The sequence below is a fragment of the Klebsiella sp. GG_Kp173 genome, from assembly GCF_040062415.1.
Lineage (GTDB): Bacteria > Pseudomonadota > Gammaproteobacteria > Enterobacterales > Enterobacteriaceae > Klebsiella > Klebsiella quasipneumoniae.
Window position 1 is genome coordinate 1 of sequence record NZ_JBEAFZ010000006.1, and the last position, 55,604, is coordinate 55,604.

Below are 55,604 nucleotides of genomic sequence, written 5' to 3' on the forward strand. Positions count from 1 at the left end.
CCCCCGCGGCCGGCGACGCTGGCGCAACCGCCGGCCGCCAGCACCTCGCGGGCGCCCTGCTGCATGGTCTGCAGGCCGCTCATGCCGGCGCGCGACAGCACGCAGGTATCGCTCAGCGAGGTCATGATGGCCATCAGCGCGTCAAGTCGCGCCTGCGGCTCGCTGGCGCCTCGGGCGCGGCTTTGCTGTAACTGCGGCAGCGCCAGGGCGGTGATATGCGGGAAACCGCGCTGCGCCTCTTCGCGCGCGCCAGGCACCTGCCAGCGGCGGCTGGCGCGCAGCCCTTTACTGAAGCTTTTCGGCGCCAGGCTGTCGGGCAGGCGGGCGAGGGCGGCGGCGGTGTCGGCGATCGTCTGTGATTGCCCCTCTCCACCCAACATCGCCACCGCGCTGACCAGCAGCCCCAGCGCCCAGATGGCGCCGCGGTGGGTATTGACCCCGCCGGTGGCCTGCATCATCTGCGCTTCGCCTTCGCGACCGAGGCGGCCGACGGTTTCGCGCAGCGCGATATCCGCCGGGCGACGCCAGCTTTGCTGGGCCAGTGCGTGGAAGGTCGGCTGCAGGCTGCGGGCGGAGCGTTCCATCAGCGCCAGCGTGAGGTCCTGATGCGCGCCGCTGCCGCGGCTGTCGACCAGACCCGGTTTCGGGCTCAGACGGGCTTCGTCAATCAGGCAGGCGCTGGCGGTGTCCGCCAGCCAGCTGACACGACTTTCGGCGTGCAGGGGAGAGAGAATTTTCATTACCAGCTCCGGAATTTTGCCGGTGGGTTGTACAATCCGTCGGACCATTCCACCAGGTCGGCGACGCTGCCGGCGGCCAGCAGTGAACGGGTTGCCTCGCTGCGGCGAATACCCAGATCTTCCGGGTAGACCACTTTGCCGCTCTGACGCAGGGCAGCCACGCGTTTTGCGTCCACCCCGAGGCCAATGTCGGTGATCCCGGCCACTGCGGCGACCATCGCCCGGCGCTCTTCCAGGCTTTCCGCACGATACAGATAGGCGATACCCTCTTCGGTCAGCACGTGGGTGACGTCATCGCCGTAAATCATCACCGGCGCCAGCGGCATGCCGGAGGTTTTAGCGACGTCGACCGCGTCGAGGGTCTCAACGAAGGTCGGTTTCACGCCGGCCTGGAAGGTTTCGACCATCTGCACCACCAGTTTTTTACCGCGCTGTATTGGGTCCGGCTCGGTGATCATATTGAGCCAGGCAGGGGTAGCGTGGCGGCGGCCGTGCGGATCGTGGCCCATGTTCGGCGCGCCGCCGAAGCCGGAAAGGCGGCCGCGTGTGACGGTCGAGGAGTTAGCCAGTCCATCCACCTGCAGGGTCGAACCGATAAACATATCCACCGCGTACTGACCCGCCAGCTGGCAGAAGGCGCGGTTGGAACGCATGGAGCCGTCCGGGCCGGTAAAGAAGATATCCGGGCGGGCGCGGATGTACTCTTCCATCCCCAGCTCGCCGCCGAAGCAGTGCACGCTCTCCACCCAGCCGCTCTCGATCGCCGGGATCAGGGTCGGATGCGGGTTCAGGGTCCAGTGTTTACAGATTTTGCCTTTCAGGCCGAGCTGTTCGCCGTAGGTCGGTAGCAGCAGTTCGATGGCGGCGGTGTTGAAGCCGATCCCGTGGTTGAGGGACTGCACCTGATGCTCTGCGTAGATGCCCTTGATCGCCATCATCGCCATCAGAATGTGTTCTTGCTTAATCAGGCGCGGGTCGCGGGTGAACAGTGGTTCAATAAAGAACGGCTTGTCGGCGACCACCACGTAATCAATCCACGAGCCGGGAATATCGACGCGGGGCAGATCGCACTCGTCGTCCACCAGTTCGTTGACCTGAGCGATAACAATGCCGTCGTGGAAGGCGGCGGCCTCTACCAGCGCCGGGGTATCTTCGGTACTCGGCCCGGTATAGAGGTTTCCTTTGCGGTCGGCTTTGTAGCCGGCGATCAGCGCGACGTTAGGCGACAGATCGACGTACAGGCGGGAGTAGAGTTCGATATAGGTATGAATGGCGCCGATTTCCAGCAGCCCATCTTCCAGCAGCTGCGAAATGCGCAGGCTTTGGGTACCGGAGAAGGAGAAATCGAGCTTACGGGCGATGCCTTTTTCAAACAGGTCAAGGTGCTCGCTGCGCCCGACGCTGGGCATGATCATATGCAGATCGTGGATTTTCTGCGGATTGACTTCCGCCAGCATGCGGGAGAGAAAATCGGCCTGCTTCTGGTTGTTGCCTTCCAGCACCACTCGGTCGCCGGGGGCGAGCAGGTTTTCCAGTACGCTGACCAGCTGGTCAGTGGGGATGACTTTGCCCGGGATGTTGGCCTCAGCCAGCCGCCGTTGCTTTTCCGTCCGGCGACGGTTCCAGACCCGCCCCGTCGTTTGTTCGGCATTCATTATTAACCTCCTGATTCGACAAATCGTTTTGTTTGTCCTGGTGGAGGGTAGTGTGCGACGCGGGGCGCGGAGCATCAATTAAGCACGGCGGCCAATCGTTAGCCTGAGAGTAACAATGGTGAGTGGCCCTTTGTGATGAGGATCAATAATATAAAAGGCGTAGTGGTCTACTGCAGGTGACAAGGAGAGGAGGGCCGGTCAGCCACCGGCCCGGGAAAGGTTTACTGTTTGCTCACATCACTTAGTAAGAAGGCGATGCTCTGCCCGCCGCTGGTCTGCTCAAGGGCAATTTTGACGATAATCGTCAACGGCACCGACAGGAGCATACCGACCGGACCCAGCAGCCAGCCCCAGAAGATCAATGACAGGAACACCACCAGGGTGGAGAGCCCCAGGCCGCGCCCCATGATCCGCGGTTCGAGAATATTGCCGAACACCAGGTTAACGATCAGATAACCGGCCAGCACCACCAGCGCCTCGTACAGGCCGCCGAACACCAGCACCTGCAGGATCGGCGGGATGGCCGCCAGTACGGAACCGATATTGGGAATATAATTCAGCGCGAAGGCCAGTAGCCCCCACATAAAGGCGAAGCGCACGTCCAGCAGAACCAGCATTCCCCAGACCACCAGCCCGGTGACCAGGCTAATCGCGGTCTTCAGCACCAGATAATGCGACACGCTGTCGATAGCGCGCTGGATAGCCCCCATGCCTTCTACCGGGCGGGACATCAGCTGCTGGAGTTTTGCGGGGAGCTGCGGCACCTCCAGCAGCATAAACACCACCGTCAGCAGCAGCAGAAAAATCGAGGACATGGCGTTCGACAGCTGAGTGAGCAGACTGGTGACCAGGGTCATCACGGCGTTGGGGTCGATGTATTTGTTAAGCTCCACCACCGAGACGGTAAAACCCAGGCGCTGCAGCCAGGGGGCGATGGTTTGCATCGGTTCGTAGAGATAGTTGCGGTACTGCGGCAGGGTGCGCGCCAGCTCGTTAAGCGAGGTCCCCAGCGAGGCCAGCAGCACAACGGCTAACATCACGATAAGGCCTATCAGCAGTGAGATCGCCAGCACGCGCGGCACCCGGCAGCGGACCAGCAGCTGCACCAGCGGATTAAGGATCACCGCCAGAAAAAGCGCGAGAATAAACGGGACAATAATGTCTGCCGCAAAGCGAATGCCGGTCAGGATGATCACCAGCATGCCCAGCATGATGACCATCTTTAGTCCGTTAAGTGTAATAATAGGTTTAGCCATAGGATCCCGTCCTCAATCTTCCTTGCCTGTTAACAGGTTGCGTTACATTAGCATAATGACGTTTTTTTTCAGAAAAAACGCATTGCTGCAAAACCGCGGCGTAAAGAATTGCAAAGTCTTTGAATTAAATGTAGCACTATGCTACAAATCTACCTGTGTTTAACTACTGAGGACAATTTCCATCCGCACCGGACGAGAAGCAACACCGCGGATAATTGTAATTTTATGGACAATCAGTTCAGGATGTATATTTTAAATCACCCCGCAGTATCCCTCACTTTTTCCCGTTTTGCCGGCGAACAGCACTGGCATTCGGCGCTATAGTCACCTTCTTTCTGCCTGAGCTGGCGCCAAGCGCACAGCGAAATCTACGTCAGAAATTTTCCGGTTTACGCGTCGCGTAAACGGTAATGGATTATATTCTCAAGCAGGAGAAGGGATCATGTTTTATTGGATTTTATTAGCTTTAGCTATTGTTGCTGAAATTACCGGCACGTTGTCGATGAAATGGGCAAGCATCAGCGGTGGGCATACCGGCTATATTTTAATGCTAGCCATGATAGCTCTGTCATATATTTTTCTCGCCTTTGCAGTTAAAAAAATTGCCCTCGGCGTGGCTTACGCGTTATGGGAAGGGATTGGCATTTTGCTGATCACCCTGTTCAGCGTTCTGTTATTTGATGAAAGCTTGTCGCTGCTGAAAATAGCCGGTCTGACCACACTGGTGGTGGGGATCGTCCTGATTAAGTCCGGCACCCAGAAAAAAGCGTCGTCGAAGCAGGAGGTGGCTCATGCAGCAGTTTGAGTGGATCCACGCCGCCTGGTTGGCTATCGCCATTGTTCTGGAGATTATTGCCAACGTCTTTTTGAAGTTTTCCGACGGTTTCCGCCGCAAGGTCTATGGCATCCTGTCGCTGGCGGCGGTGCTGGGCGCATTCAGCGCCCTGTCGCAGGCGGTAAAAGGCATCGATCTGTCGGTTGCCTATGCGCTGTGGGGCGGCTTCGGTATCGCGGCGACCATCGCCGCCGGCTGGGTGCTGTTTGGCCAGCGCCTGAATAACAAAGGCTGGGCGGGAGTCATCCTGTTGGTTGCCGGCATGGTGTTAATTAAACTCGCCTGACGTCGCGCCGCCTGCAAAGCCAGGCGGCAAAACGGGTCCGCTGTAGTATGCTTACCTCAAGACCGGCCCCGCAGTTATTGTGCCCGGTGACGATGAGGACTGCGCATGTTCACAGCTTTCGGCTGGCGGAAAATTCCTTCCGCCAGGACGTTGTCAATAATGATTTTTCTCGCCGGGCTCGGCCTCACCGCGTCGGTTATCTCCCTGCTTTACCTGTCGCAACACCTCATTGCCAGCAAATCCAATGAAATTGACCAGCAGCGTTCTGTCCTGTCGGTGGAAGGGGCGGTGCAGACATCGGTCAACCGGGTGCTGTCCCTGGTGCTGGACAATGCCATCTGGGACGATGCGGTGACCCAGACTTACGCCCCCAGACTGGATCAAAAATGGCTGTACGACACCTGGGGATCGGGCTTCAAAATCAATAATCTGTACGACGGCACCTTTGTCCTTGATGAACATTATCACATTCTGTGGGGCGCCTTTCAGAGTCAGGTGATGCCCCGGACAGACCTTTCATTTCTCGGCGCCGGGCTGACCAGCCTGATCCGTTATCATGCAAAGGCTCTGCGCGAGGGGAAAAACGCCTTCGCCGGCATCACGCGCACCGAGGCAGGGATCGCTTTCGTCGGCATCGGCCTGATCCGGCCAACGACCGGCCGGCTGCAAGTGGCTGACGATACCCGGCGCTATCTGGTCATTACCCGGCACATCAGTCCTCAGCTGCTGCAGCGTTTAGGCGACACCTTCCAGATAAGTCATCTCCATCTCAGCGACGGCCCCGGCGAACACCGTATTCCGTTGCGCACGCAGGGAGGCGAGGTGCTGGGCTATCTGGCGTGGCAGCCGCGTCTGCCCGGCGCCGAAGCGGCCCTGGCCTCATCAGGCAGTATGCGGCTGATCGCCGGGGTGGCCGCCAGCCTGATCCTGCTGTTTATTCTGTTCAGCAGCCTCGGCATGTATAAGCTGGCCCGCGGCGAACGTCAGGCGCGGGAGATCGCCCTGATTGACTGGCTCAGCCGGCTGCCCAACCGACGAGCGCTGCTGCTGCGGTTAAGCCAGGTGTGCGACACGAGTAAGCACGACATGCAGTGCGTGGTGTTTATCGATCTGGACGGATTTAAAGATGTGAATGATAACTATGGCCACGATGTGGGCGACGCCCTGATCCGCCATATCGCCAGCGCGCTGCAAAAACGGGTGCCGGCGGAGGCCATGCTGGCAAGAATGGGCGGGGATGAATTCGCCATGGCGGTGAGCGGCGAACAAGCGATCGACCGGGCGGCGGCGTTCGCCTGGGCGGCGCTGGAGCTGCTGAAAGCGCCGGTGGCACTGAGCAAACGCAAAATTTATATCGGCGCCAGCATCGGCATCGCCAGCGGAACCCCGGCGGAATGCTCCAGTACCGAACTGTTTCGCCGGGCGGATATCGCCATGTACCACGCCAAGAAGAGCGGCAAGGGGCAGACGGCCTGGTATGACGATGCGCTGGATGCCGTGCGACGTCATCAGCTGATGATCGAGAATGGCATCCGTCAGGGGCTGGAGCAGGATGAATTTGAGGTCTGGTATCAGCCGGTAGTCGATGCCGATACCCTGACGATGACCGGCGTTGAAGCGCTGCTGCGCTGGCCGCGTCGCCCGCAGGGTGCGCTGGCGCCGGATGCATTTATCGCCATTGCCGAGAGCAGCGGCCTGATTGACACCCTCGGCCAGTTCGTTCTGCAACGTGCCTGCAGCGATCTGCAGCCGGTGAGCGATCTGCTGCTGTCGGTGAACATCTCCCCGGCGCAATTTCGCGATCCGGCCTTTGAAAGCCGGGTGATGAAGACGGTCGCTGCCTGCCGCTTTCCGCCGTCGCGCCTGCAAGTGGAGGTGACGGAGAGTTATGTGCTGGAAAATCCGGAACGTTCGCAGGCGGTGGTGGAGAATCTGAAGGCCCAGGGCATCGCCGTGGCGCTGGACGATTTTGGCACTGGTTATTCGAGCATCGGCTATTTACGCCGCTTTCGTTTTGACAGCCTGAAGATTGACAAATCCCTCGCCGGGCGGGTGGACTGTGATGCGCAGGCGGCGGAGATGGTGCGCGGCACGGTGCGCATCGCCCGCGCGCTGGGGATGACGGTCGTGGCTGAGGGGGTTGAAGATCCGCAACAGCTGGCGCTGCTGCGGCGGGCCGGTTGCGACCGGCTACAGGGCTTTTACTTCAGTAAACCGATGCCGATCGCCGACCTGCTGCAGCGGCGCCAGCAACAGGGGTAATTACTCTCCGGCCAGCGCCTCCAGCTTATCGCGAAAGCCGGTCACCGCGATGGCGCGGTTGTCCGCTCGCCAGCGATCCTGCGGGCCGGGAGCCGAACTTTGCACGGCGATCACTTGCCAGCCGTCCGCGGTTTTCAGCAGCAGCGGCGAGCCGCTGTCGCCGGGCAGGGTGTCACACTGGTGCGACAGGACGCTGTTTTGCGCCCAGCCGGTGACGATGCAGTCCTGGTGGCTATAAAGATTATCCAGATGATCTTCAGGATAACCTGACTGGGTCACTTTCCGGTCCGCCGCCTTCAGCGCCGCGGTTAAATCGGCCTTACTGCCGGGGAAGAGCGGGATCGGCGTGATGCCTGAGGGAGCATAGCGCAGCACGATCAGGCCAAAATCCGAGGGCGCCGCGGCGGAGGGAACGATCCAGCCGTCGCCGTCGGCTTTCAGGCGCTTGCCTAACCCGGGATCCACTCGTCCGTCAATGCCGTGGATCTCATACACCCAGTTCCCCTTGCGGGAAATAAAGCGCAGAGCGACCGCTTTATCCGGCTTGCCGCGCGGGGGCGTTAACAGGCAGTGGCCCGCGGTCAGCGCCAGGTTGGGGGAGATGAGCGTCGCCGTGCACAGATTGCCGCTGGCGGTCTCCAGCTGGCCAATCGCGTCCCACGGGCTCTCCTCCGGACGGCTCACCGCTTTACGGTCATCGTGACCGAAAAACAACGTCTTAATATCTTTGGCGCTCAGTCCGTTATCATCGGCATGTGCGCCCAGAGGTAACAGATAAAATGAACACAGTAATAACAGAACGTTTCTACGCATATCACTCTCTGGGGAGGCTATGATGTCTATTGACAGTAGCAGGAGATTTAAGTTTATGAAAGTAAACAATAATTCTTATCAGGCCAAACGGCATGTCTCATCTGCGCGCGGCGGGCCCTGACGCGGGTAAAACCGTCTGATTTCAATCGGTTAATACCAGTAACCTTCTGCTGCTATTTCCGCAGAAAGCGCGGTCTGGCGCAAGAACATTCGTGTATCAGAACGTACTGAAATTGGCGAATAATGCAGCAACACTTCTTTAAGGTTATTCCTGGTTTGTCAGCGGAATGTGCAAAAATAATACGTTTACCCGCCAGAACTTCACCAGAATTCGCACTTCTTTACGCCTCACGTAATAATTTTCAATGCGAAACATTTTCTCACCGAAAACATTGTTACCGTCACCCCGCCGTTGAGTAAATAGAGAGGTAATACCGGCGATGATAGCCTGAATTCTATTTCCCCGGCGTTCGGAGGGTATATGTCTAAAAAAGGTATTCGCGCACTGGTCTATGTTTCCCTTGTCTCCGTGGCCATCTGGGGCGCAACCGGCTATCTGGTGATGGAAGCGGTACGTGCTTTGTGATGAGTCTGGCCGCCGCGTGGGGGCCAGGCGCGCGATGGTTTCTTGCTAACGTGTCTGGCGTCTTCGGGCGCCGGGCATTATTTGCGCCGCTGGCAGCGGCAGGGTACAGAGAGTGGTAAGAGGTGGGCAATAATATTTACGCGACATTCACCTTCCGGGAAGTCTGCGCCAGGCGGCAAAACGGGAGAGGGGGCGAAACAATTAATAGAGGAAAAAGCGGGTCGCAACCACTGCGCAAATGATTAACAGGATCAGGATGAGCTCAAAACGATAGCGCCGCAGCATAGTGCTCTCCAGAAAAAACGGCGCTGAAACAGCGCCGATTATTTAAGAAGGTTGGTTCACCGGGAGGAATTATGCTGCCGGCTGTGCAGCAGGTTTAGCGGCCTGGTGTTTGGTGGTTTTGTGGTGTTTTTTCGCTGCCTGGGCTTTCTGGGCTACCGGTTTAGCGGCAGCTTTGTGGTGCTTTTTAGCGGCCTGGGCTTTCTGCGGAGCGGCTGGTTTAGCTTCTGCTTTTTTGTGTTTTTTAGCGGCCTGGGCTTTCTGGGCAGCGGCTGGTTTCGCTTCAGCTTTCTTGTGTTTTTTGGCAGCCTGAGCTTTCTGCTCTGCAGCTGGTTTTGCCGCGGCTTTATGATGTTTTTTATGATGGGTGGTCTTGGCAGCAGCGCTGTGGGTAGCAGCAGGCGCCTGAGTGGTGCTTACTGCGTCAGCAGCGAAAGCGGCGGAAGAGAGACCCATAGCAGCGGCAACGACCAGAGCTAATACTTTTTTCATTCTGATATCCTCGAAAAGTTTTCTTAATTTCAACCCCACTGCGGGGCCGGTGAAATTACTATATGCTTGTCTTTTCGGGCTTTCCGTGAGTGTTTGGTATCGGCGTGTAACCGAATGTACAAGGCGGGGAGCGGAAGGACGCGCCGGGCAGCCCGGCGCGGACGATCACAGATAGCGGGCGGTAAGGTGATCGCGGAAGTAGCGGCTGTTAAGATCCTCGCCGGTGGCCTGCTGAATCAGCTGCGAGGTGGTGAAGCGGCTGCCATGCTGCCAGATATTCTGCCGCAGCCAGTCAAACAGGGCGCTGAAATCCCCTTCCGCAATATCGCGGTCTAACGTCGGCAGCGCGCGACGGGCGGCGGCCATCAGCTGCGCGGCGTACATCGCCCCCAGCGTATAGGAAGGGAAGTAGCCGAAGCCGCCGTCGGTCCAGTGAATATCCTGCATACAGCCGTCCCGGTAGTTGCCGGTGGTCGACAGTCCCAGCCAGTGCTGCATTTTCTCATCCCACAGCGACGGAATATCTTCCACCTCGATCTCGCCGTCGATCAGCGCGCGTTCAATTTCATAACGCAGGATCACATGCGCCGGGTAGCTGACCTCATCGGCATCAACGCGAATAAAGCCTGGTTTCACCCGCTGGTTCCAGGCGACAAAATTCTCCTCGCTAAAGGCCGGCCGATCGCCAAAGCGTTCGCGCACCGCCGGCAACAGGCGGTGGAGGAAGCGCTCGCTGCGTCCCAGCTGCATTTCAAAGAACAGGCTTTGCGATTCATGGATAGCGGTAGAGCGGGCCAGTCCTACCGGCTGGTCGACCCACGGGCGAGGCAGATTCTGCTCATAGCGGGCGTGGCCGGTCTCGTGGATCACGCCGAACAGGGCGCTGAGCAGGTCGTTTTCGTTGTAGCGGGTGGTGATGCGCACATCCTGAGGGACGCCGCCGCAGAACGGGTGGGCGCTGATGTCCAGACGCCCGCCGTCAAAGTCAAAGCCGAGGATGCGCATCGCCTGCAGACCCAGCTCGCGCTGCTCAGGGATCGGGAACGGCCCCTGCGGGGCGATCAAGGTTCGCGTCGCCTGCTTGTCGACCGCTTGCCGCAGCAGGGAAGGTAGCCAGGACTTGAGGTCGGCAAACAGGCTGTCCAGCCGGGCGCTGGTCATATCCGGCTCGAAAATATCAAGCAGCGCGTCATAGCGTGAGCCGCCCCGGGCGTCGGCGCGGATCTGCGCTTCCTCGCGGCTCAGCCTGACCACCTCGCGCAAATTTTCGGCAAAGCCAGCCCAGTCGTTAGCCGGCCGCTGGCTGCGCCAGGCATGTTCGCAACGGCTACCGGCCAGTGATTTGGCCTCCACCAGGCTTTCCGGCAGCAGCGCCGCCTGATCGTACTGACGCTGCATTTCCCGCAGGTTGGCCTGTTCGAGGTCGTTGAGATCCTGCTGGCGGGCCGCCTGCAGCCATTGGCCCACTTTTTTATCGGTCAGGATCTGATGCTGTAGCACGCCGAGTTCCGCCAGCGCTTCGCTGCGGGCGGCGCTACCGCCCGGAGGCATCATGGCGAACATATCCCAGCCGGCGATGGCGGAGAGATGCGAAAAGCGCGACAGGCGCTGAAAGGTGCGGGTAAGCTGCTGATAAGGCGTATTTTCAGTCATAGTAGCGTTCGGTCCGTGACAGGTGAATGAACAGATTATCGGTATGCCTCTACACTATCCTGATACGCCTGGCGGGTCGAGCGTTGCGCGCAGGAGGCGTGGTATAGCATCAGCCGGGAGATAGCAGGAAAAAAAGCGTGGCTCTGTGAGCGGTATTGCAGAAATCGGTAACGTATCGTGACTAAACTGTGATCGATTACACAGGTCTGGAGGTTCGGGGGTGGTTTATGAATCCGTTCACCTGGCTGTTTATTGCCTTACTGTCCGTTGATGCCGTCAGAGAGCTGATGGGCTTGTCATCTATCATGGGCATGTGGTGAAACGTGGCCCGCAGGCCACGTCACGGGCGATTATTTTAGTCGGCGATACAAGCAAGTGCCGGTCAACAGCGCGGCAAGGAGCAGCAGCGCGATAAATCCGCCGACGCCGTTCCAGCCGTAGCGGTGCCAGAACACCCCGCCTAACGTCCCCGCCAGGCTTGAGCCAAGATAATAGCTGAACAGATATAGCGATGACGCCTGTCCGCGGGCGCGGCGCGCGCGTGGGCCAATCCAGCTGCTGGCGACGGAATGCGCGGCGAAGAAGCCGGCGGAGAACAGCAGCATGCCGATGAAAATCAGCCACAGGGAAGAAAAGAGCGTCATCAGCAGTCCGCAAAGCATCACGCCGGTAAAGCCGAGCATCACTGGACCGCGGCCATAGCGTACGGTCATGGCGCCCGCTTTCGGCGAGCTCCAGGTTCCGGTGAGATACGCCACCGACAGCAGACCCACCACCGCCTGGCTTAACGACCACGGCGACATCATCAGACGGTAGCCAATGTAGTTAAACAGAGTGACAAAGGCCCCCATCAGCAGGAAACCTTCGACGAACAGCAGCGGCAGGCCGCGATCGCGCCAGTGCAGGCGGAAATTAATCAGCAGCGTTTTTGGCCGCAGCGAGGTCGGGCGGAAATGGCGCGACTCGGGCAGGATACGCCAGAACATAATCGCCGCTGCCAGAGCGAAGCCGCTGATCACCGCCAGCGCCACGCGCCAGCCGAAGAAATCGGTAAAGACCCCGGTGAGCAAGCGGCCGCTCATGCCGCCGATGGAGTTGCCGCTGATATAGAGTCCCATGGAGAAGGCCACGAAGCTGGGGTGGATCTCCTCGCTCAGGTAGGTCATGCCGACCGCCGCCACGCCGCTCAACGACAGGCCGATCAGGGCGCGCATAATCAGGATGCCGTGCCAGCTGGTCATCATGGTCGACAACAGCGAGCAGCAGGCGGCCAGCAGCAAGGCGGTGACCATCACCGGCTTGCGGCCAATGGCGTCCGATAGTGGGCCGGTAAACAGCAGGCCAACCGCCAGCATCGCCGTGGAAATGGAGAGAGAGATACTGCTGCTGGCCGGAGATTCGCCGAACTCGTTCGACAGCACCGGCAGGATCGGCTGCACGCAATAGAGAAGGGCAAAGGTGGCCAGACCGGCGGAGAACAGCGCGAGAGTGACGCGCATAAACTGCGGGGTGCCGCGCTTAATAAATTGATCCGGGCGGGATGCACCAGCGACGCTGACCTCGTCCGCCGGCACGGTGTCAACGGTTGTTGTACGACTCACAGAGAATTCCTTGGATAGAAGTTGCTGCTTACCAACAGAGTGTTGTGACCATTCAGCTCACATTTTTAGGGTATGAAAATGTAAATATTCTGTCTAATATATTAATAATCTCAAATAAGACGTTTTAAATATGAATATCGAGTTGCGTCATCTGCGCTACTTTGTCGCCGTCGCCGAGGAGCTGCATTTTGGCCGCGCCGCGGCGCGACTGAACATCTCTCAACCGCCGTTAAGCCAGCAAATTCAGATCCTCGAGCAGCAGACCGGCGCCCGCCTGTTCGCCCGCACCAACCGCAGCGTCAGCCTGACGGCGGCGGGCAAACAGTTTCTCGCCGACAGCCGACAAATTCTCGCCCAGGTGGAGGACGCCGCCGCCCGCGCCACCCGCCTGCACCATGGGGAAACGGGCGAACTGCGTATCGGCTTTACCTCCTCGGCCCCTTTCATCAAGGCGGTATCCGATACGCTGTCGCTGTTTCGTCAGCGCTACCCGGATGTGCATATTCTCACCCGCGAGACCAATACCCGCGAACAGATTGTCCCGCTGAGCGAGGGGGCCCTCGACCTTGGCCTGTTGCGCAATACCCAACTGCCGGACACCCTGGCGTGGCAGCGGGTGCTGCGTGAGCCGCTGCTGGCGATGGTCCCGGCGGACCATCCGCTGGCCCGCCTGCCCTCGGTCAGCCTGGCGGCGCTGGCGCGGGAGCCGTTCGTCTTTTTCGACCCGCATGTCGGTACCGGCCTGTATGACGATATCCTTGGCCTGCTGCGCCGCTACGGCCATACGCCGGTGATTGCCCAGGAGGTGGGGGAGGCGATGACCATTATTGGCCTGGTGGCCGCCGGACTGGGGGTGTCGATCCTGCCGGCCTCCTTTCAGCGCGTGCAGCTCAGCGAAATGCGCTGGCTGCCGATCGACGAACAGGATGCGGTGTCAGAGATGTGGCTGGTGTGGTCGAAACACCATGAGCAGGGAGCGCTGGCAAAACGCTTTCGTGACACGCTGCTGGCCTGGAAAAGCGAGCGCAATTGAAGCAAAAATGGGCTGGAAATGTGCGGTAAATCACAAGGCTAAGCAAAAATTTGACGTTCACCATCGAAGTGCTTCACCATAGCCGAAAGTTTATTTCGAAGCGCGAAAATAAAGGGAGTCAATGGTGGTAGCGGATAGTCAACCAGGCCATATCGATCAAATCAAGCAGACCAATGCGGGCGCCGTCTATCGCCTGATTGATCAGCTCGGCCCGGTATCGCGTATCGACCTCTCCCGATTTGCGCAACTGGCGCCCGCCAGCATCACCAAAATTGTCCGCGAAATGCTGGAAGCGCACCTGGTGCAGGAGACCGAAATTCAGGAGCCCGGCAGCCGCGGGCGGCCGGCGGTGGGGCTGATGGTGGAAACCGAGGCATGGCACTATCTGGCGGTGCGCATCAGCCGCGGCGAGATCCACCTTTCGCTGCGTGATTTAAGCAGCCAGCTGGTGGTGGAGGAGCAGCTGGAGCTGGCGCTTGCCGACAGCACGCCGTTTCTGACGCGGATTATCGACCATATCGATCGCTTCTTTATTCGCCACCAGAAGAAGCTGGAACGTCTCACCTCCATCGCCATCACGATGCCGGGTATCATTGATACTGAAAACGGCATTATTCATCGCATGCCGTTTTATGAAGAAGTCAAAGACGTCCCGTTAGGCGAAACGCTGGCCAACCATACCGGGGTGCCGGTCTATATTCAGCATGACATCAGCGCCTGGACCATGGCGGAATCGCTGTTTGGCGCCTCGCGCGGCGCCCGGGACGTGATTCAGGTAGTGATCGATCACAACGTCGGCGCCGGGGTTATCACCGATGGACGTCTGCTGCACGCCGGCAGCAGCAGTCTCGTGGAGATCGGTCATACCCAGGTCGACCCCTACGGCAAACGCTGCTACTGCGGCAACCATGGCTGTTTGGAAACGATCGCCAGCGTGGAGAGCGTGCTGGAGCTGGCGCAGATGCGGATGGCGCAGTCGATGAGCTCGCTGCTGCATCAGCGTCCGCTGAGCGTGGAGTGGCTATGTCAGGCGGCGCTGCAGGGCGATCTGCTGGCCCGGGACATTATCAGCGGCGTCGGTAATCACGTCGGCCGCATTCTGGCGATCATGGTCAATCTGTTTAACCCGCAGAAAATCCTGATTGGCTCGCCGTTTAACCTGGCGGCAGACATTCTTTTTCCGGCAATTTCCAGCTGCATTCGGCAACAATCACTCCCGGCCTACAGCCAGCATATCGCGGTTGAAAGCACCCAGTTCTCCAACCGCGGAACGATGGCTGGCGCGGCGTTGGTCAAGGATGCGCTCTATAACGGATCCTTACTCATACGACTGTTACAGGGTTAACATTTTTTCATAGTCACACCAAAAATTGCGCTATCTCAAGCTGACCCCCAGCGGCTTCACGTAGACTTTGCCCACTGTTGATTATTTCTCTCCCGTATATTTCATCGACAAAACTGTGGGGTTAGTGATGTTTAAGCGTTTCTTTATTACAGGTACAGACACCTCTGTCGGGAAGACAGTGGTTTCCCGTGCGCTGTTGCAGGCACTTGCTGCCAGAGGCAAAAGCGTGGCCGGGTACAAGCCTGTGGCGAAGGGCAGCAAAGAGACGCCGGACGGTTTGCGTAACAAAGACGCGCTGGTGCTGCAGAGCGTCTCCACGCTGGCGTTACCCTATGAGGCTGTCAATCCCATCGCCTTAAGCGAAGACGAAAGCAGCGTGGCGCACAGCTGCCCGATCAACTACGGTCTGCTGTCGGATGGTTTGCAGCGGCTGACCGGGCAGGTTGAACATGTGGTGGTTGAAGGCACCGGCGGCTGGCGCAGCCTGATGAACGACCTGCGACCGCTCTCCGAATGGGTGGTACAGGAGCAGCTCCCGGTGCTGATGGTGGTGGGGATCCAGGAAGGGTGCATCAACCATGCGCTGCTGACGGCCCAGGCGATCGCCAATGACGGGCTACCGCTGATCGGCTGGGTGGCCAACCGCATTAACCCCGGTCTGGCGCACTACGCCGAAATCATCGATGTGCTCAGCAAAAAGCTGCCGGCGCCGCTCATTGGCGAGCTGCCGTATCTGCCGCGCGCCGAGCAGCGTGAGCTAAGCCGCTACGTCGACTTAGACATGCTCGGCAACGTGATGGCGATAGATCGAATCCCGGCGTAACGTCCGCGACAGCACCGACGCCACCACGCAGGTGATCAACAGGCCGGGCAGCAGCGTATACTGCCCGGTCATCTCACAAATCATCAGGGTCGACATAATGGGCGCATGGGTGGTGGCGGCAAGAAACGCCGCCATGCCGGTCAGTCCCATCATCAAAGCCATCTCCTGATCCCCCGGTAGCCACAGCCCGCTGAAGCGGGCAAACAGCATGCCCATCGCCAGACCAACAAACAGCGTGGGGGTAAACACCCCGCCCGGCGCGCCGGAGCCACTGCTGGCCAGCACCGCCAGCAGTTTGCACAGGAATACCGCCACCAGCAGCGCGCCGGGCGGCGGCAGCAGGAGATAGCTTTGCACCACGCTGTAGCCGTTGCCCCACACCGCCGGAGTGATGAGCGATAAGCCGCCGACTATCAGCCCGCCCAGCGCCAGCTGCCACGGCGGCGCCAGCTTCAGCCTGACGAACCCGCGGTGGCTGTAGGCCATCAGCCAGATAAACAGCGGCCCGCACAGCCCGGCCAGCAGTCCGGTGGCGAGCATCAGGCCATAGTGCAGCGCGCTAAGGTCCTGCTGCAGGACGACATGGTACAGCGGCGCGGCGCCGCCGTTGAGAAACTGGGTGAGCAGCAGGGCGATCACAGCCGAGATGACAACCGGCCCAAGCGAGGCCAGCATCAGCGTGCCAAAGAGAATTTCAGCGATAAACAGGCTGCCGGCCAGCGGGGCATGATAGGCGCTGGCCATCCCGGCGGCGGCGCCGCAGGCGACCCACAGCTTCCATTCTGCCTGCGGCGTGAAGCGGCGGGCGAACAGCGAGGCCGCCAGCGCGGCCAGCAGGATCATGGCGCCTTCCCGGCCAATCGCGCTGCCGGTGACCACCACCAGCAGCGAGGCCAGCGACTTCACCAGGCTTGCCGGCGTATCGAAGCAACCGTCCCCGGTTTCCAGGGCTTCCATATAATCGGTGGCGGCGTGCGGGCGGGCAATGCTGCGCCGCTGCCAGAGCCAGAGAAGTGTCCCTGCCGCCAGTCCCCCCAGCGCCGGGGTAATCAGCCGCCGCCACGCCGGCAGCGACTGCGCGGCGTTGACCAGGCTCCCGCTGTCGTTACCGAGAAACAGCGTTTCCAGCACCACCATGGCATGGCGAAACAGGGCCACCGCCAGGGCGGCGAGCAGGCCAATCAGCGTGGCGATCAGCAGGCGACGAAACATCACCTGCACGTCAGGATAGGGATGAAGACGGTGCATCGGTCATGGCGAGAGTCGGAAAACATGGCCTTATTGTGATAGGGAATAACCTTATATGCAAAAGCGATAAGTGCGGGTCACGGTCAGGCGTGCAAATAAGGAAACCGCGCCGACTACCGGCGCGGTAAAGGGATTAGCGATAGAGCGGCTTTTCCGCCACGGCGATCGGCAGATTCTCCTGCCACTGCGCCAGGGTCGCCTGCGCCAGCTGACCCAGCGCCTGGTAGAAGGGGTGGGCAGCGCGTTCGACAAAGACGCTCAGGAAGCGTCCGGACCACGGCAGCAGATGCCAGGCCAGCAGCTGGCCAAACAACGCCTCCTGCTCCGTTTCGCACAGCCACGCCGCCAGCAGCAGCAGGGTGCCGAAATGGTCTTCCGGCTCGTTGCGATCGGCGTCCAGTGCGATGCCGTTCGCGCGCATCCATTCGCGCAGGGCCAGCGTGGATTCGCCGAACAGCACCGATTCTTTATCCAGCCAGACGGATCCCCATGGCGGCGCCGGCAGGGCCCATGGTCCGATAAACAGGCGCTGCCAGGCTTCCGGCAACGACTCTTCAGCCGACGCGGCAAACCCCGATGCCAGCGGGGCAGCAACCGGGTAGGGCCACTGTTGCTGCCAGCTGCCGTCCTGGAAGGCGGCGACCAGCGGCGCGATTTGCGCGTTATTCGGCGCATAAGAGAACAACGCGCCCAGGGTACGGGCGCTTAACGCGACGGCGTCGCGGTGTGGGAACGGCATCATCACTTATTCCTTTCTGCGGCGCGCGCCGGCGCGCCGTCTCATTAACCGGCAACCGCCATACCGACGGTCATATGTAGCCCATAAAACAGGCCGCGGCCAATACATTCAGCAATCAAGACCAGCAGCAGACCAGCCAGTAGCCCCGCCGCGCGCGGCGGCTGGCGACGGATCAGCGGGCACAGCCAGCAGCCGAGTCCCAGCGCCAGCAGGATCAGGCGTAAGGCCTGCAGTCTGCCGTAATTCGGCAACAGGCTGGCCGCCTGCTGAACGGAGCTGTGAATAGTACTGAGCCCGGCGCTTTGCATGACGATCACCGCGGCGCTGATGACCAGCGCGGCCACGCTCAACCCAGCAATAAACCAGCCGTTAACGTCGACTTTCGCCATTTGCAACAGCAGGGCGGCGAACAGCGGCCCGCTAAGGAGTACCGTCAGGAAGAAGGCGCTGGTGGTGTAGCCAGTGTACCATGTCGGTACAGTATCGATTTGATAAACCCGGGTCATCGCGAGGACAAACAGCAGCCCCAACAGCAGGGTGATCACCAGCCAGATTTTGCCCAGCGCCGCCGGCATTTTTTCCAGCACTGCCAGCAGCCACCAGAATCCGCCCACAGCGAAAAACAAGGCGCCGCTGGCGATTTCGTTGCTCAGCGCCGAGGCGCCGACGCGGTTCAGCGAGTTAAACGCGCGCAGTGGCGAACCGAGATGCATAACTGAAGCGAGAAAGCCGATCCCCATCAGCAGCCAGATAAAAAACATGCTGCGCACCAGACGCTGCCGCGCTTCGCGCTGGTCCGCCAGCTCGAGCCAGACCAGACCACTGATGAGTGTCGCGCCCACCACGCATTGCCCCAGTACCGTAAACAGCACCAGCGGCCATTCATGCCATCCGCTTCCCATCTCACACCTCCTTCGGGTTTGCCAGATAACCGGTGGTATCGCCACACGGCCGGGCGTTGCGGTTAGGGTTGATCGCGATGCTCGGCTGAGTGAAGTGCGCCGAGGGCAGCGGGGCTACCGCCGCCAGTTGGCCGTGCTTAGCACGCAGTTCAGCAATCGGCCCGAAATCGAGCGCCCGCAGCGGGCAGGACTCGACGCAGACCGGCTTTTTCCCCTCGACGACGCGCTCATGACAGCCGTCGCACTTGGTCATATGGCCTTTGTCGGCGTTGTACTGCGGCGCGCCGTACGGACAGGCCATATGACAGTAGCGGCAGCCGATGCACACCTCTTCATCCACCACCACAAAACCGTCTTCGCGCTTGTGCATCGCCCCGCTCGGGCAGACTTTGGTGCAGGCCGGATCGGCGCAGTGGTTACAGGCGATGGAGAGGTAATAGGCAAAAACGTTCTGCTGCCAGACGCCGTTGTCCTGCTGCCAGTCGCCGCCGGCATACTCGTAGATGCGACGGAAACTGACTTCCGGGGTCAGGTTTTTATAGTCCTTACAGGCCAGCTCGCAGGTTTTGCACCCGGTACAGCGAGCGGAGTCGATAAAGAATCCATATTGCGTGCTCATGGTTTACTCCTTAAACCTTCTCGATATCGACCAGGTTGGTATGCTGCGGATTCCCTTTCGCCAGCGGCGACGGGCGATGGGTGGTCAGGGTATTCATGCAGGCGCCATGGTCAACCCGGTCGCCGGCCATATTGGCGTCGTGCCACGCGCCCTGGCCCATCGCCGACACGCCCGGCATGATGCGCGGCGTCACTTTCGCCGGCAGCCGGACTTCGCCGCGCTGGTTGAACACCCGCACCAGATCGCCGTTATTAATCCCGCGTTTTTCCGCGTCAAGCGGGTTGATCCACACTTCCTGACGGCAGGCGGCCTGCAGCACATCCACGTTGCCGTAGCTGGAATGGGTGCGCGCCTTATAGTGGAATCCAAATAGCTGCAGCGGATCGTCCCAGCCTTCAAATGTGGAGGCGTAGACCGGCAGCGGGCTGATGACGTCGTCTTTCTCCAGCTGCCAGCGGGCGGCAATCTCGGCGAGCCGGCTGGAGTAGATCTCAATTTTGCCGGACGGGGTGTTGAGCGGATGCGCTTCGGGATCGCGGCGGAAGTCGCGATAGGCGACGAAGTGGCCGTTCGGATCCTTGCGTTTGTAGATGCCCATTCGCTTCAGCTCCTCGTAGGCCGGCAGCGCCGGATCTTTCGCCACCATTTTGGCGTACAGATGCTGCAGCCACTGCGCCTGCGTGCGCCCCTCGGTAAAACGCTGGTAGACATCGTCGCCGAGCCGTTTCGCCACTTCGCTTAAGATCCAGTAAATCGGTTTGCGTTCAAACTTCGCCGAGGTGGCGGGCTGGATGAAAATCAGATAGCCCATATTGCCGGCGTAATCGTTGGGAATGATATCCTCTTGCTCAACGGTCATCAGGTCGGGCAGCAGCAGGTCGGCATATTTCGCCGACGAGGTCATAAAGTTGTCGATGACCACGATGGTTTCGCACTTGCTCTCGTCCTGCAGAATATCGTGGGTCTTATTGATGTCGGAGTGCTGGTTGATGAGGGTATTGCCGGCGTAGTTCCACAGGAATTTGATTGGCACATCCAGCTTCTCTTTGCCACGCACACCGTCGCGGGTGGCGGTCATTTCCGGACCACGGGCGATGGCGTCGGTCCAGGTGAAGCAGGAGATGGCGGTTTTCACCGGATTTTCCAGCACCGGCAGACGCTCGATGGTGATGGTGTAGGTCGATTCGCGGGCGCCGCTGTTGCCGCCGTTAATGCCGACGTTGCCGGTTAAGATCGGCAGCATGGCGATTGCCCGGGCCGAGAGCTCGCCGTTGGCCTGGCGCTGCGGCCCCCAGCCCTGGCAGATATAGGCCGGTTTGATCATGCCGATGTCGCGCGCCAGTTTAATGATGCGATCGGCTGGGATGCCGGTGATACGCGAGGCCCACTGCGGCGTTTTGGCGACGCCGTCGTCGCCCTCGCCGAGGATATAGGCTTTATAGTGGCCATTCTCAGGCGCCCCGGCCGGCAGCGTCTTCTCATCGTAACCGACGCAGTATTTATCAAGGAACGGCTGATCCACCAGATTCTCGTTAATCAACACCCAGGCGATACCGGCGACCAGCGCGGCGTCCGTGCCGGGGCGAATGGGGATCCACTCATCTTCGCGACCGGCGGCGGTATCGGTGTAGCGCGGATCGATAACGATCATCCGCGCGTTGGAGCGCTCGCGGGCCTGTTCCAGATACCAGGTAATGCCGCCGCCGCTCATGCGGGTTTCCGCCGGGTTGTTGCCGAACATCACCACCAGCTTGCTGTTTTCAATATCCGAGGTGCTGTTGCCATCGTTACTGCCGTAGGTGTAGGGCATGGCGCAGGCGATCTGCGCGGTGCTGTAGGTACCGTACTGGTTAAGCGAGCCGCCGTAGCAGTTCATCAGCCGCGCCACCGGCGAAGCGGAAGGCGAGGAGCGGGTGATGTTCCCGCCGACAATTCCTGATGAGTAGTTAATGTACACGGCTTCGTTGCCATATTGCGCGACGACGCGCTTCAGACGGTCAGCAAGGGTATCCAGCGCTTCCTGCCAGCTGATACGCTCAAATTTACCTTCCCCGCGTTTGCCGACGCGCTTCATCGGATAGTTAAGGCGATCCGGGTGGCTGATGCGCCGGCGAATCGAACGCCCGCGCAGGCAGGCGCGGACCTGATGATCGCCATAGCGGTCGTCGCCGGTGTTATCCGTTTCGACATACACCACTTCATCATCACGCACGTGCAGACGCAGGGCGCAGCGGCTGCCGCAGTTGACCGAACAGGCGCCCCAGACAATGCGGGTGTTGTCGCCGGCAGCCTGCGGTACCGCCGCCGCGGCGCTGCGCAGCGTAAAGGGGAGGGGAAGCCCGCCGGCGGCCAGCGCCAGAGAACCGAGGGCTGTGGATTTAAGTAACGCGCGTCGGGTGACGCCGCCGGAAGATTCCTGATTCGACATTGCTCACTCCATGATGGTTATGCTGGGCGGAGAAGGGCCGCCGCGTCATTAACAGACGCCGGGGTGAGCGATAATACGTTATGGGTAGCCGGCAGATCTTATCCCTGGTCAATGCAGGGATAAGATCTTTCGTTTGAAAGCGAAGTGGGCTTACTGTGCGTCGTTTTCGGCGGGACTGTCGCTGTTACGGGTATAGGTGATTTTGAAGGTGTCATTGGCGCAATGACCGACCACCTGAGCGCCGGGCTGGTCCGCCTGGTCGTTGGGCACAATAGCCAGACTGAAGGCCGTTTCTGGTACGCCATTGTTCATGATCTTCTGTTGAATATCATTTTTGACCCGTTCACAGGAGTCGGGGGCCGCCAGTACGGTCGTGGAGCACAGCAGCAGCGCGGCGCCTGTCCAGAGGGATAGTTTCATCTTACGCTCCTTATCGATGTTATCCAGATTTAAGCATAGCAGAACTGGTGTAAACAATTGTATTTGCTAATATGATTGGATGTACACAAAAGGAATCACCTGTGAAAAGACTGTATTGGCTGATCCCGACCGCGCTGTTGCTGACGGCGTGCGACCGCGAAATTGTCCCGGAAGCCTTCACCCCGGAGATGGCGAGTTTTTCCAATGAATTTGAGTTCGATCCGCTGCGCGGACCGGTGAAAGATTTTAGCCAGACGCTACTGGACGAACACGATGTGGTGGTCAAAAAGGTGAGCGCGCAACTGTCAAAAGAGGGATGTTTCGATCTGTTGACGCTGGAGGATGTGGAGAATAACACCGGCGCTACGCTGCTGCTGGACGCCAACTATTACGTCGATGGCCGCACCCATGAGAAGCGGCTGCGTCTGCAGGGGAAATGTCAGCTGGCGGAGATGCCCGCCACCGGCGTGAGCTGGGAAACGGATGATAACGGTTTTATTATCAGCGCCCGCGGCAAAGAGACCACCGCCACCTACCGCTACGACAGCGATGGCTATCCGCTGGGGAAAACCACCACCGCCAAAGAGGAGCGATTTACCGTTGCCTCCACGCCGTCGAAGGATCCGCGCAAGAAAATGGACTATACCGCCATCAGCACCTTCAACGACCGCACGCTGGGCACAGTGCGCCAGACCTGCGACTACGATCGTCATGACAATCCGCTGAGCTGTGAGCTGCAGGTGATCGATGAAAGCGTCCAGCCGCCGCTGACCCGCCACTACACGATTAAAAACCGCATTGATTATTACTGAGCCGTCGGCTTCAGCAGGGACGGCCCCGGCGTTTTGTGTTCCGCCAGATACTGATGCTGGAACAGACACATGCGGATGGTGTTGCGATACTCGCCGTTAATGAAAAACTCATGGATCAGTTCACCCTCGACCATAAAGCCGAGCTTGCGGTAAATATGGATCGCTTTTTCATTCTCTTTATCGACAATCAGATACAGCTTATACAGATTGAGCACGGTAAAGCCATAGTCCATCGCCAGCCGCGCGGCGCGGGTGGCGAGGCCCTTTCCCTGGAAGTCGGGCGAGATGATGATCTGGAACTCGGCCCGGCGGTGGACATGGTTGATTTCAACCAGCTCCACCAGTCCGGCTTTATCGCCATTGCATTCGATCACAAAGCGACGCTCGCTTTGGTCGTGAATATGCTTGTCGTACAGATCGGAAAGCTCAACGAAGGCTTCATAGGGCTCTTCAAACCAGTAGCGCATCACGCTGGCGTTGTTGTCGAGCTGGTGAACAAAGCGCAAATCTTCGCGCTCAAGGGGGCGGAGTCTGACGTGTAGCGCGTCGGTCATGGGAATTCCTGTGGTCAAAGCGAAAAAGAGGGGACGGAAAGGCGGCGCCCGCAGGCGCCAGCGTGCTCAGGGATTGATCGCCCGGCCGGTACGGCGGTCAAGGCAGCGCAGGGTGTTTGGTTCCCAGTAGGCATTGACGTTGGTGCTCTTCTGGCAGTTATCCTGCGCGTCAAAGGCGACATCGGTTTTGTCCCACTCTTTTTCCGCCCGTTTGTTCACCTTCTGGCGCAGGCTGCGGGTGTCGTTCCATTGCTCTTTTTCCATCGACGCCTGCTGACGGCTTTGCGCGCTGTCGCCTGACTCAATCACCAGCCGGTCGGTGGCTGCGAATGAGCTGGAGGTATAGACCACGGCGCTTAACGCCAGAATGGCGGTCAGGCACCAGCGTTTGTTCAGTGTCATGTTCATCACGATTTCCTTTAGGTGATGGGTTAACCCTCAGGTTAAGTTTACTACAGCTGTTTTGCCGGGCATAGCCGACAAAACAGCATAGGGAAAGGGCTATTATCGCGTAGAATAGTTCAACGCTTTGTCTCTTTTACGAATCTTTTAATGCTCAAAACCACGCTGCTGTTCTTTGCCACCGCTCTGTGTGAAATCGTCGGCTGCTATCTGCCGTGGCTATGGTTAAAACGCGGGGCCACGCCGCTGCTGCTGATCCCCGCCGGCCTGGCGCTGGGGCTGTTCGTCTGGCTCCTGACGCTCCATCCAACCGCCAGCGGGCGGGTATATGCCGCCTACGGTGGCGTGTATGTTTGTACCGCATTGCTCTGGCTTCGGGTCGTTGACGGAGTCAAATTAACCCATTATGACTGGGCGGGGGCGGCCATCGCGCTGTGCGGGATGCTGATCATCGTGGCGGGCTGGGGACGGGCATAAGCCCGTCTAATGTGATCCCTGCCACTTTTTTAAACCCTAATTCTTGTATGGTAGTCGACCTGTTGCCTTACTTATCAGACATCATATTGGGTTATGACTCTGTAAGGAACAACGATGGCTATTGAGACATTTGCCCCACAGGCGGGTGCAACGCCGCTGCGCATCCGTCGGGTGCAGAAGATCACCCTGACGCTGCTGTTTATCGCCGGTATCGTTAACTTTCTGGACCGCTCTTCCCTGAGCGTCGCCGGGGAGGCGATACGCGCCGATCTGGGTCTGAGCGCCACCGAGTTCGGGGTGCTGCTCTCCGCTTTTTCGCTCTCCTACGGCTTCGCGCAACTGCCCTCGGGCATTTTGCTGGATCGCCTCGGACCGCGGGTTGTGCTGGGCGCCGGGCTAATATTCTGGTCTGCGATGCAGGCCCTGACCGGGATAGTCAATTCGTTCTCGCATTTTATTCTGCTGCGCATTGGCCTCGGGATCGGCGAAGCGCCGTTTATGCCCGCCGGCGTGAAATCGATCAACGACTGGTATGCGCAACGAGAGCGCGGCACGGCGGTGGGGATATTTAACTCCTCGACGGTGCTGGGTCAGGCCATCGCCCCGCCGGCGCTGGTCATCATGCAGCTGGCCTGGGGCTGGCGGACAATGTTTGTGGTGATTGGTTTAGCCGGTATCCTGGTCGGCCTGTGCTGGTATGTGGGATACCGTAACCGGCGGCAATTCACCCTGCAGGAGGAGGAGCAACGCTATCTGGCCAGCGAGGAGGCGGCACGACCGGCGCTGAAACTGAGCGAATGGCTGGCGCTGTTTAAACGACGTACCACCTGGGGGATGATCCTCGGCTTCTCCGGGGTGAACTATACCGGCTGGCTGTATATCGCGTGGCTGCCGGGTTATCTGCAGGCGCAGCAGGGATTGAGCCTTGCTAAAACCGGCTGGGTGGCGGCGATCCCGTTTCTCGCTGCGGCGGTGGGCATGTGGGTCAATGGGCTGGTGGTCGATGCGCTGGCGCGCAGAGGCTACGATCTGGCGAAAACCCGCAAAACGGCGATTGTCGCCGGACTGGTGCTTTCCGCGCTCGGCACGCTGTTGGTGGTGCAATCAAACTCGCCGACCCAGGCGGTGGCGTTTATCTCCATGGCGCTGTTCTGCGTCCATTTCGCTGGCACCTCGGCCTGGGGATTGGTACAGGTGCTGGTGGCGGAACATAAAGTGGCGTCGGTGGCGGCGATCCAGAACTTTGGCAGCTTTGTGTTTGCCTCCTTCGCGCCGATCGTCACCGGCTGGGTTGTGGATACCACCCACTCTTTCAATCTGGCGCTGGTGATCGCCGCCGGCGTGACCTTCGCCGGGGCGCTGTGCTACTTCTTTATCGTCAAAACCCGCATCGATTAACCGGTCGTTATGCAACAGGCCCGCAGGGAGGCGTGGCCTGCGCCATGATCCGTCTTCTCTTACCGCTTCGTGGCGGATTTTCTTCTGTCATCTCAGAGATTTTGTGACCGATCGCCAGCGAGCACAACCCGGCAAAAAGCTTCTTGTATGGTAGTTGACAGAAATCAAAGATGTTATACCAATTGCGTGAGATGGTTGAGGCACAAAGGCATTCTCCTCGAGAGTTCTCCCAGAGAATGGTTGATGAGCCACATAACAACGAGAGTTACCATGGAAAACACCCTCTTAACCGCTAACGCCATCCTGCCCGGCTACGATCGCCACGCGCTGGTCCCCCGTATCGTCCATCTGGGTTTTGGCGCGTTTCACCGCGCCCATCAGGCGGTATACGCCGATATACTGGCCAGCGAGTACGGCAGTGACTGGGGCTACACTGAAGTCAACCTGATTGGCGGCGAGCAGCAAATCGCCGATCTCCGGCAGCAGGATCTGCTGTATACCGTGGCCGAAATGTCCGCCGACGCGTGGACCGCGCGCGTGGTCGGGGTGGTGAAGCAGGCGCTGCATGCCCAGGTCGATGGTCTCGAGGCCGTGCTTTCGGCGATGTGTGAGCCACAGGTGGCCATTGTCTCCCTCACCATTACCGAGAAAGGCTATTGCCATTCGCCTGCCAGCGGCGAGCTGCAGCTCGATCACCCGCTGATCGCCGCCGATCTCGCTAAACCGCGCCAGCCGAAATCGGCAGCGGGCGTGGTGGTGGAGGCCTTAGCGCGCCGCCGGGCGGCAGGGCTGCCTGCCTTTACCGTGATGTCCTGCGATAACATGCCGGAAAACGGTCATGTGATGCGCAACGTCGTTTGCGCCTACGCCCGGGCGCTGGACGCGGACCTCGCGGCATGGATAGAACAGAACGTCACCTTTCCGTCGACCATGGTGGACCGCATTGTCCCGGCGGTGACCGCGGAAACCCTCGATAAAATTGAACAGCTGACCGGCGTGCGCGACCCGGCTGGGGTGGCCTGTGAGCCGTTCCGCCAGTGGGTGATTGAGGATAATTTTGTCGCCGGACGTCCACAGTGGGAGAAAGCGGGGGCGGAGCTGGTCGCCGATGTGGTGCCTTTCGAAGAGATGAAGCTGAGGATGCTCAACGGCAGCCATTCGTTCCTCGCCTATCTCGGCTATCTGGCCGGTTATCAGCATATCAACGACTGTATGCAGGATGACAACTACCGCCGCGCGGCGCTGGCGCTGATGCTGGACGAGCAGGCCCCGACCTTAAAAGTGCAGGGGGTGGATCTGTCACACTATGCCAGTCTGCTGATTGACCGCTACTGCAATCCGGCGCTCAAACACCGTACCTGGCAGATTGCAATGGACGGTAGCCAGAAGCTGCCGCAGCGCATGCTGGACTCGGTACGCTGGCATCTGGCGCACCAGCATGACTTCACGCTGCTGGCGCTGGGCGTGGCGGGGTGGATGCGCTATGTCGGCGGTGTTGACGACGCCGGCCAGGCAATCGAAATTTGCGATCCGCTGCTGCCGGTGATCCAGCAGGCGGTAGCCGCCAGCGCCGATGGCGAAGCGCGCGTCAAAGCGCTGTTGGGCATTGAGGCCATCTTTGGCCGGGAGCTGCCGCAGGAAGCGCGGTTCGTCTCGGCGGTGACCCGCGCCTATGTAGCGCTGCAGCATCAGGGGGCGAAAGCCACCGTTGCCGCATGGGCTGAGGCGCAATAATCATTTGTTCCCGGTGTCGGTCATGGGGTCGACACCGGCTCTTCTGCTGTTTCTGCACGGTTCCGCTGATAAATCTTTTTTTGCTGTCGATCGCTTTTAGCAGGCTAAAAATATGATCGAACGCAATGTCCTTACATAACTCTATATTTCCCTGATTTACTAAAGATAATTAGCTGTTATTTTTCCGAATAATGGCTGGTCATTCACCGCAAAAATGGCATAGTTAAGTTATTGAAAAATCATTTTCTCTGGAAAAGGAGTGCGGGCCATGTATAAAAAGATTTTATTGCCTGTTGATGTTTTTGAAATGGATTTAAGCGATAAGGCAGTGCGTCACGCGGAATTTCTCGCATCGGCGGAAAATGGCGAGATCACCTTGCTCAACGTCCTGCCGAACAGCAGCCGTTCGTTATTACGCGGATTTACGGCGGATATTCGTAAATTCGAAGCCTATATGCAGGAAGAGTCAGAGAAAAAGATGCGCGAGGTGGCGCGACTGTTCGACCTGCCAATGTCACGGATCCATACCCGGGTCGTGTTTGGTAACGTGCGCGATGAAATTCTGGCTATCAGTAACAACGAAGCGTTCGATGTGATAGTGATTGGCTCCCGCAAACCGGGGATCTCCACCCATCTGCTGGGCTCCAACGCCGAGTCCATTTTGCGCTACGCCAAAACGCCGGTGCTGGTGGTCAGATAATCCCCTCCGTCACGACGGCTGCGTCAGCCTTATTTCGCAGCCGTCTGGTCCTTACTCTTCGCTAAACCAGTCGCGATTCTCCTGGCGGATCAGCAGCACAGATTCGCTGATTTCATGCAAATGAATACTCATGGCTTTCTCGACTGCCTCAGCGTCGCGTTTTTCCAGCGCGGTAAAAATTTCGTGATGCTGGCGCAGAAGCATCTCCGGGGAGGAGACATGGTCAAGGCTCATGTAGCGCACGCGGTCAATGGCGGCTTTGATGTTTTCCACCGTATCCCAGGCCAGCTGACAATCGGCAATAACCGACAGCTTCTGGTGAAATTCATCATCAAGCAGGAAAAAATCGTTTAACTGCTGGCGGTCGACGGCAATACGCTGCTGATGGAGATTCTGCTCCAGCTGATAGACTTGCTCATCGTTAATCATGCCAGCGGCACGGCGGACCACCGCGCACTCAATCGCCTGGCGGACAAAGCAACCATTGCGCACCTGAGACAGGGAGATTTTGTTGACGTAGCTGCCGCGCTGGGGACGGATCTGGATAAGTCCATTCTCCGCCAGCTTAATAAAGGCCTCGCGCACCGGCTGACGAGATACCGCAAAACGCACGGAGACTTCTTTCTCCGACAGCGGCGTGCCAGGCGGGATGAGGCAGTGAACGATATCCCGGCGGAGGATGCGATAAATTTGCTGATTAACGGGTTGCGTCGGATTCAGTTGCGATTCTGCGGCCATTGATGGTTACTTTTTATGGGGTTATGCGCACTATTTTACGCGTTTTTTGCGGTTCCGCCCATACCCGGCCATCAGGCCGGGTGGCTGACGGTTAGCCCTGGCGGTGAACGCTGAGCCCGGCAAAGCTCTGGCTCACCGGCATCATCTCCAGGGTGTTGATGTTGACGTGTTTCGGTAGGGTGGCCACCCACCAGACCGCCTCAGTCACATCTTCCGGCGTCAGGGCTTCGGTGTTCTCGTAGGTTTTACCGGCTTTGGCGTCATCGCCTTTAAAGCGGACGTTAGAGAACTCGGTGCCGCCCACCAGGCCCGGCTCGATGTCGGTGACGCGCACCGCGGTGCCGTGCAGGTCAGTGCGAAGATTGAGGCTGAACTGGCGCACAAAGGCTTTGGTCGCCCCATAGACGTTACCGCCGGCATAAGGCCAGCTGCCCGCCGTGGAACCGATGTTGATGATATGGCCGCGATTGCGCGCCACCATGCCCGGCAGGACGGCGCGGGTCATGTACACCAGCCCTTTATTATTGGTGTCGATCATATCTTCCCAGTCTTCCACGCTGGCGCGGTGCGCCGGCTCCAGACCGAGCGCCAGACCCGCGTTGTTCACCAGCACATCGATAGCCTGCCACTCGGCGGGCAGGTCGGTAATCAGCGTCTCAATAGCGGCGCGGTTGCGGACGTCCAGTTGCGCGATATAAAGATTATCGCCCAGCTCATCTTTCAGCGTCTTCAGGCGCTCTTCGCGACGTCCGGTGGCAATCACTTTATGACCGTTAGCGACAAAACGGCGAGTAATACTTTCACCAAAACCGGCAGTGGCGCCGGTGACCATGATAATCATCTTACTGTTCCTCAACGCTTTTTGTGTTTTCATACCATAGCACGCACAGGCGGCGACCGGTAACGGAAATCATTGCGACCCCTTAAGGAGAAGCCTAATCTTACAGGATTAGCCTGTGCAGGAGAGAAAGATGTCCGAACAAAACCCCTTTTTTAGCGTCAGTCTGTTGCCTTACCAGGCGCCGCGGTTTGATCTGATCGAAGACAGTCACTATCGGCCGGCGTTTGATGAGGGCGTTCGGCAGCAGCGTGAGGAGATCCGCGCCATTATCGACAATCCGCAGCCGGCCAGTTTCGCCAACACGCTCGAGGCGCTGGAGCAGAGCGGACAGCTGCTGGCGCGGGTGACGCGGGTCTTTTTCGCCATGGCCGGCGCCCATACCAACCCTTATCTTCAATCACTGGATGAACAATTTTCCGCCGAGCTCGCCGGGCTGGGGAATGATATCTGGCTCAACGAGGCCTTATTCCAGCGGGTGAACAGCGTCTACGAACAGCGCGAGACGCTCGCGCTTGACGGCGAATCCCTGCGTCTCCTGACCCTGACATGGCAACGTTTTGTTCACGCCGGGGCAACGCTGGACCCGGCGCAGAAGGCGGTGCTGCGCGCGCTGAACACTGAAGCGGCCACTTTGCAAAGTCAGTTCCAGCAGCGGCTGCTGGGGGCGGCGAAAAGCGGCGGCCTGGTGGTCGATGACCGACATCAACTGGACGGCCTGAACGATGAGGAGATAGCGGCGGCGGCCGAGGCGGCGCGCGGAAAAGGGCTCAGCGATCGCTGGCTGCTGACGCTGACCAACACCACCCAGCAGCCGCAGCTGCTTGCGCTGCGCGACCGGCAAACGCGGGAAAATCTTTTCGCCGCCGGCTGGACGCGCAATCAGCAGGGCGATGAGCATGATACCCGTAGTCTGGTGCTGCGGCTGGCGGCGATCCGCGCGCAGCAGGCGGAACTGCTGGGGGCGGCAGATTACGCCAGCTGGGCGCTGACCGATCAAATGGCGGCTTCCCCGGCGGAGGCATTGGGCTTTATGCGTCAGATCGCGCCGGCGGCGCGGGCGAGGGCGGAACGTGAGCTGGCGGACATCCAGCAGGTGATCGACAACGAAGGCGGGGCGTTTCACGCGCAGGCATGGGACTGGCTTTACTACAGCGAGCAGGTGCGGCGGGCTGCCTATGCCATTGATGACGCGCAGCTTAAACCCTATTTTGCCCTCGAGCGCGTGCTGCAGGACGGCGTCTTCTGGACGGCATCGCAGCTCTTTGGGCTCCGCTTCGTGGAGCGCTTTGACATCCCGGTGTACCACCCGGATGTGCGGGTCTGGGAGATCTTCGACCACAATGGCGAAGGGATGGCGCTGTTTTATGGTGATTATTTCGCGCGCGATTCAAAGAGCGGCGGCGCGTGGATGGACGTGTTTGTCGAACAGTCGACCCTGCGGGAGCAGCGCCCGGTTATCTATAACGTCTGCAACTACACCCGGCCGCAGAGCGAGCAGAGCGCGCTGTTGTCATGGGATGAGGTGATCACCCTGTTCCATGAGTTTGGCCACGCCCTGCACGGGCTGTTCGCCAACCAGCGTTATGCCAGCCTCTCCGGCACCAATACCCCGCGGGATTTTGTCGAGTTCCCGTCGCAAATCTTCGAACACTGGGCCAGCCATCCGCAGGTATTTGCCCATTATGCGAAGCATTATCGCTCCGGAGAGCCGATGCCGGAGGCGCTGCGCGACAATATGTTGCGTGCGGCAACTTTCAATAAAGGATATGACATGAGCGAGCTGCTAGCCGCCGCGCTGCTCGATATGCGCTGGCACACGCTGTCGACCACTGCGTTACCGGACGAGGTGGATGCGTTTGAACAGAAGATACTTCGGGATGAGCAACTGGATCTGGCGGCCGTTCCCCCGCGCTATCGCAGCAGCTACTTCTCCCATATCTTCGGCGGGGGCTATGCGGCAGGCTATTACGCCTATCTGTGGACCCAGATGCTGGCCGATGACGGCTATCAGTGGTTCGTGGAGCAGGGCGGTTTGACCCGTGAGAACGGTCAGCGCTTCCGGGAAGCGATTCTGTCGCGCGGCAATAGCACTGATTTAGCTGAACTTTATCGCCAGTGGCGCGGACACGATCCACAGATTGAGCCGATGCTGAAAAATCGCGGGCTGAGTGAGTAGGGCCTTCTCAGGATGACACGATAACCGGGCTCGATGCCCGGTTTTTGACCCCTTTTTGTTCCTCAAATGTCTCCACACTGTTCTCCCCAGTCCCCCCTCAAATTCTGAGAAAAAACTATACCGGCGATATTTCCGTCGCAGTAACGGGGCGGCACAGGGGACAGCGACTTTGTCCGTTTTCCAAACACAGAAAAAGAGGACATCAGGCGCCACTTATTTCCCTGCAAACACGGGTGTTAAGGTTTAATTAACAAACAGGCAGGATACTGACCTCGCCAATCCTCTCATAAAATGGCCAAATCATGAACGAACAGTTACGTAATGCACTACCGCATAAAGACACCCCTTTTTTCCGCATGCTGCATATTATTGTCGCCACCCTGATTCTGCTGCAGATTATTAGCTCTAATTTCACTGAAAGTGAGGCGCTTCGCGACCTGAATATTACCGGGGTCGTCACATGGTTTCATATTGTCTCGGGATTAGCGCTGATTGCGCTTGGTGCGGTGATGCTGGTTTGGATGCTTAATACGCGCGGGTTTCGATACTATTTTGCCTGGTCGACGTTTGATTTTCGTGGTGTGGTTGAAGACAGTAAACAGCTGATGACATTTCGTCTTCCTGAAGCCCATGCTGGGGGCATAGCGGCAATGATTCAGGGGCTTGGCGTACTGGCACTGTTAGCGGTCGCACTCTGTGGTGGACTCTGGTTTGTACTGGACACCGCGTCATGGGCGTCACCGTCGCTGGCGGAAACAGTCCTTCATTGGCATAAGTTTCTGACGGTGTTCATTGAAACCTATTTCTGGGCACATGGTGCGATGGGAGTGCTGCATATCTTTCTCTCCTTTCGCCGTCAAAGGAAACAAGCGATTATTGATTAATGTTCTGCATTTTCTAATTCCGATGAGGATGCGTATTTAAAGGGAAACGACATGCATCTTGAACGACACAGCATCGAAACCGTCGGCTGGCTAAGGGCTGCGGTTCTGGGAGCAAATGACGGGATTGTCTCAACCGCAAGCCTGGTGCTCGGCGTCGCCTCTGCAAACAGCGGCTCTTCGGGTGTACTACTGGCGGGGGTCGCCGGGCTGGTTGCTGGCGCCATGTCTATGGCCGCAGGAGAATATGTTTCGGTATCATCCCAGGCGGATACCGAAGCCGCGGCGCTTGCCCAGGAAAAAAGCGAGCTTGACGCAGATTATCAGGGAGAGGTGCGGGAGTTGACATCACTTTATATCCAACGTGGTGTGGAGCCAGCGCTTGCCCGGCAGGTAGCAGAGCAGCTTATGGCTAAAGACGCACTGGAGGCTCATGCCCGCGAAGAACTGGGGTTAACGGATGTCCTTTCTGCGCGACCTTTGCAGGCGGCTCTCTTTTCGGCAGTGAGTTTTTCCGTCGGGGCGGGGTTGCCTTTGATCGTTGCCTTGTTATCGCCAGCAAAATTGATATCCATCTCTATCTTTTTTTCTACACTTTTTTCACTGGCTGCGCTGGGCTATCTCTCTTCCGTTGTGAGTAACGCACCGCCTGTCAGGGCGATCATCAGAATTACGTTCTGGAGCTCGCTGGCCATGCTTTTTTCGATGGGGATTGGGCGTATCGCCGGGCAGATACTATTGTAGAATTGTCGAGGGTCTGTTCCTCGACCGCTCCTCATCACTGGTTGAGCTCATCGTAGGGTTTTGATCGGCAGGGAGGAGCACTGCCCACCTCATTCGTCAAGGAGATACGTTTGCATATTGAGACTCATCGCCTGCGTCTTCGCCCTGTCATGGCTGAAGATGTTGTCGATCTATACCGAATTTATGGCGATCCGGCGACAAATACCTTTAATCCCGCAGGGCCCTATCCGGATATTGACTATGCCAGTACGGTTCTCCAGCGCTGGCTTGCCCACTGGCACGATCGCGGATTTGGCAACTGGGCCATATCGGCGCGTGATACCCCGGGAAAAATCATTGGCTTTGGCGGCGTAAGTCTACGCAGTTATAACGATGTGACCATTAACAATCTCGGATATCGGTTTTCCACTGAGGCATGGGGAAAAGGACTGGCCACCGAGTTTGCGATTGGCGCGATAAGATATGGCTTCGAGGCGCTTAAACTTGCGGAGATGTCAGCGGTTGTCCGGGCTAACCATCTGGCTTCGCAGAAAGTTCTCGAGAAAGCCGGGATGAGGTACATTAACGATATTGCTGATGTAAAAGATGCACCGCCGAGTCTGCTCTATTCGTTGACCTTAAGCGAGTGGTTAAGCCAGTCGGGGTAACCCGCGGGCGCTTATTCGCAAGGCTGGATCGCACCGCAGCCGGCGCATCAGGTGGGGATTGCTCACAGAATCATGCGTTCATTCTACTGGCTCAATTAACTCTGGCCCTTGATTGTTGACATTGCCGACCGCCCGCGATACCGCATGCCAGATGAAATCGTCGGCGGTGACGGCTCCGTCCCTGGCAATCTCCACCGCTTCCGCGCCGGTGACTTCTTGCCTCATCCATTGCCGGGCGGCTTCCGGCGCCAGGACCAGCGGCCGGCGGTCATGAATATCGACAAGACCGCGATCGGCGGCAGCGGTCACCAGCAAAAATCCTTCGGCGCTATCCCCGCGTTCGAAGGGCGTGCTGCCAATAGCGGCCATAAATATCGGCTGGCCATCCTTGCGCTGGATGAAGTAGGGCTGCTTTTTCTCTCCGGCCTTTTTCCACTCAAACCAGCCGTCGGCGAAGCAGATCGCCCGCCCGTGCTGCCACAGCGGTTTGAACATCCTGCTGGTGGCTGCGGTCTCAACGCGGGCGTTGATCAGCGGGGATTTATCCCACCATCCTGGCGCATAACCCCAGTAAACGGGATCGAGGTGGAGTTGCGCATTCCTTTCACTCAGGAGTAACACTTTTGTCCCGGGTGCCACGTTATACCGCCCAATCGGCGCCGGGTCCCAGGGGATATCGTATTCAGCCTCTTCGGCAAGATAAGCCAGATATTCTTCCCGCGTCTGTGCTTGCGCAAAACGTCCGCACATCGCCACCTCCAGCATAATGTCTAAAGGAAAGCATAGTTCATCATGGAGGGGGCGTTGTGAGAAATGATTTTGAAATCATGCGATTGTGATCCCTTCTCCCAGGCGTATGGCTGACGCCTAGGCACATACTGTTTAAGTTGCCTATATTGCAGGCCATAATTCTGGCCTGAAATATATTAATTGAAGTTACGTATTCACCATGTGAATTGCTATTGCGAAAAATGTACGCAGGCGCAAGTACTGAGTATATGTCGCCTGAACAAGGCGTGTAGATGGAGTTGAAGGTGGGGTGTTTACCCGCCGCTGCAACAGACGAAAGGCAACGGCGTAGAAAAAGATTAGTTATCCGGGTTGTTGGAAATGCCTCTCCATACCATCCCCAGACCGATCAACATCGACGCGAAGAGGGCGAACAGGGTGGTAGAGATAAAAATGCTGGTCATTATGATGCCTCAGAAAGTGCGTATGCAGATTATTAGGCACGGGGGGACGAGAAAGGTTCCTTCCCTGACGGATTATCTTTTCACCAGCGTCTTTACGTCTGGCGCCAGCGAGGCGGATGTCATATCGAGGCACCGCTCTTGACGGAGGGATAATGCGGGGAGCCGTGTTTCTCCCTGCGCTGTTGCAGGAAGCCACTGGCAGGGGGATGCGTCGTGTTTCGGGCGTTGACATCCCATTGTACAAGTTATATATACATGTCGCTTCTGTTTATTGAATGTTAAACAGCATCAGTTATGGGACTCAGAAGCACCACACCCCCGCCGTCGGGCGGGGGTTACTTTGCCACCTGACCTGGTTATTTCTCACGGTGACTGACGAAGAAAATTTTTATTTCAGGTCTTGAAAAACGCGCTTTAGCTATTATTTTATATAGCGGACAAGCAATGCTTGCCTTTATGTTGAGCTTTTGAATGGATATTCAGGAGGTTAATGATGGCACTCAAAACCTTGTCAGCACTCCCGGTATTTGCTGATTCCCTTTTTGCCGATCGCTTTAATCGTATTGACCGTCTTTTCAGCCAGTTAACTGGCGATACGCCGGTGGGTACCTTACCTGCCTACGATTTACAGAAAGTGGATGACAGTAATTTTCTGCTCAGCGTCAGCGTACCAGGCTGGAAAGATGATGAACTGGAAATAGAGACCGTAGGCGGTAATTTACATATTACCGGCAAACGCGCGCAAACCGAAAATCATTCCGGCGGCAGCCAGGGCTGGATTTATAAAGGCATTCGTCGGGCTGATTTCCAGCTCAGTTTCTCGCTTCCTGAACACGCCCAGATTAATCAGGCGCAGCTGGATAGCGGGATCTTAAAAATTGCTATCCATCAGGAAATACCCGAGAGCGAAAAACCGCGCAAAATTGCGATTGAGAATCAAGGCAGGGTGATCGAGCATAAAGTTTGATTGCGCCTCTGTCCTAAAGTTGTTCATTTCAAGGCCCGCGCTGCGGGCCTTTATATTATCCGCTAAAGGAGGCGTAAACGGCCTCCCGGCGATCAGAGAAATCGATATGCTATCCTGTAAACAGGGCCTGTGAGGCTGTGTTCCTTCTAAAAGTCGGCGAGGTGTCAGAATGACGGACCAAATCGATAAAGACGCACAAAATACCCATGAATTGACCGCTCGGGTGGCCCGGGCGCTTATTGCGAGAGGCTGGCGACTGACCACGGCGGAATCCTGCACCGGTGGCAATCTGGCGGCGGCGCTCTGTGCTCAGGCTGATACCGCGGCCTTTTATGATACCGGCGTGGTTACCTTCAGCGATGAAGCCAAGCGCAACGTGCTCCAGGTCCGCGCGGAAACCCTGGCGGTACATAGCGCTGTCAGCGAAGCGTGCGTTCAGGAAATGTCGACCGGTATTTTGACGTTAGCCGGGGCCGATATCGCCATCGCCATCAGCGGCTATGCGGGGCCGGAAGGAGGGGTGGATGGAACTCCCGCCGGGACGGTATGGTTTGCATGGAACTTTCGCGGCCAGATCGAAACCCAACGGATGCGCTTTACCGGTGACTGCGAGGCAGTGGTGGCACAAGCGGTGCGCTTCGCCATGGCGGCGCTGGGCGAAAAACTCGCCCACTGGCAGTGACGCTACCGGACGCTGCGCCCTTACAAATCCGCAGCCTGGCGCTCTACCGGCCAGAGAATCTCCCCGATGCCATTCAGACAAGGCCGGGAGAACAGGAAGCCCTGAAACAGGCGAATGCCAACCGACTGTAGCCAGCACCACTCCTCCAGGGTTTCAACGCCTTCCGCCACGACCGTGATGCCTAAATCCTCGCAGCAGCGGACGACCGAGGCGACAATCGCCTGCTTGGTGCCGCTGATATGAATGTTGCGCACCAGCTCTGCGTCCACTTTGATTTTATCAGGCTGAAAGCGGGTCAGTAACGACAGGCCGGAGTAACCCGCGCCAAAGTCATCGATGGCCAGCTTCATGCCCGCGACGCGCAGCGCTTTGAGCACCTTGCGGAACTGGTCGAAGCAGGTGATCACCTCCGTTTCGGTGACCTCTATCAGCACCTGGTCCGGCCTGAGGCCGGCCGCCAGCAGGCTGTTCATCAGCCAGCCGACGGCGTCAGGATGGTTATACAGCGAACCGGGCAGCAGGTTAATGGCCAGTTGGTGTTTGCCAAGCGGTAGCTGACCTGCGAGAGAGAAGGCATATGCTTTGCTCTCGAGGTCGAAACGGTAACGATCCTCCGCCGGGATGGCGGCAAACATCTCCACAGGGGATCCGCCGGTAGGGCTGCGGATCAGCGCTTCAAAGGAGGAGATTCGCTTTTTCGCTGGTTCGACGATAGCCTGCAAGGCAAACTGGCAGGGTTGATCGGGCAGATGACGCGGCGTGGCTGTGCCCCCGGCGGCCTTCATCGTCCAGCGAGAAGGCTGCAACGGCTCGGGGAGACAATAGCGCCCACCGTTAGCGATAAAGGCGTTAATCAGTCGGAACATCCGGTCGTTGATTGGCTCGGTGACCCCGAACGAGCTAATGCGCAGGATCTCCTCCAACGCGCCATCGTTATCGTAAAGACGGAGATCCAACATGCGCATCCCGGTGCCGCGAAAGCGACGGTAGGCCGAATAGTCGCGCATCAGCTCAACCACATCGCGATGGCGCGGATCGCTTTGTATTTCGTGGAATAACGACTCCAGACTCTCTTCGCTCCCTTCCAGCACCTGGAAGAACTGCAGGCCGTTAAACAACAGAATGCCGGTGATGCCAAGGGGCGTATTTTTCCCGCAGGCGCGATGAATTAAAGCGTCGAGATCGGTGAGCGGGCGGTCAGGATCAACCTGGCTGCGATAAATCAGGGTGGTTAGCATTAGTCATTCCGGTCGCTGCAGCAAAGCTGCGATGGCCTGTGCAGCGCATGTTGAGAAAAGTATGGCCTGCCCCCCAGATAGGGAGTCTGTATTTGGTGCCCTTTAACTAACCGTGATGTCCGCACGCGGAACGTGAGTTTCACTTGGTGACTACCTTCACTCTACAGGGAATCTAAAGTTTAGCTATCTTTTTCGCATGCTCAATGCAAAAAAGGGCAAACAGACCGATCGCATTTTTTGGAAATATTGGCTCAGCGTATTAACTTACCGGTTAATACTCGTCACCAGGAATTATCCTACCATTCTATTTCACGCTCTCAAAAAGCGATGCTGGTCTTGCCTCGATAAAATGGAATGCATAATATCAGTCCAGGTTAAATTTCTTTTTTTAGGTCTGCTATGAGTGACTTGTTTATTATTTTATGCCTGATTCTCTGCCCCATTATTTCTTTGTGGAGTGGTGTTTCTTACATTCGGGAAAGACGCAAAAGACGCTACGTCTTCCGTTCCAGAAGATAATCTGCAGAGGTAATACAATGGCGATTGTATTAACGTCTTGCGAGTAGTTTTACGAGGTTGTTAAATTGCTGGCGGCTGTTTAAATTGAACTTGCACATAATATTCTTTTTATGCGAATGAATTGTTTTATGGCTAATTTTAAGCGCCGCGGCGACTTCATGCGGACTTAATCCAATACTGAATGCGTAAATGACTTTGGTTTGCGCATCGCTGACCGTCTTGCAGGCGCAATTGATGCAACGCCGCAGGCGATTGAAGGATGGGTCATGATGAGGTGGCAGGGAGCGCTGAATCGCGCTGGCTATCTCATCTTTAAGAAGCTGAACGGGAGCGTGGGGAGGCATAAACACCGCCTGCCGCAGACAGTTGGGTAAACCCTCTTCGGCGGTAGCTTGTTCATTATCCTGAAAAATAAAAAGTGTGTATTGCTCTGGGGCATGCTGAAACAGGTCATGACACAGGTACCATTCTCCCGCCACCATTTCCGTGAAGATCACATTAGCTTGCGCCATCCCATCCGCGTTCCATTGTTGAGAAAACTGATACTCTGATCCCCCGTAGGTCTTCATCGCTTCATCCACCAGTTCCGCAATAGCAACCCGCAAATAGTGATTTTTTATATTGATCAAAAAATTCGTCATATAACTTCCCTGTTGGGTATTAAAAAAGGTGTCAGAATAAATTAAAGAATATAATGGTGAGGTGCAGACGTTTTTTAGCCGGGGTAATCTAAGGGATGTTTTTCATTAATGCAATATCTGCCTGGAAAAGTGAGATATCGGTGTATTGGTATGCGAAAGTTCCTAATAAACAAAATGTTAAGGATATATCGATCAGCGTTTTAAGCGTTTTGATGATTTTTTATTTTTGCGATGCATAAAAAGCTTAGTGATAGCCAGTATCTGTTGTTAGAATTAGCGGAGGACAAGATTACAGGAAGTATGTAGTGCTTATGAAGCAGAAGCTCTATTTAAAAATGTTGGCGTGGCTGGAGGATAATATCTACTGTAACCCGGCGATCGATGACCTGGCACAGTATATGGGCTATTCGCGTCGGTTTGTGTACGAGGTGTTTTATCAATACGGCCGGTTACCCATCGGGCAGTATATTCGCCTGCGGCGCTTGACCATCGCAGCGGTCAGTCTGCGCTTAACGCGGCAACCGATCGCCGCTATAGCCTGGCAGTTAAGTTACGATTCGCCGCAGACCTTTTCCCGCGAGTTTAAGAAACGGTTCTCGCTTTCGCCACGGGAATACCGATGCGCAGCGCACTGGGATACGGCAAAACTGTTAAAAAAATTCTCCCCTGATGATGAACGTCTGCCATTGGCGCGGATCTGTTCCCTGCCGGAGCGGGTCTATTATGGCTACCCGATGAAGTATGAACTGCGCCTGTCGGATATGGTGCTGCAACGCACCGCCAAGACGGCTATCAGACAAAAGGTTGACCGTTTTTTTACCACCGGAGAAGGCTCGCTTTCCATACTCTCTGATTACGCCGCGGCGCGTCAAAATGAGCTTAACGTCGAGATTAACGCCTTTGTTGGTTGTCATGAGACGCGAAAGCCATCGTCCACGTTGACCGCCCGGTCGGGACTCTATGTCGGAGTTGATTTCTACGGCAGCTGGTCACGCTATGCCCGTTTGTCCAGCGATCTCTATCTGGATCTGCTGCCAACGCTGGGGGTAAGCCGTCGCGACGGGTATGACATAGAATGTTTCATGGCACGCCATACGGAAGGCGGAGATACAGAAGAGAGGTGCTATCACGTACGCTATTTTATACCGGTGACGCTGAAAGCGGCGGCTCAGCAGCCGGGCAGCGATAATGAGTCAGTCCCCGCGAGGGGGACCCAATAAGGTGGCCGGAGCCACCCAAATAAACTTCACAGTAAAAACCACAGCAGCCAGGTAATGAGGAAGCCCGTCACCCCCATGATGGTTGTCAGTACGGTCCATGTTTTGAGTCCGTCCGGCACCGAGAGCCCCAGATAGCGCGTGACCACCCAAAATCCGGCATCGTTGACGTGTGACAATCCGAGTGAGCCGAAGCAGGTCGCCAGCGTCACCAGCACCAGCTGGAGCGGCTCCAGCCCGGCAACCGCCTGTGACAGCAGGCCGGAGGTGGTGAGGATCGCCACGGTGGCCGAGCCCTGCGAGGCCCGAAGCACCAGCGACAGCAGGAAAGCGGCTGGCATCAGCGGCAGATGAATCGTCTCCAGCGCCTCGGCTAAGGCATTGCCGATGCCGGAGGCGACCAGCACCCCGCCAAAGGCGCCGCCGGCGCCGGCGACAAGGATAACGTCCGCCGAGGAGGGGATCGCGCTGCCGGTCACTTCTCCCAGCTTTTTCAGGTTCATACCCCGCCGGATGCCCAGCGTCCAGCTGGCCAGCCCCAGGGAGATCAGCAGGGCGACGGGCGGGGTGCCAATGACGGTCATCAGCTGGCGAATCGCGTTTTCCGGCAGCAGCAAGGCCTGACAGAGCGTTCCGGAAACAATCAGCACGATGGGCACCACGATCAGCCCGCCGATAACCAGCGCATTCGGCGGCGCCAGTCGGGTCTGCTGCGCGTTGACGGAGAGGTCGGGCACCTCGGCCGTTTGCTGCTGTTCCAGCACGTTAATCGACAGATGATAATGGCGCTGATTGATCGACCGTGCGACAAAATAACCCACGATACCCACCACGACCGACACCCCAATCCCCGCCAGCATCAGCCAGCCGACATCGCTATGCAGAATACCTGCCGCGGCCGCCGCGCCAGGGTGGGTTGGCAATGCCACGTGGACGGTTAACATCACTCCGGCCATTGGCAGGCCAAACTTCAACGGCGACATATGAGCGACTTTACTGAAGCCGTAAATTAACGGAATGATGATAATAAAGCCGACTTCAAAGAAGACTGGCGTGCCGAGAATAAAAGCAACGATGGTTAAGGCGGCAATCGTCCGTTTAGAACCCAGCACGCCGGTCAGCGTTTTCGCCAGCGATTCGGCGCCGCCGGATATTTCAATGAGCACCCCCAGCATTGATCCCAAAATAATAATGCTGGCGATATGGCCGAGCAGGCCGCCCATCCCTTTTTCAATGGTGGTAATGATTTTATCCGCCGGAATGCCGGTGGCGAACGCCACCAGCAGGCTGACGATCAGGAGCGCCACAAAAGGATGCGCTTTCGCTTTGATCACCAGCAGGAGCAACAGCACTACGCTGGCTAACGCAATAAGTAACAGCGCCGATGTCGACATAGTTTTGCCTCGGGTATTAACAGGTATACAGAGAGTTATATTTTTAGAACTGCGCTTTATTTTTTCCGGTAGGGCGAAAACCATTCCAGTCCGGAAAGGGTATCCGCCCTGGGGATATATTCGCAGCCGATCCAACCGTCATAGCCCGCTTTATCCAGTAACGCATAGATCCATGAATAATTAATCTCGCCCTCGTCCGGTTCATGGCGGTCGGGCAGGGAGGCTATCTGAATATGGCGGTACTGACCGGCATACTCAGTAATAAGATGGCTTAAATTACCGTCCACTTTCTGCGCATGAAACAGATCTAACTGCACCGCGATGTTTGGCCGGTCGACCCGCTTCGCTATCTCCAGCGTCTGATATTGGCTGTGGTAGAGATAGCCCGGTTTGGTCTGCGGATTCAGGGCTTCAATGAGCACTCGCTTGTCGTGGCGGGCAAAGCACTCGGCGGCGTAGCGCAGGTTATCGACAAGCTCGGCCTCGCAGGCCGCGCGATCCATCCCCGGCGGCACCACGCCGGCCATGATATGCACCTGCGGACAATCCAGCTGGCAGGCATACTCCAGCGCCAGCTCAATATCACGCCGGGCCTCGGCGCTCCTGCCCGGCAGGGCGGCGAGACCCCACTCCCCGGCATTAACGTCGCCGGGCGGGGTATTAAACAGCACCAGCTGCAGCTGGTTTTCCTGCAGGCGCTGTTTAATTTCCCCGGCGGCATACTCATAGGGGAACAGAAACTCCACGGCTTCGAAACCGGCGCGGGCGGCGGCGGCAAAGCGGTCCAGGAACGGCAGCTCGGTAAACAGCATGGATAAATTTGCAGCGAATTTTGGCATGGTTTTATCTCAGTTCATCCACTTCGTCAGCGGTCAGGTAACGGATCTCGCGATTGCCGAGGGTAAACATCAGCCGCGCGGTCTCTTCCAGCTCTTCGGTATTGTTGGTGGCTTCGCGCAGCGATGAGCCGGTGACCACCGGACCATGGTTGGCCAGTAAAAAGGCGTTATAGCGCGGCGCCAGCCCGGCCAGCGCCTCGGCAATGCGGTCGTCACCCGGTCGGTAGTAGGGAACCACCGGGACGTCGCCGACCCGCATCACCACGTAGGGAGTAAAGGGGCGAATACAATTGTGCGGATCGAGCCCCTGCAGGCAGGAGAGCGCGGTCAAATAGTGGCTATGCAAGTGGACGATCGCCTTGCAGGCCGGGTTATGCAAATAGACCGCCCGGTGAAAAGCGACCTCTTTCGACGGTTTGTCACCGGCGAGCCATTCGCCTTGCAGGGTGACCACCGACAACCGCTGCGCCTGCAGCTCGCCCAGGCAGGAGCCGGTCGGCGTCGCCAGCAGGTTGCCGTCCGGCAGCAGCAGCGACAGATTGCCGGCGGAGCCGGTGGCATAACCGCGGTTAAACAACGAGGCGCCAATTTGCACCATCTCATCTCGCAGCTGTTGCTCAGTCATGACAAAACTCCTGCTGGGCACGGGCAAAGAACGAGATATCGCCGAAATTCCCTGACTTCAGCGCCAGGGAGAGCGGCTGGCGGGTGTCACGCACCCAGGGAACTCCAGGGGAGATCGTCGGCCCGATATGGAACGCCTCGACCCCCAGCGTCTGCGCCACGATGCTCGACGTTTCCCCTCCGGCCACAATAAAGCGGGTGAATCCTTTCGCTTTCAGCGCGGCGGCGAGGGCGGCGAACAATTGTTCCACCCTTTCGCTGCTGGCCTTGTCGCCATACTGCGCCTGGATCCGCTGCAGCGTTTGCGGCTCGGTGGTGGCATAGACCATCGGCGCCAGCGGCGCATCGCGGTTTGCGTCCACCCAGGCTGCCAGCGTCCCGACATAGCCTTCGAGATCGGTAAAGCAGGCGCTTAAGTCAACGGCGCGGGCGGGAGCTTGTTCACGATAGGCCGCCACCTGGCTGTTGGTCATCAGCGAACAGGAGCCCGAGAGCACCACCGCCGGGCCGGGCAGCGGCATGCCCGCCAGGGATCCTTCACCCTGGGTTCCGTGGCGCTGCGCCCAGTCGCGGGCGAGGCCGATGGCGAGACCAGAGCCGCCGGAGACCAGCTTCATCTCCCGCAGCGCCGCCCCCTGGGTCAGCAAATGCTGTTCACTAAGGGCATCGAGCACCACATAGCGCACCGCCGGATCGCTGATGGCCGCCAGCGCGGCAGCGACCGCTTCCGGCCCCTGATCGACAATCGGCCAGGCTATCAGCGCCGCTTTACCGCCGCCCTGGCGTTCGATTAAGCGGCCGAGGTGGGCATCCTCCATTGGCGTCACCGGATGGTGGCGCATCCCGGACTCATTGAGCAACTGCTGGCCGACAAACAGATACCCCTGATAGACCGTGCGGCCGTTCACCGGCAGCGCCGGTGATATCACCGTCCGCGTCTCGCCCAGCTCTGCCAGCAGCGCATCCAGTACCGGGCCAATGTTACCCTGCGCGGTGCTGTCGAAAGTGGAACAATACTTAAAATAAAATTGCTGACAGCCCCGGGCTTGCAGCCAGCGCAGGGCCGCCAGGGACTGGCTGACGGCGGTTTCCACCGGGCAGGATCGCGTTTTCAGACTGATCACCACCGCTTCACTGGTCAACGGCAGTTCGTGGGGCGGTACGCCGTTTAGCTGCACGGTCGGCATGCCGTTGCGCACGAGGAAGCTGGCAATATCCGTGGCGCCGGTAAAGTCATCGGCAATGACACCAAGCTGCATCTTGTCTCTCCTCACTGTTTATGGCCCGGCAGGGTAATGCCGTTGAAAATCTTGATCACCGCGCTGTCATCTTCCCGGCCGAATCCGGCGTTGCTGGCGGAGGTGAACATATTCAGCGCGGTGGTCGCGAGCGGCAGCGGGAAGGTCAGCGCCCGGGCGGTGTCATTCACCAGACCGAGATCTTTGACAAAAATATCGACGGCGGATTTTGGCGAGTAATCGCCATCCAGGACGTGCTGCATACGATTCTCAAACATCCACGAATTACCCGCCGCGTGGGTCACCACATCGTACATCGTCTCCAGCGGGATGCCGGCGCGGGCGGCGAGTGCCATCGCTTCGGCGGCGACGGCGATATGCACCCCGGCCAGCAGCTGATGGATGATTTTCACCGTTGAGCCGAGGCCAATGTCGCTCCCAATGCGGTAGACTTTGCCGGCCACCGCATCCAGCACTGGCGCGAGGCGGGCAAAGGCGGCATCGCTCCCGGAGGCCATTACCGTCATGTCGCCGGCGGCCGCTTTCACTGCGCCGCCCGATACCGGCGCGTCGAGCATCAAGAGCTGGTATTCTGCCAGCGCTACGGCTATCGCCTGGGCATCGGCGGCGGCGATGGTTGACGACACCATCACCGCGGTGCCCGGCTTCAGATGGGCGGCGAGGCCGCTCTCGCCGAACAGGATCCCCCGCACCTGGGCGGCATTGACCACCAGCAGTACGACCGCATCCAGCTCAGCGGCGAAAGGCACCGCGCTGGAGCCTGCGCCTTTGGCGCCCGCCTCCAGCAGCGCGCGGCAGTTGTCGGGGTTGATGTCCACCCCCCAGGTGTTCAGGCCCGCCTGCAGGCAGGCGCGAGCGGCGCCCATGCCCATCGAACCCAGTCCAATCACGCAGACGTTAGTGTGTGCAGTCATGACGGTCTCCTTGTGAATATTCGTTAATTAATGTGATTTAATGATAGAGTAAAGCGTTATCATGTGAAATTATGTGAGAGTTATCACGAATAACCCACATCAATATAAAAAATTCACAGGCGGAAAGTGGCTGCACGACGTCGATTCTTGCCCTAAAATAGCGTAAAAACAGCGGTCAAGCGCGATAACAGTACAGGGTATCGTCAGGCTCCCGGCGTGAGTGGTGTGGTCTGGTGTGAAAAAATGGTAAGGGGAGAGCGGTGATTCCAATTGAACGTCATCAGCGTATTTTAGCCCTGGTGGAGCAGCGTGGGGCGGTAAGCATTAATGAGCTGACGGAGATCCTCGGCGTGTCCCATATGACTATCCGTCGGGACGTCAGTAAGCTGGAAGAACAGGGGCTGCTGGTCAGCGTCTCGGGCGGCGTGCGCGCCGTCAGCCGGCTGGCCGCAGAGCCCAGTCATCTGGTGAAAAGCACCCTGCAGAGTGAAGAGAAGCAGGCTATCGGCGCGCTGGCGGCCAGTCTCATTGCCAAAAACAGCTGCATCTATCTTGATGCCGGCACCACCACTCTGGCGCTGGCGCGGGCTATTCTCGACCGGGACGACCTGCAGGTGGTCACCAATGATTTTGAGATAACCCAGCTGCTGATAGATGCCAGCCAGTGCGGGGTGATCCACACCGGCGGCACCCTGTGCCGGGAGAACCGCTCCTGCGTCGGCGAGTCGGCGGCGCGCACCTTGCGCCACCTGGCTATCGATACGGCCTTTATCTCCGCCAGCGGCTGGGACAGCCGCGGAATTTTCACCCCTGATGAGAACAAAGTCACCGTCAAGGAGACCGTCAGCCAGGTCAGCGCCAGAAGTATCCTGCTGTGCGACAGTTCGAAATACAATCAGGTGGCCACGTTTATGGCGTTGCCCTTGACTCGCTTTACCACCATCATTACCGACCGGCATCTCTCCGATGCCGCCGCCGCCCATATCACCCGGCACGCCTGTGAGGTGCTGCGCGCCGGGTAAGGCGCGCGGCCTTCGCCGGGCTAGCGCTGCCAGTGCTCGATCAGCGCCGCGCCTATCCCGGCGATCTGCTCGTTACGTTCGGCCATGGTCGCCGCGGTATCCCGCAGATAGATCACCACGATACGCTCCGCTTTGCCGTCCGGGCCGAGCAGGGCGACAATGCCGCGTGAGCCCCGCTCACCGGCCCCGGTTTTATCGGCGATAAACCAGCCCGCCGGCAGCACGGCGCGGATCAACGGGCCGGCCACCTGGTCGTCCACCATCCACTGCAGCAGCTGCTGCTGCGAACGGGCGCTCAGAGAGGGGGTGGTTAGCAACTTGCGCAGGGTGGTGGCCATGCTGGCCGGGGTGGTGGTGTCGCGCACGTCGCCGGGAAGCGCCTCATTGAGTTCCGTTTCCCAGCGGTCAAGGCGGGTGACGTTGTCACCGATCTGGCGCAGAAAAGCGGTCAATCCCGCGGGGCCGCCGACGCTCTTCAACAGCAGATTGCCGGCGCTGTTGTCGCTCATGGTGATGGCGGCGGCGCAGAGTTCGCCAACGGTCATCCCGTCGGCAAGGTGTTTTTCGCTGACCGGGGAGTAGTCCACCAGATCCTGCTGGCGGTAGTGGATCCGCCGATCCAGCTGTTCGTCGCCGGCATCCACCCGGGCCAGCACAGCGCCGCAGAGCAGCACTTTAAAGGTGCTCATCAGCGGAAAGCGCTCACTGGCGCGCCAGGCGGCCAGCGTGCGGCCGCTGGCCAGATCCATTTCAACATAGCCCACCCGGCCCGCCAGCTGACCTTCGCTGATTTTAATCTGCTCAAGCGGCTGAGGGCTGGCGAATACCGCCAGTGGCAGGGCGGCAATCAGTGAGATAAGGCACAGGCGAACATAACGCATAACCGTAATACTTCCTTGTGTAAGGGCCGATAAAGGCGAGAAAAGGTGTGACGAATAAGAATAACCCGGTATTTTGCTGATTCACAATTCCTCTTTTTTCCTTCATCATTTGTCATCTTTTATTTCGAATAATCAATATTTAGCTCAGCCTAAGCACGCTATTTTTTGACTCAAGGCCGCAATGAACTATAAGAAAGTACTTAAGACCGCACGCTGGCTGGCGCCGCTGATTGCTGACGATACGCCCGCCGCGCTGCGCGGTTTGCCAATGATCTATGCCATCCCGGGAGGAACTGGTGCACCCGATAATTAAGGTCATGCTGGTGGGCGGTAAGGCGGATGGACTGCTGGTCAGCGTCGCCGACGATGCGACCGAGGTCTCGGTGACGCCTGCGCAATACGGTGCGCCGTCCGGGCAACCGCTCAGCTATCGTATCGTAAGTCAAACCATTGACGATGAACGCTATTTCTTTGGCGTCTTTAGTGACGCCCATCAGGATAGCGATAAGCTGACGCGGGTGGCGCTGACCCGCGGAATGAAAAAAATGTTCTGTTGAACCCGGGCGGACTGAGGGGATGCGATAGTATCCATGCCGCGGCTTTGCTACTGTGGCAGCCTTCTCTCTCCGGGCCAGGACGCATCATGATTCAGTACATCCGTATACAAAACTTTCGTTCAGTCAGGGATATCGAACTGGAGCTGGGGCCATTGAACATTGTCTTCGGTCCTAACGGCTGCGGCAAATCCAATATTTACAACGCCATCCATCTGTTGACCGCGGCTGCCGACGGCAGGCTGTCGGGGTTTATCAGCGCAGAGGGCGGACTGGAAAATATGATGTGGTCCGGAGATCGTTCCCCCCTCGATCGCCATCCCCGCCGGCTGCAAATCGCCTGTCGGACGGAGAGCTTTGATTATGAACTGCAGGTAGGTTTCCCGGAAAAATTGCCCTATCCGACGCAGTTCATGCTCGATCCCATCGTCAAAGAAGAGCACATCTGGCTGGCAGGCTACTCCCGTCGGCCTTCCTCCCGCGTACTGCAGCGCAAGAATCAGGCGGCGTTCCTCGTCGATGTCACCGGGGAGAAAAGCACCTTCACCGAGAGTATTTATGAAAACGAGTCGGTGTTCGGTCAGCTTGGCGAGCCGCACCGTTTTCCCGAAGTGTCGCGGGTGCGGGAGACCCTGCGCCGCTGGCGGTTTTACCATGAGTTCGCCATTGGTCGCCACTCGCCGCTGCGCCAGCCGGCCGTGGGGTATCGTTCGCCGGTGCTCGACAGCGATGGCCATAATCTGGCCGCCGCCTTTCAGACCATTGTCGAGATTGGCGCGGAGGAGATGTTGCACGAGATCCTCGCCGACGCCTTTCCCGGCTGCCAGTTTTACTGTGAAAACGAGCACTCGCGTTTCGCCCTGAAAATGCGCCGGGAGGGGATCCGCCGTCCGCTGCTGGCGGCGGAGATGTCCGATGGCACGCTGCGCTTTCTCTGTCTCGCCGTCGCGCTGCTCAGCCCGCGCCCGCCGGCGTTTCTGGCGATCAATGAGCCGGAGAACAGCCTGCATCGCGACATGCTCCCGGCGCTGGCCCGGCTGATAGTCGAGGCCTCCCGCTACAGCCAGATCTGGCTGACCAGCCACTCGGCTGAGCTGGCGGAGCTTATCGCCGCCGGGGCGCCCTGTCAGCGCTATGCGCTGGAGAATAGCGGCGGAGAAACGCGCATTGTGGCGTGACCCCCGTCATCCCTGACGGGAGCGCCGGGATCAGGCGGGGGTCTGCGTCTCCGCTGCTGGCAGCAGGCTTTTGCCGCCGCGTAAGGTGATGAACGAGAGCAGGGTGAAGCTCAGGGTGATGCAGCCGAGGATCAGATAGGCCTGATGGAAGCCGACGGTGTCATACATCCGGCCCACCCAGGCGGAAAGCACCACCCCGGACAGCTGTTTCGACAGGTTAAAACCGATCAGGAACAGGGTGGCCGAGAGCCGCGGGTTAAAGGCGGAGGAGATATATTTAAAGGTCCCGACCAGCAGGAAGGGGATCTCAAACATATGCAGCATCTTGAGGATCACCACCTCTACCGCCGATGAGGCGAACGACGATCCGAGAATGCGCACTGACATGATCATCCCGGCGGTCAGCAGGGCGTTTTTGGCGCCGATGCGGTTAACGATGGCCGGGGCGCAGAACATAATTAGCGCGTTGAGCAGCTCGCCGCCGGTGGTGACGAAGCCAAACACTTCGGTACCGCGCTGCGGACTGGCGAAAAAGCTTTTGAAAAAGTTGGCGAACTGCTGATCAAACACGTCGTAGACGCTGGCGACTCCCACCACATAGACGATAAAGCCCCAGAAACGCGGCATACGTAACAGCTCGGCCGCGGTGCGCAGCGAAAAGGCCTGGCGATTGGCTCCCAGCGCCTCAATAACCTGGGCGCTGTTGCTGCTCTCCGGGCGCGACAGCCAGAGCAGAAGACCTAGCACCAGCGCAAAGCCGGAGGCGATCCAGAAGGTAATATTGGGGTCGATGCCGAACAGCACGCCGGTTATCGAGGCGCACAGCGCCCAGCCGACGCAGCCAGCGACCCGCACTTTGCCATATTCAAAGCGGTTTGCCCGGCTGACGCGCTCGATATAGGCTTCCACGGCCCCGGAGCCGCTGGAGAAAACAATCCCCAGGTAGATCCCGCCCACCAGCGAACCGGCGATAATATTCATCTGCAACAGCGGGGAGAAAACGAAAATAAAGAACGGCGCGAACAGAATTAACAGTACCGTGATGGTCCACAGCAGATGTTTGCGCAGGCCAAGCTTATCCGACATCAGACCAAATACCGGCTGAAAAATAATCGCGAACAGCGAGATGGAGGAGAAGACGATCCCGGTTTCCGTTTTGGTTAAATGGTTAACGTCCGCCAGCCACACCGGAAAAAAAGGAAAATAGGCCGACATAATGAAATAGTAAAAGAAAAAGAACAGCAGGAAATAGACAAAATTATGCCGTTCTCGCGGCGCCAGTTCAGAGAATTTCATCACCATGATCCCTTGTTATTCTGTTTGTAGGGTGGGGGCTGCCGCCCCCACGGATTAAAGGCAACGCAATGAGACCTCGTACTGCCAGCGCGTTTGGGTCAGGAGCCACTGCGGCAGCACGCTTGGGGTCCAGGAGTCATCGCCCCCCACTCCCATATGCAGGCCGTCGAGGGTGATCCACACCCCGTCTTCGGCCTGGATCTTGTGCCAGTGGTCGGTCTCCATTAGCTGACGGGTGCTCCATGGCTGAACGGAGAAGTGGAAATGACCGCTGACGTGCCAGCGTCCCCAGTCCAGCGCCTGGGTATCACAGCGCAGGCCGTTTTCCGTCGGGAAGATGTAGGGCGTGCTCATCGCCGCCAGCGGCTGCTCCCAGCGGGCGAAGCAGGCGCTGCTCCGCCGGTCGGGGTAGTTCTCATGCGGCCCCAGCCCCAGCCAGCTCACCGGCGCCTGCTGATCCGCCACCTGGAAGTGCAGTCCGACCCGCGGCAGCGGCGGCAGCGTTTCCGCGCGCTCGCCGTCCACCGTCAGCCGCACCGTTCCGTCCGCAGTAAAGCGCATGCGCCAGTGGCTGACAATCACCACCTCGTCGCCGCGCAGGTAGTGCCAGCGGCTGTCGACAAGGGTCTCATTCGCCAGGCGCTGGGCATCGCACTGCACGCAGCGCGCCTCCAGGTCGAACAGGCCGGCGCTTTTCCAGCGCTCCACCCAGGCGTTGGGATCGATGCGCTCCACTTCGCTGACCCCGATGTCATTGTCGAGCGGCGCGCGGATAAACTGATCCTGCAGGGGGGTCAGCAGCTGCTCCTGACCGGCAAGCGACCAGCCACTCAGCAAACCGGTCCGCCGATCGACGGTCCAGCACTGCGTGCCGGCGCGGATCTGCCAGGCCTCATCGCTGACGACCAGATCCGGGGCGCCGGCAGGCACCGTGGGCGCCGGCAGCGCCAGCGGGGCGGGCAGGGGAAACTGCTGCCAGGCGACGCGATGGTCCGCCGGGGACCAGTCGGTCGCCCGGGGCTGGACCACCTCCAGCGTCAGCCACACCGCGCGGGCGCCTGGCGGTAGAATCAGGTCATCAAGCAGCGTTATCTCGTCGCTGCCCTCCGGGGGAAGCGCCAGCGTCATATTGCCGTGATACAGGGTTTCACCGGCCGCCTGCACCTGCCAGCGCAGCGCTTCGTTATCGCTCTGGCGGAACAGGTATTCACTGGCGATGCGCACGCGCAGCGGCGAGGTTGACAGCAGGGCGAACTGGAAATACTGCTGGGCGTGCTTCGCCTCGATCAGCGACGGATGCGGCGTGCGATCGGGGAACACCAGGCCGTTCATACAGAACTGGCGATCGTTCGGCTTATCGCCAAAGTCGCCGCCGTAGGCCCAGCCGACGCTGCCGTCGTCAAAGGTTTTGCAGATCGCCTGGTCGGCCCAGTCCCAGATAAACCCGCCCTGCAGCCGCGGATACTCGCGGAAGGCCTGCCAGTAATCGGCGAAGTTGCCGAGACTGTTGCCCATCGCATGGGCGTACTCGCAGAGGATCAGCGGCCGCTGCTCGCCGGGCAGGCTGATCCATTTTTTGATCCCCCACTTCGGTACCGCCGGGATCGGCTGGTCGCGTTCGACGCGGGCGTACATCGGACAGATAATATCGGTAGCGGTGGTATCCGCGCCGCCGCCCTCGTACTGCACCGGACGGCTCGGGTCGTTGCGCTTCAGCCAGTGGTACAGCGCTTCATGGTTGCCGCCGCCGCCAGATTCGTTACCCAGCGACCAGATGATAATGCACGGATGGTTACGGTTGCTCTGTACCATCCGGGTGACGCGGGCGCTGAAGGCTGGCAGCCACGCCGGATCGTCGGACAGCCGATTCATCGGCACCATGCCGTGGGTTTCAATATTGGCTTCATCGACCACGTACAGACCGTAGCGGTTGCACAGCTCATACCAGCGCGGTGCGTTGGGGTAGTGCGAGCAGCGGACGGCGTTAAAGTTGTTCTGTTTCATCAACAGAATGTCCTGCACCATATCTGCCTCGCTGACCACCTGACCGCGCAAATGGTGGTGTTCATGGCGGTTAACGCCGCGGATCAGCAGCGGTTTGCCGTTGAGGCGCAGCAGACCGTCGGCGATCTCGATGCGGCGAAAACCGATATCCCACGCCTCGGCCTCCAGCAGTTCGTCGCCACGCCACAGGGTGACCACGGCGCGATAACAGTTCGGGGTTTCCGCGCTCCAGTGCGCCGGCGCCGCTACCGCCAGGGAGAAATCGACCCGTTCGGCATAGTGGCCGCGCTCATCCACCGCCGGGGTGCCTAACGGCTGACGATGGGCGGCGACAGGCTGCTCGCCGCGCCACAGGCTAACCCCGACGCAGAGCCCGGCAAGCGCCGCCTCTGTCGCTTCGACGGTCGCCTGAACCTGCAGAGCGCCGTCGCGGCAGAGGGCGTCAAGGGTCGGCGTCAGCTGCACGTCGCATAGCCGCTGGTGCGGCTTATTCAGCAGCCACACCGAGCGAAAAATACCGCTCATTCGCCACATATCCTGGTCTTCCAGCCAGCTGCCGGCGCTCCAGCGCATGACCATCACGCACAGGCGGTTGTCGCCCGGGCGCAGGAAGGGGCTGAGATCGAACGCCGCCGGCAGGCGGCTGTCCTGGGAGTAACCGACCCAGGCGCCGTTGCACCACAGATGAAACGCTGAGTTGACGCCGTCGAAAATAATCTGCGTCTGTCCGTCCGTGTGCCAGGCGTCATCGATCGCAACGTGCAGGGAGTAACAGCCGGTTGGGTTATCCTCCGGCACCCGCGGCGGGATGGTGTCGATGGGGTAGCGGACGTTGGTGTAGATCGGCGCGTCATAGCCCTCCATCTGCCAGTTGGAGGGCACGGGCGTCCCGCGGCTGCCTGGCAGGTCCTGCGTCAGCCACTGCGCATCGACGGCAAACGGGCTGCGGGCGTAAGCAAATTGCCACTCGCCGTCCAGCTGACGACGTCGAGGCGAAGGGCGATTATCGCGGGCGGCAAGCTCATCGCGCCAGCTGGCGAACGCAGGATGCGCTGGCAGGCGGTTGAGATGCGTAATGGTCTGGTTCTGCCAGTCTTCGCGGGCGAGGACGGCGTGGAAGTCAGGCGCGTGGCGGCGACTGGTATCGCTTATTGGCATAGTAATCCCCGGTAAGTCAGAAAATGTCGATCGCTAAACAGGATAAAGAACGTTATCGGATAATTTGTTTTGTCCAGCAACGACGGCGGAAATGAAATTAACAGACGATCACGAAAGCGAGGGTAAAGCGCTGTATTTTGTCGCGCGTTATACATAAAATGTTAGCGCACGACATTGTTATTGCTGAGGAGAAAAAATGCCGCGTCGTACCGCTACCCTGGAGGATGTCGCTCGCGCGGCCGGGGTTTCCCAACAGACCGTCTCCCGGGTCCTGAACCATCCTGAAGTGGTGTCAGCCCGCACCCGCGAGCAGGTAATCCGCGCGATGCAGGCGCTGCACTACGTACCTAACCGCTCGGCGCAGCTGCTCGCCGGCAAAGCAGCGCCCTCCATTGGGCTTATCACTGCCTCGCTGACCCTGCATGCCCCCTCGCAGATCGCCGCCGCGGTAAAGAGCCATGCCAGCCTGCACCAGCTGGAGGTGGCGATAGCGATGCCGGCGCAGGCCGACTTCGCCGCGCTGCAGGCCCGGCTGGACGAACTGCGCGCCCAGCATATTCGCGGAGTGATCGTTAGTCTGCCGCTGGAGAGCGCTACCGCCGAGCGACTGGTTAAAGAGAACCCGGATATGGCCTGCCTGTTTCTTGACGTCTCACCGGAGGCCGATGTCTGCTGCGTGCGCTTCGATCATCGCGACGGCTGTGGGGCGTGCGTGCGCCATCTGTGGGAGCTGGGGCATCGCGAATTTGGCCTGCTGGCAGGGCCGGAAAGTTCGGTTTCCGCTCGTCTGCGTCTCGCCAGCTGGCGCGAGGCGCTGCACAGTCTGAATATCGCCCGTTCAACCACGGTGTTCGGAGACTGGAGCGCCGCCAGCGGCTGGCAGAAAACCTTTGAACTGCTGCACCTGCAGCCGCGGATCAGCGCCATTGTGGTGGCGAACGATCAGATGGCGCTCGGGGTACTCAGCGCGCTGGCCCAGCTCAATCGCAGCGGTAGCCAGGCGGTATCGGTGACCGGCTATGACGACACCGCCGACAGTCTCTACTTTCAGCCGCCGCTCACCACGGTGGCGCAGAACTTCGATCTGCTGGGCAAGCGGGCCGTGGAGCGGCTGATTGCTCTGATGGCGGCCCCGCAGCTGCGGATCCGCGAGCTGCTGCCGACCCGGCTCATCGTGCGCCAGTCGGCGTGGCCGCTCGCCGCCGCGGAGGACCGGCAGCAGACCCTGGCGCAGCTGAAAGCGTTGGTGGAGAAGCTCTAGCCGCAGGCCGTTGAGGATTTATTGAGGTTGACCATGCTAACCTCGGGATCAAACGTAGAGAGGTCAGGATCCTCTGCCTGCGAAAAATGCAAAATACAATCTATCCATGCAAGCATTGATTTACCGCCAGTCACATGGCGGTTTTTTTTTGCCTTCCTCCGTTTCCCGCTTTGTTCCGTTCGTTTTTTCGCCTGGCATCCCCTGCGGCGGCATGCTACATCTGTCTTTCGGGATAGATGCCGAACACAACGGGAGTCAAGGTCATGATGGTGATTGAGGGGAAAGAGGCGATTGGGCGGGTAGACTGGTGGCGGGTGAGGACCATCGTCGCCGAGGCCGGGCTGAATGAACGTGATGTTCAGCAGCTGGAGCAGGCGTTTCTCCATAGCACCTTCTGCTGGTTTGGCTATGAGCACGGTCAGCTGATTGCCGTGGCGCGGGCCATCAGCGACTGCACCTGGAGCAGCTATTTGTCGGATGTGGCGATCGTCCCCGATCGCCAGGGGCAGGGTTACGGACAACAGCTAATGCTGGCCATCCGGGAGCAGCTGCTGCCCTTCGGCAAAATCTTTATCTATGCGGTGGCCGATAAAATCCCATTCTATCAGCGCTTTGGTTTTGCCATGCTGACCACCGGGATG

General features: G+C 58.7%; 55 protein-coding genes and 1 pseudogene (1 of these 56 running past the window's edge). 27 read left to right on the forward strand and 29 right to left on the reverse strand.

Features of this window, described 5'->3' with window-relative positions; genetic code table 11:
- The 3 genes from ABLU50_RS05570 to ABLU50_RS05580 form a co-directional block, all read right to left on the reverse strand.
- Positions 1–740, reverse strand: a 740-nt coding sequence (locus ABLU50_RS05570) for a triphosphoribosyl-dephospho-CoA synthase (protein ID WP_348864610.1), incomplete at its 3' end; no start/stop codon positions are given.
- Positions 740–2,395 carry a malonate decarboxylase subunit alpha gene (gene mdcA / locus ABLU50_RS05575; RefSeq protein ID WP_087833260.1) on the reverse strand — a complete coding sequence of 552 codons (1,656 nt, stop codon included), beginning with the start codon at positions 2,393–2,395 and terminating at the stop codon, positions 740–742. The genes mdcA and ABLU50_RS05570, both read right to left, overlap by 1 nt.
- A gap of 221 nt (positions 2,396–2,616) precedes the next feature.
- On the reverse strand, positions 2,617–3,651 hold the full coding sequence (locus ABLU50_RS05580) for an AI-2E family transporter (RefSeq protein WP_004206059.1): 1,035 nt from the start codon (positions 3,649–3,651) through the stop codon (positions 2,617–2,619).
- Positions 3,652–4,093: 442 nt separating this feature from the next.
- Here ABLU50_RS05580 and kpnE point away from each other — a divergent pair, with 442 nt between their 5' ends.
- Together kpnE and kpnF are read left to right on the forward strand one after the other, a co-directional pair.
- Entirely contained in the window at positions 4,094–4,456 is a 363-nt protein-coding gene (kpnE, locus tag ABLU50_RS05585; protein WP_004206058.1) for a multidrug efflux SMR transporter subunit KpnE, read from the forward strand.
- Positions 4,443–4,772 carry a multidrug efflux SMR transporter subunit KpnF gene (gene kpnF / locus ABLU50_RS05590; RefSeq protein ID WP_004206057.1) on the forward strand — a complete coding sequence of 110 codons (330 nt, stop codon included), beginning with the start codon at positions 4,443–4,445 and terminating at the stop codon, positions 4,770–4,772. Before kpnE ends, kpnF begins: the two co-directional genes overlap by 14 nt.
- Positions 4,773–4,846: 74 nt before the next feature.
- Here the strand turns inward: kpnF and ABLU50_RS05595 are convergent, their stop codons facing one another.
- Positions 4,847–4,960, reverse strand: a complete 114-nt coding sequence (locus ABLU50_RS05595; protein WP_224052065.1) for an ArsR family transcriptional regulator — start codon at positions 4,958–4,960, stop codon at positions 4,847–4,849.
- Between ABLU50_RS05595 and ABLU50_RS05600 the strand changes: the two genes are divergently transcribed.
- Positions 4,932–7,034 (forward strand): bifunctional diguanylate cyclase/phosphodiesterase, encoded by a 2,103-nt coding sequence (locus ABLU50_RS05600; RefSeq protein WP_235309067.1) that lies wholly within the window; start codon positions 4,932–4,934, stop codon positions 7,032–7,034. The genes ABLU50_RS05595 and ABLU50_RS05600 overlap by 29 nt on opposite strands.
- Here the strand turns inward: ABLU50_RS05600 and ABLU50_RS05605 are convergent, their stop codons facing one another.
- The 3 genes from ABLU50_RS05605 to ABLU50_RS05615 all read right to left on the reverse strand — a co-directional run bounded on the left by ABLU50_RS05605 (position 7,035) and on the right by ABLU50_RS05615 (position 10,860).
- Positions 7,035–7,847, reverse strand: a complete 813-nt coding sequence (locus tag ABLU50_RS05605; protein WP_004206054.1) for a serine protease — start codon at positions 7,845–7,847, stop codon at positions 7,035–7,037.
- A 940-nt stretch (positions 7,848–8,787) separates the two neighbouring features.
- Complete coding sequence (gene asr, locus ABLU50_RS05610) at positions 8,788–9,207, reverse strand: acid resistance repetitive basic protein Asr (RefSeq protein WP_053810423.1); 420 nt, start codon at positions 9,205–9,207, stop codon at positions 8,788–8,790.
- 165 nt (positions 9,208–9,372) lie between these two features.
- The gene (locus tag ABLU50_RS05615) at positions 9,373–10,860 is read right to left on the reverse strand and encodes a carboxypeptidase M32 (protein ID WP_004206051.1); all 1,488 of its coding nucleotides are present in this window, start codon (positions 10,858–10,860) and stop codon (positions 9,373–9,375) included.
- A gap of 227 nt (positions 10,861–11,087) precedes the next feature.
- On the opposite strand from ABLU50_RS05615, the gene ABLU50_RS05620 reads away from it, so the two are divergent.
- Entirely contained in the window at positions 11,088–11,180 is a 93-nt protein-coding gene (locus tag ABLU50_RS05620; protein WP_004206050.1) for a hypothetical protein, read from the forward strand.
- 30 nt (positions 11,181–11,210) lie between these two features.
- Here the strand turns inward: ABLU50_RS05620 and ABLU50_RS05625 are convergent, their stop codons facing one another.
- Positions 11,211–12,461, reverse strand: a complete 1,251-nt coding sequence (locus ABLU50_RS05625) for an MFS transporter (RefSeq protein ID WP_087833262.1) — start codon at positions 12,459–12,461, stop codon at positions 11,211–11,213.
- Positions 12,462–12,591: 130 nt separating this feature from the next.
- Here ABLU50_RS05625 and ABLU50_RS05630 point away from each other — a divergent pair, with 130 nt between their 5' ends.
- The 3 genes from ABLU50_RS05630 to bioD all read left to right on the forward strand — a co-directional run bounded on the left by ABLU50_RS05630 (position 12,592) and on the right by bioD (position 15,662).
- Positions 12,592–13,494 carry a LysR family transcriptional regulator gene (locus tag ABLU50_RS05630; RefSeq protein WP_087833263.1) on the forward strand — a complete coding sequence of 301 codons (903 nt, stop codon included), beginning with the start codon at positions 12,592–12,594 and terminating at the stop codon, positions 13,492–13,494.
- Positions 13,495–13,618: 124 nt separating this feature from the next.
- Complete coding sequence (gene mlc / locus ABLU50_RS05635) at positions 13,619–14,839, forward strand: sugar metabolism global transcriptional regulator Mlc (protein ID WP_004206046.1); 1,221 nt, start codon at positions 13,619–13,621, stop codon at positions 14,837–14,839.
- A gap of 127 nt (positions 14,840–14,966) precedes the next feature.
- Entirely contained in the window at positions 14,967–15,662 is a 696-nt protein-coding gene (bioD, locus tag ABLU50_RS05640; RefSeq protein ID WP_004206045.1) for a dethiobiotin synthase, read from the forward strand.
- On the opposite strand, the gene clcB is transcribed toward bioD, so the two are convergent.
- From clcB to ABLU50_RS05670, 6 genes are all read right to left on the reverse strand, one after another.
- A complete protein-coding gene (gene clcB, locus ABLU50_RS05645) occupies positions 15,615–16,910 on the reverse strand; it encodes a voltage-gated ClC-type chloride channel ClcB (protein ID WP_053810422.1) in 1,296 nt (431 codons plus the stop codon). The two genes, bioD and clcB, sit on opposite strands and share 48 nt — an antisense overlap.
- 133 nt (positions 16,911–17,043) lie before the next feature.
- Complete coding sequence (dmsD, locus tag ABLU50_RS05650) at positions 17,044–17,652, reverse strand: Tat proofreading chaperone DmsD (protein WP_049003714.1); 609 nt, start codon at positions 17,650–17,652, stop codon at positions 17,044–17,046.
- Positions 17,653–17,693: 41 nt separating this feature from the next.
- Positions 17,694–18,551 carry a DmsC/YnfH family molybdoenzyme membrane anchor subunit gene (locus tag ABLU50_RS05655; RefSeq protein WP_065903393.1) on the reverse strand — a complete coding sequence of 286 codons (858 nt, stop codon included), beginning with the start codon at positions 18,549–18,551 and terminating at the stop codon, positions 17,694–17,696.
- Position 18,552: 1 nt separating this feature from the next.
- Positions 18,553–19,170 (reverse strand): DMSO/selenate family reductase complex B subunit, encoded by a 618-nt coding sequence (locus ABLU50_RS05660; protein ID WP_048324102.1) that lies wholly within the window; start codon positions 19,168–19,170, stop codon positions 18,553–18,555.
- A 10-nt stretch (positions 19,171–19,180) separates the two neighbouring features.
- The gene (gene ynfE, locus ABLU50_RS05665) at positions 19,181–21,598 is read right to left on the reverse strand and encodes a selenate/tellurate reductase subunit YnfE (RefSeq protein WP_348864613.1); all 2,418 of its coding nucleotides are present in this window, start codon (positions 21,596–21,598) and stop codon (positions 19,181–19,183) included.
- A gap of 150 nt (positions 21,599–21,748) precedes the next feature.
- A complete protein-coding gene (locus ABLU50_RS05670) occupies positions 21,749–22,018 on the reverse strand; it encodes a DUF1161 domain-containing protein (protein ID WP_023318174.1) in 270 nt (89 codons plus the stop codon).
- 101 nt (positions 22,019–22,119) lie between these two features.
- On the opposite strand from ABLU50_RS05670, the gene ABLU50_RS05675 reads away from it, so the two are divergent.
- Positions 22,120–22,830, forward strand: a complete 711-nt coding sequence (locus ABLU50_RS05675; protein ID WP_087833265.1) for a YnfC family lipoprotein — start codon at positions 22,120–22,122, stop codon at positions 22,828–22,830.
- Here ABLU50_RS05675 and speG read toward each other — a convergent pair.
- Positions 22,824–23,384: a spermidine N1-acetyltransferase gene (gene speG / locus ABLU50_RS05680; protein ID WP_004206037.1), complete on the reverse strand. Its 561-nt coding sequence runs from the start codon at positions 23,382–23,384 to the stop codon at positions 22,824–22,826. The two genes, ABLU50_RS05675 and speG, sit on opposite strands and share 7 nt — an antisense overlap.
- Before the next feature lie 66 nt (positions 23,385–23,450).
- Positions 23,451–23,792 carry a DUF1283 family protein gene (locus tag ABLU50_RS05685; RefSeq protein ID WP_087833266.1) on the reverse strand — a complete coding sequence of 114 codons (342 nt, stop codon included), beginning with the start codon at positions 23,790–23,792 and terminating at the stop codon, positions 23,451–23,453.
- Positions 23,793–23,900: 108 nt separating this feature from the next.
- On the opposite strand from ABLU50_RS05685, the gene ABLU50_RS05690 reads away from it, so the two are divergent.
- The 4 genes from ABLU50_RS05690 to ABLU50_RS05705 all read left to right on the forward strand — a co-directional run bounded on the left by ABLU50_RS05690 (position 23,901) and on the right by ABLU50_RS05705 (position 28,095).
- Positions 23,901–24,263 carry a YnfA family protein gene (locus ABLU50_RS05690; protein ID WP_072140454.1) on the forward strand — a complete coding sequence of 121 codons (363 nt, stop codon included), beginning with the start codon at positions 23,901–23,903 and terminating at the stop codon, positions 24,261–24,263.
- A gap of 114 nt (positions 24,264–24,377) precedes the next feature.
- Positions 24,378–25,661, forward strand: a complete 1,284-nt coding sequence (locus ABLU50_RS05695; RefSeq protein WP_017900333.1) for an MFS transporter — start codon at positions 24,378–24,380, stop codon at positions 25,659–25,661.
- Positions 25,662–25,931: 270 nt separating this feature from the next.
- On the forward strand, positions 25,932–27,395 hold the full coding sequence (locus tag ABLU50_RS05700; RefSeq protein WP_087833267.1) for a fructuronate reductase: 1,464 nt from the start codon (positions 25,932–25,934) through the stop codon (positions 27,393–27,395).
- 268 nt (positions 27,396–27,663) lie between these two features.
- Positions 27,664–28,095, forward strand: a complete 432-nt coding sequence (locus tag ABLU50_RS05705; RefSeq protein ID WP_004206026.1) for a universal stress protein — start codon at positions 27,664–27,666, stop codon at positions 28,093–28,095.
- 51 nt (positions 28,096–28,146) lie between these two features.
- Here ABLU50_RS05705 and ABLU50_RS05710 read toward each other — a convergent pair whose 3' ends face one another.
- Entirely contained in the window at positions 28,147–28,833 is a 687-nt protein-coding gene (locus ABLU50_RS05710) for a GntR family transcriptional regulator (RefSeq protein WP_004206025.1), read from the reverse strand.
- 91 nt (positions 28,834–28,924) lie between these two features.
- On the reverse strand, positions 28,925–29,674 hold the full coding sequence (gene ydfG / locus ABLU50_RS05715; protein ID WP_057215052.1) for a bifunctional NADP-dependent 3-hydroxy acid dehydrogenase/3-hydroxypropionate dehydrogenase YdfG: 750 nt from the start codon (positions 29,672–29,674) through the stop codon (positions 28,925–28,927).
- Positions 29,675–29,804: 130 nt separating this feature from the next.
- Between ydfG and dcp the strand changes: the two genes are divergently transcribed.
- The 4 genes from dcp to ABLU50_RS05735 all read left to right on the forward strand — a co-directional run bounded on the left by dcp (position 29,805) and on the right by ABLU50_RS05735 (position 34,122).
- Positions 29,805–31,850, forward strand: a complete 2,046-nt coding sequence (gene dcp / locus ABLU50_RS05720; RefSeq protein WP_087833268.1) for a peptidyl-dipeptidase Dcp — start codon at positions 29,805–29,807, stop codon at positions 31,848–31,850.
- Positions 31,851–32,152: 302 nt separating this feature from the next.
- Complete coding sequence (locus ABLU50_RS05725) at positions 32,153–32,734, forward strand: cytochrome b/b6 domain-containing protein (RefSeq protein WP_004206021.1); 582 nt, start codon at positions 32,153–32,155, stop codon at positions 32,732–32,734.
- A gap of 51 nt (positions 32,735–32,785) precedes the next feature.
- Positions 32,786–33,475 (forward strand): VIT family protein, encoded by a 690-nt coding sequence (locus ABLU50_RS05730; RefSeq protein ID WP_032455996.1) that lies wholly within the window; start codon positions 32,786–32,788, stop codon positions 33,473–33,475.
- Between the two features lie 110 nt (positions 33,476–33,585).
- The gene (locus ABLU50_RS05735; RefSeq protein WP_087833269.1) at positions 33,586–34,122 is read left to right on the forward strand and encodes a GNAT family N-acetyltransferase; all 537 of its coding nucleotides are present in this window, start codon (positions 33,586–33,588) and stop codon (positions 34,120–34,122) included.
- Between the two features lie 78 nt (positions 34,123–34,200).
- On the opposite strand, the gene ABLU50_RS05740 is transcribed toward ABLU50_RS05735, so the two are convergent.
- Positions 34,201–34,872: an SOS response-associated peptidase gene (locus ABLU50_RS05740; protein WP_087833326.1), complete on the reverse strand. Its 672-nt coding sequence runs from the start codon at positions 34,870–34,872 to the stop codon at positions 34,201–34,203.
- A gap of 393 nt (positions 34,873–35,265) precedes the next feature.
- Between ABLU50_RS05740 and ABLU50_RS05745 the strand changes: the two are divergent.
- The 3 genes and pseudogenes from ABLU50_RS05745 to ABLU50_RS05755 all read left to right on the forward strand — a co-directional run.
- A pseudogene (locus tag ABLU50_RS05745) lies at positions 35,266–35,358 on the forward strand (hypothetical protein); the annotation flags it as partial.
- Between the two features lie 450 nt (positions 35,359–35,808).
- Positions 35,809–36,282, forward strand: coding sequence for an Hsp20 family protein (locus ABLU50_RS05750; protein ID WP_017900339.1), 474 nt, complete (start codon positions 35,809–35,811; stop codon positions 36,280–36,282).
- Between the two features lie 169 nt (positions 36,283–36,451).
- On the forward strand, positions 36,452–36,964 hold the full coding sequence (locus ABLU50_RS05755; protein ID WP_087833270.1) for a 2-oxo-tetronate isomerase: 513 nt from the start codon (positions 36,452–36,454) through the stop codon (positions 36,962–36,964).
- A gap of 20 nt (positions 36,965–36,984) precedes the next feature.
- Here ABLU50_RS05755 and ABLU50_RS05760 read toward each other — a convergent pair whose 3' ends face one another.
- Positions 36,985–38,202 (reverse strand): diguanylate phosphodiesterase, encoded by a 1,218-nt coding sequence (locus tag ABLU50_RS05760; protein WP_087833271.1) that lies wholly within the window; start codon positions 38,200–38,202, stop codon positions 36,985–36,987.
- A 399-nt stretch (positions 38,203–38,601) separates the two neighbouring features.
- Here ABLU50_RS05760 and ABLU50_RS05765 point away from each other — a divergent pair, with 399 nt between their 5' ends.
- A complete protein-coding gene (locus ABLU50_RS05765; RefSeq protein WP_140414674.1) occupies positions 38,602–38,721 on the forward strand; it encodes a small membrane protein in 120 nt (39 codons plus the stop codon).
- Between the two features lie 29 nt (positions 38,722–38,750).
- Here the strand turns inward: ABLU50_RS05765 and kbvR are convergent, their stop codons facing one another.
- Entirely contained in the window at positions 38,751–39,362 is a 612-nt protein-coding gene (kbvR, locus tag ABLU50_RS05770; RefSeq protein ID WP_004206009.1) for a LuxR family transcriptional regulator KbvR, read from the reverse strand.
- Between the two features lie 311 nt (positions 39,363–39,673).
- On the opposite strand from kbvR, the gene ABLU50_RS05775 reads away from it, so the two are divergent.
- Positions 39,674–40,582: a helix-turn-helix domain-containing protein gene (locus tag ABLU50_RS05775; protein ID WP_004206007.1), complete on the forward strand. Its 909-nt coding sequence runs from the start codon at positions 39,674–39,676 to the stop codon at positions 40,580–40,582.
- A 26-nt stretch (positions 40,583–40,608) separates the two neighbouring features.
- Here ABLU50_RS05775 and ABLU50_RS05780 read toward each other — a convergent pair whose 3' ends face one another.
- The 5 genes from ABLU50_RS05780 to ltnD are packed head-to-tail and all read right to left on the reverse strand — an operon-like array spanning position 40,609 to position 45,609.
- Complete coding sequence (locus tag ABLU50_RS05780) at positions 40,609–41,973, reverse strand: GntP family transporter (RefSeq protein WP_004206005.1); 1,365 nt, start codon at positions 41,971–41,973, stop codon at positions 40,609–40,611.
- Between the two features lie 56 nt (positions 41,974–42,029).
- Positions 42,030–42,812 (reverse strand): HPr family phosphocarrier protein, encoded by a 783-nt coding sequence (locus ABLU50_RS05785; protein WP_017900342.1) that lies wholly within the window; start codon positions 42,810–42,812, stop codon positions 42,030–42,032.
- Between the two features lie 4 nt (positions 42,813–42,816).
- Positions 42,817–43,437: an aldolase gene (locus ABLU50_RS05790; protein WP_017900343.1), complete on the reverse strand. Its 621-nt coding sequence runs from the start codon at positions 43,435–43,437 to the stop codon at positions 42,817–42,819.
- Positions 43,430–44,695: a 3-oxo-tetronate kinase gene (gene otnK, locus ABLU50_RS05795; protein ID WP_049003702.1), complete on the reverse strand. Its 1,266-nt coding sequence runs from the start codon at positions 44,693–44,695 to the stop codon at positions 43,430–43,432. The genes ABLU50_RS05790 and otnK overlap by 8 nt, the downstream gene beginning before the upstream one ends.
- 11 nt (positions 44,696–44,706) lie before the next feature.
- Positions 44,707–45,609: an L-threonate dehydrogenase gene (ltnD, locus tag ABLU50_RS05800; RefSeq protein ID WP_004205998.1), complete on the reverse strand. Its 903-nt coding sequence runs from the start codon at positions 45,607–45,609 to the stop codon at positions 44,707–44,709.
- A gap of 260 nt (positions 45,610–45,869) precedes the next feature.
- Here ltnD and ABLU50_RS05805 point away from each other — a divergent pair, with 260 nt between their 5' ends.
- Positions 45,870–46,631 carry a DeoR/GlpR family DNA-binding transcription regulator gene (locus tag ABLU50_RS05805; RefSeq protein WP_004205996.1) on the forward strand — a complete coding sequence of 254 codons (762 nt, stop codon included), beginning with the start codon at positions 45,870–45,872 and terminating at the stop codon, positions 46,629–46,631.
- Positions 46,632–46,651: 20 nt separating this feature from the next.
- On the opposite strand, the gene ABLU50_RS05810 is transcribed toward ABLU50_RS05805, so the two are convergent.
- Entirely contained in the window at positions 46,652–47,512 is an 861-nt protein-coding gene (locus ABLU50_RS05810) for a broad-spectrum class A beta-lactamase OKP-B-21 (RefSeq protein ID WP_087833272.1), read from the reverse strand.
- Positions 47,513–47,693: 181 nt separating this feature from the next.
- Here ABLU50_RS05810 and ABLU50_RS05815 point away from each other — a divergent pair, with 181 nt between their 5' ends.
- The 3 genes from ABLU50_RS05815 to ABLU50_RS05825 all read left to right on the forward strand — a co-directional run bounded on the left by ABLU50_RS05815 (position 47,694) and on the right by ABLU50_RS05825 (position 49,244).
- Positions 47,694–47,825 carry a hypothetical protein gene (locus tag ABLU50_RS05815; RefSeq protein WP_023318188.1) on the forward strand — a complete coding sequence of 44 codons (132 nt, stop codon included), beginning with the start codon at positions 47,694–47,696 and terminating at the stop codon, positions 47,823–47,825.
- Positions 47,809–48,069, forward strand: coding sequence for a hypothetical protein (locus ABLU50_RS05820; RefSeq protein WP_004205993.1), 261 nt, complete (start codon positions 47,809–47,811; stop codon positions 48,067–48,069). The genes ABLU50_RS05815 and ABLU50_RS05820 overlap by 17 nt, the downstream gene beginning before the upstream one ends.
- An 86-nt stretch (positions 48,070–48,155) precedes the next feature.
- On the forward strand, positions 48,156–49,244 hold the full coding sequence (locus ABLU50_RS05825; RefSeq protein WP_087833273.1) for an AAA family ATPase: 1,089 nt from the start codon (positions 48,156–48,158) through the stop codon (positions 49,242–49,244).
- Positions 49,245–49,274: 30 nt separating this feature from the next.
- On the opposite strand, the gene ABLU50_RS05830 is transcribed toward ABLU50_RS05825, so the two are convergent.
- Both ABLU50_RS05830 and ABLU50_RS05835 read right to left on the reverse strand, forming a co-directional pair.
- Positions 49,275–50,540: an MFS transporter gene (locus ABLU50_RS05830; RefSeq protein ID WP_004205989.1), complete on the reverse strand. Its 1,266-nt coding sequence runs from the start codon at positions 50,538–50,540 to the stop codon at positions 49,275–49,277.
- A 54-nt stretch (positions 50,541–50,594) separates the two neighbouring features.
- The gene (locus ABLU50_RS05835) at positions 50,595–53,702 is read right to left on the reverse strand and encodes a beta-galactosidase (protein WP_087833274.1); all 3,108 of its coding nucleotides are present in this window, start codon (positions 53,700–53,702) and stop codon (positions 50,595–50,597) included.
- 196 nt (positions 53,703–53,898) lie between these two features.
- Between ABLU50_RS05835 and ABLU50_RS05840 the strand changes: the two genes are divergently transcribed.
- Together ABLU50_RS05840 and ABLU50_RS05845 are read left to right on the forward strand one after the other, a co-directional pair.
- Entirely contained in the window at positions 53,899–54,963 is a 1,065-nt protein-coding gene (locus ABLU50_RS05840; RefSeq protein ID WP_087833275.1) for a LacI family DNA-binding transcriptional regulator, read from the forward strand.
- 263 nt (positions 54,964–55,226) lie between these two features.
- Positions 55,227–55,604 carry the 5' portion of a GNAT family N-acetyltransferase gene (locus tag ABLU50_RS05845; protein ID WP_087833276.1) on the forward strand. 63 nt of this gene lie beyond the right edge of the window, so the window shows 378 of its 441 coding nt (coding positions 1–378); its start codon is at positions 55,227–55,229; the stop codon falls past the right edge of the window.

Coding starts and splice junctions, on each gene's coding strand:
- ABLU50_RS05765 (WP_140414674.1), top strand. CDS start 38,602: ATGAGTGACTTGTTTATTATTTTATGCCTGATTCTCTGCCCCATTATT.
- speG (WP_004206037.1), bottom strand. CDS start 23,384: ATGACCGACGCGCTACACGTCAGACTCCGCCCCCTTGAGCGCGAAGAT.
- ABLU50_RS05810 (WP_087833272.1), bottom strand. CDS start 47,512: ATGCGTTATGTTCGCCTGTGCCTTATCTCACTGATTGCCGCCCTGCCA.
- ABLU50_RS05630 (WP_087833263.1), top strand. CDS start 12,592: ATGAATATCGAGTTGCGTCATCTGCGCTACTTTGTCGCCGTCGCCGAG.
- ABLU50_RS05700 (WP_087833267.1), top strand. CDS start 25,932: ATGGAAAACACCCTCTTAACCGCTAACGCCATCCTGCCCGGCTACGAT.
- dcp (WP_087833268.1), top strand. CDS start 29,805: ATGTCCGAACAAAACCCCTTTTTTAGCGTCAGTCTGTTGCCTTACCAG.
- ABLU50_RS05655 (WP_065903393.1), bottom strand. CDS start 18,551: ATGGGAAGCGGATGGCATGAATGGCCGCTGGTGCTGTTTACGGTACTG.
- ABLU50_RS05775 (WP_004206007.1), top strand. CDS start 39,674: ATGAAGCAGAAGCTCTATTTAAAAATGTTGGCGTGGCTGGAGGATAAT.
- ltnD (WP_004205998.1), bottom strand. CDS start 45,609: ATGACTGCACACACTAACGTCTGCGTGATTGGACTGGGTTCGATGGGC.
- ABLU50_RS05605 (WP_004206054.1), bottom strand. CDS start 7,847: ATGCGTAGAAACGTTCTGTTATTACTGTGTTCATTTTATCTGTTACCT.
- clcB (WP_053810422.1), bottom strand. CDS start 16,910: ATGCACCGTCTTCATCCCTATCCTGACGTGCAGGTGATGTTTCGTCGC.
- ABLU50_RS05750 (WP_017900339.1), top strand. CDS start 35,809: ATGGCACTCAAAACCTTGTCAGCACTCCCGGTATTTGCTGATTCCCTT.
- ABLU50_RS05830 (WP_004205989.1), bottom strand. CDS start 50,540: ATGAAATTCTCTGAACTGGCGCCGCGAGAACGGCATAATTTTGTCTAT.
- ABLU50_RS05780 (WP_004206005.1), bottom strand. CDS start 41,973: ATGTCGACATCGGCGCTGTTACTTATTGCGTTAGCCAGCGTAGTGCTG.
- ABLU50_RS05685 (WP_087833266.1), bottom strand. CDS start 23,792: ATGAACATGACACTGAACAAACGCTGGTGCCTGACCGCCATTCTGGCG.
- ABLU50_RS05670 (WP_023318174.1), bottom strand. CDS start 22,018: ATGAAACTATCCCTCTGGACAGGCGCCGCGCTGCTGCTGTGCTCCACG.
- ABLU50_RS05660 (WP_048324102.1), bottom strand. CDS start 19,170: ATGAGCACGCAATATGGATTCTTTATCGACTCCGCTCGCTGTACCGGG.
- otnK (WP_049003702.1), bottom strand. CDS start 44,695: ATGCAGCTTGGTGTCATTGCCGATGACTTTACCGGCGCCACGGATATT.
- kbvR (WP_004206009.1), bottom strand. CDS start 39,362: ATGACGAATTTTTTGATCAATATAAAAAATCACTATTTGCGGGTTGCT.
- ABLU50_RS05760 (WP_087833271.1), bottom strand. CDS start 38,202: ATGCTAACCACCCTGATTTATCGCAGCCAGGTTGATCCTGACCGCCCG.
- ABLU50_RS05580 (WP_004206059.1), bottom strand. CDS start 3,651: ATGGCTAAACCTATTATTACACTTAACGGACTAAAGATGGTCATCATG.
- ABLU50_RS05695 (WP_017900333.1), top strand. CDS start 24,378: ATGGCTATTGAGACATTTGCCCCACAGGCGGGTGCAACGCCGCTGCGC.
- ABLU50_RS05710 (WP_004206025.1), bottom strand. CDS start 28,833: ATGGCCGCAGAATCGCAACTGAATCCGACGCAACCCGTTAATCAGCAA.
- ABLU50_RS05755 (WP_087833270.1), top strand. CDS start 36,452: ATGACGGACCAAATCGATAAAGACGCACAAAATACCCATGAATTGACC.
- ABLU50_RS05615 (WP_004206051.1), bottom strand. CDS start 10,860: ATGACTGAAAATACGCCTTATCAGCAGCTTACCCGCACCTTTCAGCGC.
- ABLU50_RS05790 (WP_017900343.1), bottom strand. CDS start 43,437: ATGACTGAGCAACAGCTGCGAGATGAGATGGTGCAAATTGGCGCCTCG.
- ABLU50_RS05835 (WP_087833274.1), bottom strand. CDS start 53,702: ATGCCAATAAGCGATACCAGTCGCCGCCACGCGCCTGACTTCCACGCC.
- ABLU50_RS05740 (WP_087833326.1), bottom strand. CDS start 34,872: ATGTGCGGACGTTTTGCGCAAGCACAGACGCGGGAAGAATATCTGGCT.
- mdcA (WP_087833260.1), bottom strand. CDS start 2,395: ATGAATGCCGAACAAACGACGGGGCGGGTCTGGAACCGTCGCCGGACG.
- ABLU50_RS05840 (WP_087833275.1), top strand. CDS start 53,899: ATGCCGCGTCGTACCGCTACCCTGGAGGATGTCGCTCGCGCGGCCGGG.
- kpnF (WP_004206057.1), top strand. CDS start 4,443: ATGCAGCAGTTTGAGTGGATCCACGCCGCCTGGTTGGCTATCGCCATT.
- bioD (WP_004206045.1), top strand. CDS start 14,967: ATGTTTAAGCGTTTCTTTATTACAGGTACAGACACCTCTGTCGGGAAG.
- ydfG (WP_057215052.1), bottom strand. CDS start 29,674: ATGATTATCATGGTCACCGGCGCCACTGCCGGTTTTGGTGAAAGTATT.
- dmsD (WP_049003714.1), bottom strand. CDS start 17,652: ATGATGCCGTTCCCACACCGCGACGCCGTCGCGTTAAGCGCCCGTACC.
- ynfE (WP_348864613.1), bottom strand. CDS start 21,598: ATGTCGAATCAGGAATCTTCCGGCGGCGTCACCCGACGCGCGTTACTT.
- ABLU50_RS05815 (WP_023318188.1), top strand. CDS start 47,694: ATGAACTATAAGAAAGTACTTAAGACCGCACGCTGGCTGGCGCCGCTG.
- ABLU50_RS05785 (WP_017900342.1), bottom strand. CDS start 42,812: ATGCCAAAATTCGCTGCAAATTTATCCATGCTGTTTACCGAGCTGCCG.
- kpnE (WP_004206058.1), top strand. CDS start 4,094: ATGTTTTATTGGATTTTATTAGCTTTAGCTATTGTTGCTGAAATTACC.
- ABLU50_RS05825 (WP_087833273.1), top strand. CDS start 48,156: ATGATTCAGTACATCCGTATACAAAACTTTCGTTCAGTCAGGGATATC.
- ABLU50_RS05730 (WP_032455996.1), top strand. CDS start 32,786: ATGCATCTTGAACGACACAGCATCGAAACCGTCGGCTGGCTAAGGGCT.
- asr (WP_053810423.1), bottom strand. CDS start 9,207: ATGAAAAAAGTATTAGCTCTGGTCGTTGCCGCTGCTATGGGTCTCTCT.
- ABLU50_RS05620 (WP_004206050.1), top strand. CDS start 11,088: ATGAATCCGTTCACCTGGCTGTTTATTGCCTTACTGTCCGTTGATGCC.
- ABLU50_RS05725 (WP_004206021.1), top strand. CDS start 32,153: ATGAACGAACAGTTACGTAATGCACTACCGCATAAAGACACCCCTTTT.
- ABLU50_RS05600 (WP_235309067.1), top strand. CDS start 4,932: ATGATTTTTCTCGCCGGGCTCGGCCTCACCGCGTCGGTTATCTCCCTG.
- ABLU50_RS05705 (WP_004206026.1), top strand. CDS start 27,664: ATGTATAAAAAGATTTTATTGCCTGTTGATGTTTTTGAAATGGATTTA.